General features: G+C 67.9%; 50 protein-coding genes (2 of these 50 running past the window's edge). 29 read left to right on the forward strand and 21 right to left on the reverse strand.

The window, feature by feature from the left end; all coding sequences use genetic code 11:
• Window positions 1-108: the start of an MFS transporter gene (locus FBZ88_RS03410; RefSeq protein ID WP_246138475.1), read on the reverse strand. 1,128 nt of this gene lie to the left of the window's left edge; only the first 108 of its 1,236 coding nucleotides appear in the window; the start codon lies at window positions 106-108; its stop codon lies beyond the left edge, outside the window.
• Window positions 109-340: 232 nt separating this feature from the next.
• On the opposite strand from FBZ88_RS03410, the gene FBZ88_RS03415 reads away from it, so the two are divergent.
• The 3 genes from FBZ88_RS03415 to FBZ88_RS03425 are packed head-to-tail and all read left to right on the forward strand — an operon-like array spanning window position 341 to window position 4,506.
• Window positions 341-1,519 (forward strand): LLM class flavin-dependent oxidoreductase, encoded by a 1,179-nt coding sequence (locus FBZ88_RS03415; RefSeq protein WP_246138476.1) that lies wholly within the window; start codon window positions 341-343, stop codon window positions 1,517-1,519.
• On the forward strand, window positions 1,516-2,076 hold the full coding sequence (locus FBZ88_RS03420) for an NADPH-dependent FMN reductase (protein ID WP_145615441.1): 561 nt from the start codon (window positions 1,516-1,518) through the stop codon (window positions 2,074-2,076). Before FBZ88_RS03415 ends, FBZ88_RS03420 begins: the two co-directional genes overlap by 4 nt.
• 27 nt (window positions 2,077-2,103) lie before the next feature.
• Entirely contained in the window at window positions 2,104-4,506 is a 2,403-nt protein-coding gene (locus tag FBZ88_RS03425) for a beta-glucosidase (RefSeq protein WP_145615442.1), read from the forward strand.
• 46 nt (window positions 4,507-4,552) lie between these two features.
• Here the strand turns inward: FBZ88_RS03425 and FBZ88_RS03430 are convergent, their stop codons facing one another.
• Window positions 4,553-5,359: a TetR/AcrR family transcriptional regulator gene (locus FBZ88_RS03430; protein ID WP_145615443.1), complete on the reverse strand. Its 807-nt coding sequence runs from the start codon at window positions 5,357-5,359 to the stop codon at window positions 4,553-4,555.
• Between the two features lie 99 nt (window positions 5,360-5,458).
• Here FBZ88_RS03430 and FBZ88_RS03435 point away from each other — a divergent pair, with 99 nt between their 5' ends.
• The 4 genes from FBZ88_RS03435 to FBZ88_RS03445 all read left to right on the forward strand — a co-directional run bounded on the left by FBZ88_RS03435 (window position 5,459) and on the right by FBZ88_RS03445 (window position 8,657).
• Window positions 5,459-5,818: a hypothetical protein gene (locus FBZ88_RS03435; protein ID WP_145615444.1), complete on the forward strand. Its 360-nt coding sequence runs from the start codon at window positions 5,459-5,461 to the stop codon at window positions 5,816-5,818.
• Between the two features lie 291 nt (window positions 5,819-6,109).
• Window positions 6,110-6,256, forward strand: a complete 147-nt coding sequence (locus FBZ88_RS30100) for a hypothetical protein (protein ID WP_186464180.1) — start codon at window positions 6,110-6,112, stop codon at window positions 6,254-6,256.
• A gap of 62 nt (window positions 6,257-6,318) precedes the next feature.
• Entirely contained in the window at window positions 6,319-6,978 is a 660-nt protein-coding gene (locus FBZ88_RS03440) for a gluconate 2-dehydrogenase subunit 3 family protein (protein WP_145615445.1), read from the forward strand.
• Entirely contained in the window at window positions 6,975-8,657 is a 1,683-nt protein-coding gene (locus tag FBZ88_RS03445; RefSeq protein ID WP_145615446.1) for an FAD-dependent oxidoreductase, read from the forward strand. Before FBZ88_RS03440 ends, FBZ88_RS03445 begins: the two co-directional genes overlap by 4 nt.
• Here FBZ88_RS03445 and FBZ88_RS03450 read toward each other — a convergent pair.
• Together FBZ88_RS03450 and FBZ88_RS03455 are read right to left on the reverse strand one after the other, a co-directional pair.
• A complete protein-coding gene (locus FBZ88_RS03450) occupies window positions 8,654-9,064 on the reverse strand; it encodes a nuclear transport factor 2 family protein (protein WP_145609692.1) in 411 nt (136 codons plus the stop codon). The two genes, FBZ88_RS03445 and FBZ88_RS03450, sit on opposite strands and share 4 nt — an antisense overlap.
• 245 nt (window positions 9,065-9,309) lie before the next feature.
• Window positions 9,310-9,690, reverse strand: coding sequence for a winged helix-turn-helix transcriptional regulator (locus FBZ88_RS03455; protein WP_145615447.1), 381 nt, complete (start codon window positions 9,688-9,690; stop codon window positions 9,310-9,312).
• Between the two features lie 74 nt (window positions 9,691-9,764).
• On the opposite strand from FBZ88_RS03455, the gene FBZ88_RS03460 reads away from it, so the two are divergent.
• Window positions 9,765-10,745: an SDR family oxidoreductase gene (locus FBZ88_RS03460; protein ID WP_145615448.1), complete on the forward strand. Its 981-nt coding sequence runs from the start codon at window positions 9,765-9,767 to the stop codon at window positions 10,743-10,745.
• A 44-nt stretch (window positions 10,746-10,789) separates the two neighbouring features.
• On the opposite strand, the gene FBZ88_RS03465 is transcribed toward FBZ88_RS03460, so the two are convergent.
• The 3 genes from FBZ88_RS03465 to FBZ88_RS30105 are packed head-to-tail and all read right to left on the reverse strand — an operon-like array spanning window position 10,790 to window position 12,282.
• Complete coding sequence (locus tag FBZ88_RS03465; RefSeq protein WP_145615449.1) at window positions 10,790-11,458, reverse strand: peroxiredoxin-like family protein; 669 nt, start codon at window positions 11,456-11,458, stop codon at window positions 10,790-10,792.
• Window positions 11,459-11,513: 55 nt separating this feature from the next.
• The gene (locus FBZ88_RS03470) at window positions 11,514-12,134 is read right to left on the reverse strand and encodes a glutathione S-transferase family protein (protein ID WP_145615450.1); all 621 of its coding nucleotides are present in this window, start codon (window positions 12,132-12,134) and stop codon (window positions 11,514-11,516) included.
• Window positions 12,127-12,282 carry a hypothetical protein gene (locus FBZ88_RS30105; protein ID WP_186464181.1) on the reverse strand — a complete coding sequence of 52 codons (156 nt, stop codon included), beginning with the start codon at window positions 12,280-12,282 and terminating at the stop codon, window positions 12,127-12,129. The genes FBZ88_RS03470 and FBZ88_RS30105 overlap by 8 nt, the downstream gene beginning before the upstream one ends.
• A 116-nt stretch (window positions 12,283-12,398) precedes the next feature.
• Here FBZ88_RS30105 and FBZ88_RS03475 point away from each other — a divergent pair, with 116 nt between their 5' ends.
• On the forward strand, window positions 12,399-13,295 hold the full coding sequence (locus tag FBZ88_RS03475) for a LysR family transcriptional regulator (protein ID WP_145615451.1): 897 nt from the start codon (window positions 12,399-12,401) through the stop codon (window positions 13,293-13,295).
• Between the two features lie 90 nt (window positions 13,296-13,385).
• Window positions 13,386-14,165, forward strand: a complete 780-nt coding sequence (locus tag FBZ88_RS03480) for an enoyl-CoA hydratase/isomerase family protein (protein ID WP_211102496.1) — start codon at window positions 13,386-13,388, stop codon at window positions 14,163-14,165.
• A 57-nt stretch (window positions 14,166-14,222) separates the two neighbouring features.
• Here the strand turns inward: FBZ88_RS03480 and FBZ88_RS03485 are convergent, their stop codons facing one another.
• Genes FBZ88_RS03485 through FBZ88_RS03495 form a run of 3 tightly spaced genes read right to left on the reverse strand, consistent with a single transcriptional unit; the run spans window position 14,223 to window position 18,998 of the window.
• Entirely contained in the window at window positions 14,223-16,301 is a 2,079-nt protein-coding gene (locus FBZ88_RS03485; protein ID WP_145615452.1) for a beta-galactosidase, read from the reverse strand.
• A 48-nt stretch (window positions 16,302-16,349) separates the two neighbouring features.
• Entirely contained in the window at window positions 16,350-17,963 is a 1,614-nt protein-coding gene (locus FBZ88_RS03490) for an alpha-L-fucosidase (protein WP_186464182.1), read from the reverse strand.
• A gap of 6 nt (window positions 17,964-17,969) precedes the next feature.
• Window positions 17,970-18,998 (reverse strand): LacI family DNA-binding transcriptional regulator, encoded by a 1,029-nt coding sequence (locus FBZ88_RS03495; protein WP_145615453.1) that lies wholly within the window; start codon window positions 18,996-18,998, stop codon window positions 17,970-17,972.
• Between the two features lie 209 nt (window positions 18,999-19,207).
• Between FBZ88_RS03495 and FBZ88_RS03500 the strand changes: the two genes are divergently transcribed.
• Window positions 19,208-19,552, forward strand: a complete 345-nt coding sequence (locus FBZ88_RS03500; RefSeq protein WP_145615454.1) for an L-rhamnose mutarotase — start codon at window positions 19,208-19,210, stop codon at window positions 19,550-19,552.
• Window positions 19,553-19,612: 60 nt separating this feature from the next.
• Here the strand turns inward: FBZ88_RS03500 and FBZ88_RS03505 are convergent, their stop codons facing one another.
• A complete protein-coding gene (locus FBZ88_RS03505) occupies window positions 19,613-20,419 on the reverse strand; it encodes an IclR family transcriptional regulator (protein ID WP_145615455.1) in 807 nt (268 codons plus the stop codon).
• A gap of 227 nt (window positions 20,420-20,646) precedes the next feature.
• On the opposite strand from FBZ88_RS03505, the gene FBZ88_RS03510 reads away from it, so the two are divergent.
• Window positions 20,647-23,421, forward strand: a complete 2,775-nt coding sequence (locus tag FBZ88_RS03510; RefSeq protein WP_145615456.1) for a TonB-dependent receptor — start codon at window positions 20,647-20,649, stop codon at window positions 23,419-23,421.
• Window positions 23,422-23,535: 114 nt separating this feature from the next.
• On the opposite strand, the gene FBZ88_RS03515 is transcribed toward FBZ88_RS03510, so the two are convergent.
• Window positions 23,536-23,838: a putative quinol monooxygenase gene (locus FBZ88_RS03515; protein ID WP_145615457.1), complete on the reverse strand. Its 303-nt coding sequence runs from the start codon at window positions 23,836-23,838 to the stop codon at window positions 23,536-23,538.
• A 32-nt stretch (window positions 23,839-23,870) separates the two neighbouring features.
• Window positions 23,871-24,887: an NADP-dependent oxidoreductase gene (locus tag FBZ88_RS03520; protein WP_186464183.1), complete on the reverse strand. Its 1,017-nt coding sequence runs from the start codon at window positions 24,885-24,887 to the stop codon at window positions 23,871-23,873.
• A gap of 91 nt (window positions 24,888-24,978) precedes the next feature.
• Here FBZ88_RS03520 and FBZ88_RS03525 point away from each other — a divergent pair, with 91 nt between their 5' ends.
• From FBZ88_RS03525 to FBZ88_RS03545, 5 genes are all read left to right on the forward strand, one after another.
• On the forward strand, window positions 24,979-25,890 hold the full coding sequence (locus tag FBZ88_RS03525; RefSeq protein ID WP_145615458.1) for a LysR family transcriptional regulator: 912 nt from the start codon (window positions 24,979-24,981) through the stop codon (window positions 25,888-25,890).
• A 167-nt stretch (window positions 25,891-26,057) separates the two neighbouring features.
• Window positions 26,058-26,708: a glutathione S-transferase family protein gene (locus tag FBZ88_RS03530; protein ID WP_145615459.1), complete on the forward strand. Its 651-nt coding sequence runs from the start codon at window positions 26,058-26,060 to the stop codon at window positions 26,706-26,708.
• A gap of 54 nt (window positions 26,709-26,762) precedes the next feature.
• Window positions 26,763-27,353 (forward strand): TetR/AcrR family transcriptional regulator, encoded by a 591-nt coding sequence (locus FBZ88_RS03535; RefSeq protein WP_145615460.1) that lies wholly within the window; start codon window positions 26,763-26,765, stop codon window positions 27,351-27,353.
• A 101-nt stretch (window positions 27,354-27,454) separates the two neighbouring features.
• Window positions 27,455-27,955, forward strand: coding sequence for a hypothetical protein (locus FBZ88_RS03540; protein ID WP_211102497.1), 501 nt, complete (start codon window positions 27,455-27,457; stop codon window positions 27,953-27,955).
• Window positions 27,956-28,112: 157 nt separating this feature from the next.
• A complete protein-coding gene (locus tag FBZ88_RS03545) occupies window positions 28,113-29,036 on the forward strand; it encodes an alpha/beta fold hydrolase (RefSeq protein WP_145615462.1) in 924 nt (307 codons plus the stop codon).
• Between the two features lie 33 nt (window positions 29,037-29,069).
• On the opposite strand, the gene FBZ88_RS03550 is transcribed toward FBZ88_RS03545, so the two are convergent.
• Window positions 29,070-29,516 (reverse strand): acetyltransferase, encoded by a 447-nt coding sequence (locus FBZ88_RS03550; RefSeq protein ID WP_145615463.1) that lies wholly within the window; start codon window positions 29,514-29,516, stop codon window positions 29,070-29,072.
• 307 nt (window positions 29,517-29,823) lie between these two features.
• On the opposite strand from FBZ88_RS03550, the gene FBZ88_RS03555 reads away from it, so the two are divergent.
• Window positions 29,824-30,687 carry an oxidoreductase gene (locus FBZ88_RS03555; RefSeq protein ID WP_145615464.1) on the forward strand — a complete coding sequence of 288 codons (864 nt, stop codon included), beginning with the start codon at window positions 29,824-29,826 and terminating at the stop codon, window positions 30,685-30,687.
• A 9-nt stretch (window positions 30,688-30,696) separates the two neighbouring features.
• Here the strand turns inward: FBZ88_RS03555 and FBZ88_RS03560 are convergent, their stop codons facing one another.
• Complete coding sequence (locus tag FBZ88_RS03560; protein WP_145615465.1) at window positions 30,697-32,391, reverse strand: carboxylesterase/lipase family protein; 1,695 nt, start codon at window positions 32,389-32,391, stop codon at window positions 30,697-30,699.
• A gap of 189 nt (window positions 32,392-32,580) precedes the next feature.
• On the opposite strand from FBZ88_RS03560, the gene FBZ88_RS03565 reads away from it, so the two are divergent.
• From FBZ88_RS03565 to FBZ88_RS03590, 6 genes are all read left to right on the forward strand, one after another.
• Window positions 32,581-33,840, forward strand: a complete 1,260-nt coding sequence (locus FBZ88_RS03565) for a Gfo/Idh/MocA family protein (protein WP_211102498.1) — start codon at window positions 32,581-32,583, stop codon at window positions 33,838-33,840.
• Window positions 33,841-33,935: 95 nt separating this feature from the next.
• Complete coding sequence (locus FBZ88_RS03570; protein ID WP_145615466.1) at window positions 33,936-36,569, forward strand: glycoside hydrolase family 3 C-terminal domain-containing protein; 2,634 nt, start codon at window positions 33,936-33,938, stop codon at window positions 36,567-36,569.
• 6 nt (window positions 36,570-36,575) lie between these two features.
• Window positions 36,576-38,807 carry an alpha-amylase family protein gene (locus FBZ88_RS03575; RefSeq protein ID WP_145615467.1) on the forward strand — a complete coding sequence of 744 codons (2,232 nt, stop codon included), beginning with the start codon at window positions 36,576-36,578 and terminating at the stop codon, window positions 38,805-38,807.
• A gap of 31 nt (window positions 38,808-38,838) precedes the next feature.
• Window positions 38,839-39,780, forward strand: coding sequence for a VOC family protein (locus tag FBZ88_RS03580; protein WP_211102499.1), 942 nt, complete (start codon window positions 38,839-38,841; stop codon window positions 39,778-39,780).
• A 29-nt stretch (window positions 39,781-39,809) separates the two neighbouring features.
• Window positions 39,810-40,634, forward strand: a complete 825-nt coding sequence (locus FBZ88_RS03585) for a biopolymer transporter Tol (RefSeq protein WP_246138477.1) — start codon at window positions 39,810-39,812, stop codon at window positions 40,632-40,634.
• A 99-nt stretch (window positions 40,635-40,733) separates the two neighbouring features.
• Entirely contained in the window at window positions 40,734-41,318 is a 585-nt protein-coding gene (locus FBZ88_RS03590) for a hypothetical protein (protein WP_145615468.1), read from the forward strand.
• Window positions 41,319-41,327: 9 nt separating this feature from the next.
• Here FBZ88_RS03590 and FBZ88_RS03595 read toward each other — a convergent pair whose 3' ends face one another.
• Complete coding sequence (locus FBZ88_RS03595; RefSeq protein WP_211102500.1) at window positions 41,328-44,348, reverse strand: ligand-binding sensor domain-containing diguanylate cyclase; 3,021 nt, start codon at window positions 44,346-44,348, stop codon at window positions 41,328-41,330.
• A gap of 282 nt (window positions 44,349-44,630) precedes the next feature.
• Between FBZ88_RS03595 and FBZ88_RS03600 the strand changes: the two genes are divergently transcribed.
• Entirely contained in the window at window positions 44,631-47,120 is a 2,490-nt protein-coding gene (locus tag FBZ88_RS03600) for a zinc-dependent metalloprotease (protein ID WP_211102501.1), read from the forward strand.
• Window positions 47,121-47,124: 4 nt separating this feature from the next.
• Here the strand turns inward: FBZ88_RS03600 and FBZ88_RS03605 are convergent, their stop codons facing one another.
• Complete coding sequence (locus tag FBZ88_RS03605; protein ID WP_145615471.1) at window positions 47,125-47,883, reverse strand: SDR family oxidoreductase; 759 nt, start codon at window positions 47,881-47,883, stop codon at window positions 47,125-47,127.
• A 158-nt stretch (window positions 47,884-48,041) separates the two neighbouring features.
• Between FBZ88_RS03605 and FBZ88_RS03610 the strand changes: the two genes are divergently transcribed.
• Window positions 48,042-49,169: an alpha/beta fold hydrolase gene (locus FBZ88_RS03610; RefSeq protein ID WP_145615472.1), complete on the forward strand. Its 1,128-nt coding sequence runs from the start codon at window positions 48,042-48,044 to the stop codon at window positions 49,167-49,169.
• A gap of 46 nt (window positions 49,170-49,215) precedes the next feature.
• Complete coding sequence (locus tag FBZ88_RS03615) at window positions 49,216-49,893, forward strand: cupin domain-containing protein (protein WP_211102502.1); 678 nt, start codon at window positions 49,216-49,218, stop codon at window positions 49,891-49,893.
• On the opposite strand, the gene FBZ88_RS03620 is transcribed toward FBZ88_RS03615, so the two are convergent.
• From FBZ88_RS03620 to FBZ88_RS03635, 4 genes are all read right to left on the reverse strand, one after another.
• Entirely contained in the window at window positions 49,894-50,442 is a 549-nt protein-coding gene (locus FBZ88_RS03620; protein WP_145615473.1) for a DUF4199 domain-containing protein, read from the reverse strand.
• Window positions 50,443-50,547: 105 nt separating this feature from the next.
• Window positions 50,548-51,027, reverse strand: a complete 480-nt coding sequence (locus FBZ88_RS31235) for a helix-turn-helix transcriptional regulator (protein ID WP_145615474.1) — start codon at window positions 51,025-51,027, stop codon at window positions 50,548-50,550.
• Between the two features lie 87 nt (window positions 51,028-51,114).
• Entirely contained in the window at window positions 51,115-52,029 is a 915-nt protein-coding gene (locus tag FBZ88_RS03630) for a pseudouridine-5'-phosphate glycosidase (RefSeq protein WP_145615475.1), read from the reverse strand.
• Window positions 52,030-52,037: 8 nt separating this feature from the next.
• Complete coding sequence (locus FBZ88_RS03635; RefSeq protein ID WP_145615476.1) at window positions 52,038-53,144, reverse strand: carbohydrate kinase; 1,107 nt, start codon at window positions 53,142-53,144, stop codon at window positions 52,038-52,040.
• A gap of 264 nt (window positions 53,145-53,408) precedes the next feature.
• Between FBZ88_RS03635 and FBZ88_RS03640 the strand changes: the two genes are divergently transcribed.
• The gene (locus FBZ88_RS03640) at window positions 53,409-56,042 is read left to right on the forward strand and encodes a tyrosinase family protein (RefSeq protein WP_186464184.1); all 2,634 of its coding nucleotides are present in this window, start codon (window positions 53,409-53,411) and stop codon (window positions 56,040-56,042) included.
• Window positions 56,043-56,122: 80 nt separating this feature from the next.
• Window positions 56,123-56,170, forward strand: the beginning of a protein-coding gene (locus tag FBZ88_RS03645) for a hypothetical protein (RefSeq protein ID WP_145615478.1). It continues 360 nt past the right edge of the window; only the first 48 of its 408 coding nucleotides appear in the window; the start codon lies at window positions 56,123-56,125; its stop codon lies off the right edge, out of view.

Raw genomic sequence — 56,170 nt, forward strand, 5'->3', positions numbered from 1 at the left:
GATCGCCAGGATGGGCAGGAACCCGCTGATCACCAGAATGATGCCCTGTCCCAGACCGGCCTTGCGCTGGGCACCCTCTGTCGGCGCGACGATCGCCCGATCCACCATGAATTTCCTCCCTGCGGCGCCGTGCGCCATAACAGAATTATTATTTTGAAAATAATGACGATGAGGGAACTGTTTTGTCAACGCGGGAGTCGCCGGCAAGCGCATGAACCTTCGTTTTTCGCGCCTGTCAGCGGTTTTGTGGCGCCGCTGATCGGTTTCGATTGACGGCAAGCGATTTTGCCAGTTACAAATTAAGAATTACAATTCTAATTTAGATGCCAGATCCGGTCCCATGGCCACCGGCCGGACCGCGACGGAGAGCGGGTCCGGGCCGGAACAGGGCGATCTAACGGAGGAAACAGTGCGCTTCTCGACCTTTCTGAACGCCCGGTCCATGGGGCCGGAGCAAGACCGCGCCGTGATGCTGGGCATGATCGACCATGCCGAACGGGCCGAGGCGTCCGGTTTCGACGCCGTCTTCCTGCCGGATCACCATTTCACGGGCTACATGCCCATGGCGTCCGATCCCTTCCTGTTCGCCGCCTACCTGGCGGCGCGCCTGAAGCGGGTGCATTTCGGCTTCTCCGTCACCACCGTGCCGCTGCATCACCCGGTGCGGTTCGTGGAGCGCATCAACATCCTGGACCAGCTGACCGAGGGGCGGATTCTGGTCGGTGTGGGCAGCGGCACGACGCCGGAGGAGATGATCGGCTTCGGCGTGAACTATAAGGACGCCTCCCGCCTGGCGGAGGAGAACCTGGCGATCGCCGAAACGCTATGGGCCAAGGCCGCGCACGACGCGCCGGTCGTCTTCGACAACGGCCATTACAAGGGCGAGGTGGTGCAGCGGATCGCGCCGGTGGCCTACACCCCGGGCCATGCCAAGCTGATGCCGGTGGCCATGAAGGAGACCAGCGCCCGGCGCGCGGCGGAGCACGGCTGGCCCGCCTTCATTCCGGCGTTCACCCCGCCCCGGATTGGCGGGACGGAGCCCATGGTCCATGTGCGCAAATACTTCACCGCCTATCGCGACATGCTGATGGCGGCCGGCCATGCGCCCGAGGTCGTGGCCCATGCCCTGTCCTGGTCGACGCACACCTACCAGTGCGTGCACGTGGCGGAGACCGACGCGCAGGCCCGCCGCGAACTGGAGGACATCCTGACGGTTTACCAGGAAGCCGTTGACCGCGAGGCGGCGTTCAACGCCAAGGCCGAGGCGACGGAGGCCAACAAGAAGACGGACCGGACCCCCAACGCCTTGACGGAAGACTGGATCGGCACCTGGTGCCTCTACGGCAGCCCCGAGACGGTGATCGAGCATCTGCGGCCCTACCAGGAACTGGGCATCGGCAACATCCTGTGCGGCATGCTGACCGGCCCCCTGACCGAACGGCGCATGGCCTATGCCAACCAGACGCTGGACCTGATGGCCCGGAAGGTCATTCCGGCCCTGAGAGAGGGCGAGCGATGAGCCGGCCGCTGATCGTCGGCTTCGGCGGCACCACCCGCCCGGGCTCCTCCGGCGAGCGCATGGTGGCGGCTGTGTTGTCGGCCGCCGCGGCCCTGGGGGCCGAAACCCGGCTTTTCGGCGGCGCCGACCTGGCGGCCCTTCCGCACTTCGCGCCGGAGAACCGCCAGCGCACGGCGGAGCAGCGCGATTTCGTCGACGCGGTGCGCGCGGCGGACGGCCTGGTCATCGGGTCCCCCGGCTATCATGGCGGCGTCTCCGGCCTGGTGAAGAACGCCATCGACCTGCTGGAGGACTTGCGTGACGACGACCGCCCCTATTTTGACGGGGTGCCGGTCGGATTGACGGTCACGGCGGCGGGCTGGCAGGCGGGCGGCGTGACGCTGACGGCGTTGCGCGGGATCGTCCACGCGATGCGGGGATGGCCCACCCCGCTGGGCATCGCCGTGAACACGGTGGCGCAGAAGCCCTTCGATGCCGAGGGGCATTTGATCGACGCCGGTATCCTGGAGCAGGTCCAGGTCCAGGCCCAACAAATCATGCTGCTGGCTGACCTCTGAACGCCGGCACCTTGGGGGAATTTTCGAATGTCTGTCGATTTGCCGGATGATCCCGTCGCCATCGCCCCGCTGACGAGTGGCCGTGACATGTGGTCGACGGCCGAACGGCCCGGCATCCGCTCCATCAAGATGGCGGATGGCCCGATGGGCATCGCCTCGGGCCGGGTGGATGAGCGGGACGTGGCGGTCCTGACGCCTTGCGGCACCGCCCTGGGGGCCAGCTTCGACGCCGACCTGGTGGCCCGCGTGGGCGCCATCGTGGGCGATGAAGCGCGGCGCCTGGGCGTGGACGCCGTGCTGGCGCCGAACCTGAACCTGCAGCGCAGCCCCCTCTGTGGCCGCGCGTTCGAGCTGTTCGGCGAGGACCCTTATCTCGCCGGCGCCCTGGGGGCTGCCTGGATCGCCGGCCTGCAGAGCCAGGGGGTGGGGTCCGTCGCCAAGCACCTGGTGTGCAACGACAGCGAGACCGATCGCGACAGTATGAACGCCGTGATCGATGACCGCGCCCTGCGTGAGGTTTACCTGCTGCCGTTCGAGATGGCGGCGACGGCCGGTTGCGTCGGCATCCTGGCGGCGTACAACCGCCTCAACGGCCATTATTGCGTGGAACATCGCCAGCTGCTGACGGATATCGTCAAGGGGGACTGGCGCTATCCCGGCTTCATCGTGTCCGACTGGTTCGGGGGCCGCGACACCGTGCGCTCCGCCCTGGCGGGACTGGATCTGGACATGCCCGGTCCCGACCGGGTGCTGGGGACGAAGTTCGCCGCCGCGGTGGCGGCCGGCACGGTGCCGGCGGATCGCCTGGCCGACGCGGCGGGCCGTGTGGCCGGGGCGGTGCGGGCCATCGACGGGCTGCCGCGTGGCAGGGCCGTGGCCGACCCGGACGGCGTGCTGGTCGAGGCCGCCGCGGCCGGCTTCGTGCTGCTGAAGAACGAGGGCGACGTGCTGCCACTGGCACCGGCCGCGGTGCGGCGGCTGGCGATTATCGGCCCCAACGCGGCCAGCCCCTGCCTGCAGGGCGGCACCTTCGCCAAGATCGCGGTGCGTCCCGACTTCGCCACGCCACTGCGCGCCATCCGCGAACGCTTCGGCGATTCCGTCCAGGTGGTCTATGAGCAGGGCGTGGCGCCGGAATACCGCCTGCCGCCCCTGAGCGTCACCCCCGCCCGTGACCTGGGCGACGGGGCGTCGCGCGGCATGACGGTGGAGTTCTTTGTCAGCGATGGCGACGGCGAACCCGTGTTCGCGGAGACCCGCGACACCAACTCGCTGACATGGTTCGTCGGATTGCCGGGAACAGACCACCTGAAGCAGGCCGGTCGCATCCGGGCCAGCGGCTGGTATGTGCCCGAACGGGACGGCGCGCACCGCATCCACATCGGCGGCACGGGCAGGCTGCGCCTAACCGTGGATGGCCGCGAGGTGTTCAGCGGCGGCGGCCCGGTGGCGCCGTCCGACCTCATGGGCATGCTCAAGGGCGGCGACAGCCAGTCGGTGGTGCTGGACCTGGCCGCCGGCACGCCCGTGCTGCTGTCCTTCGAGGTGGCTTACACCCCGGCGCGGGCCCAAGGCCTGTGGTATGGCATGGCGGGCCCGGACCTGCCGGCCGAGATGCTGGCGCGCGCCCTGGCCGCGGCGGCGCAGGCGGACGTCGTGCTGCTGATGCTGGGTGAGACGGCGGATGCCGGCGTGGAAAGCAAGGACCGCCCCGGCACCTCCCTGCCGGCCGCCCAGATCGAGTTGCTGCACCGCCTGCGGGAGGTCAACCCCAACATCGTGGCCATATGCAACGTGGCCCACGCCTTCGACCTGTCCTGGCAAGAGAAGGTGAGGGGCCTGATGATCACCTGGTACCCCGGTGAGCAATATGGGCCCGCCTTGGCCCAGGTGCTGGCCGGCGACCGGGAGCCTGGCGGCCGGCTGCCCCTGAGCATCGCCCGCCAGGACGGCGATTACCCCGCCTTCGGCCTGAAGCCGGAGGCGTCGGGCGACGTGCCCTACCGGGAGGGACATCTCATCGGCTACAAGGGCATGCAGGCCGCCGGCACGGCGCCGCTGCACGCCTTCGGCGCCGGCTTCGGCTATACCCGGTTCGAGGCATCCGATCCGTCGCTGACGCCAACGGCCGACGGTGGCGCGGTGGTGGCGGCACGGGTGCGCAACGTCGGCCCGCGTGCGGGCAAGGCGGTGCTCCAGGCCTATGTCGCCGGGCCGGACAGTGTCCGGCACTTGCGCGGCTTCGCCAGCGTCGTCGTGCCGGCGGGGGAGGAGGTGCCGGTTCGCCTCACGCTGCCGTCGCGCGCCTTCGCCCACTGGGACACCTCGGCGGGCGGCTGGCGGACGGCCCCGGGCCGGCACGACGTGATGCTGGGGTGGAGCAGCCAGGACCTGCCCCTGCGGCTGGTCATCGAGCGGGCGACCGGCTGACAGGCCCGATGACGGCACCCGCGGCGGCGGGGCACGGGGGGGGCGTTCAGCCCGCCTTGACCTTAGTGCTGGGCCGGCCGCGCGGCTTGCGCTGGGGAATGGGTGCCGCGGCTTCGGTACCGTGTTCCATGGCGGCCTGCGGGCCGGGATCGACCGAAGAGCCCGGCCGGCCGCCGTCATGGGCGATTGCCGTGCCGGCGCGGGGTTCGGTCATGAGATAGGCCGCGAAGGAATGGGTGAGATCGCGCTTCAGCTGTTCCCATTCCCACGCATCCCCCTGTTCCCGGTTCGACCCCAGCCCCAGCACACGGGCCAGGGCCGAATACATGATGTTGAACCCCGCCTGCACGGCGCGTTCCGGGTCGGGGTGCGCGATATCATCGCGGTATCTCAGAATCGCCAGCTTGATGTCGGCGATGGCCGCCTGATGGGACATCTTGCCCAAGCGGGCCACCACCGGGTCGTGGTTGGCGCGCAGCATCATGGCCCTGAGAATGTCCGCATGATGGCGCAGGTGCTCTGCCATGCCCGCGGTCAGCGCCGCGACAAGGTCGTGCAGGTTGCTCGTCTCCAAGGCCACCCGCGCGATCAGTTGCCGCTGTTCGTGCTGGATGTCCGTTTGAACACGCTCCTGCACCACGCGGATCAAATCATCCTTGCTGTCGAAACGGCAGTAGATCGAACCGACGGATACCTTACCGACACGGCTGACGTCGGTGAGGGTGAATTCATCGTTGCCATGGATCTTGAGCAGCTCCTGCGCCGCTGCCAGCATTCGTTCGTACGAGGCCTTGCTGCGACTTTGCACGGGCTCGCGCTGCGGGCCTGGCTTCACCGCTTTCCGTTCACTCATAAGCTCCGCTTTCCCCAAAAGGCTCGTGGTGATTTGGAATCATAGCGCTGATACCATTTTCGGCCGCCTGCTGGAAACCGCAATGACCTATGCTTAACCATGCCTGAAAAATGGCGTGCCGGCAAACCGGCCGGGGCCGACCATCCCTGCTGGGATATGGCGACCGAGCCCGCCGAACCCGTTGCGCCGGGCTTTAATAATATAATGATGATTCTGATATGTGCGACGCAGCATAAGTTTCTTTTGGGAATGGGGGCATCTTTTACCCTCGCGACGGGTGCCGAAGCCGCGCGGTGGGGTGTCAGCGAAGTTGTGGCCCAGATTATTGATTATATTAAGTTATTTCCCTATCCAACGCGGTTGGTGATTTCCTATGCCGACGGACGTCGCGCCGTGCCGGCCCGCCCATGGTCCGAAGTGTGGTCGTTGCGACAGATTGACCCTGGACAAGAACCATAATTAAGGTTCTAATTATTTCCAACAAATGCAGGGAGGAATGGATGGGCCGGTAAACCGTCGGTCACCTTCCCGACACCACAGGGGAGGGTGTCCATGACACCATCGATCAAATTTGCTGCTGCGCGCCTCGACCGGCTACGCCAACGCCGCGACCTGGCGCGTGGGCATACAGCACGATTTCGACCGGGACACGGATGGCCTACGCCACGGTCTCCACTGGCTACAACAACCAGCTGACCACAACCGACCACACCCTGGACCCCACCAAGGCAGTCAGAGGACGACTGGTCGGTGGACCTGTTTGGCCGCAATCTGGGTGAAAAGGTCTATGCGACCCAGCTCTACCCCACGATGGCGTTCGCCAGAGGCGGGCTGTGGCAAGTGATCGATCCCAACGCGCGCCGGGTGGTGGGCATACAGGCGGAAGCCAAGTTTTGAACCCGGGCTCGTGGCGGTATGGGGCTGATCCCCCGCCGCCGAACCCTTCAGGAGGATAGCCCATGGATCATGGTAAACGGGATGCACCGGGCACCGGCCGGCGCCAGTTCCTGATGGCCATGGCGGCCGCTGGCGCCGCGCTGACGCCCGCCACCCTTTGGGCCCAGGTCAAGGCAGGCGCGGACACGTCCGCCGTCAAGGCCTTGGCGCCCTCTCAGCGGGCGCTGCTGGACCGGGTGGCCGATTTGACGATACCCGACAGCGACACGCCCGGCGCCCTGGCGGTGGGGGTGCCGGCCTTCGTCATCCTGGCGCTGGCCCATGGCCTGCACGGGGCCGGTGCGCCCGTTCCCGCCGCCCGTTTCACCGGCGGTGCGGGCCCGGCCGGCGCCACCGTGCTGGACTGGCTGACGTTCGAGCTGGACCTGAAGGCGGGCGGCGCCTTCCTGGCGGCGGCGCCCGCCGTCCAGTTACAGGCGCTGACGGCCCTGGATAGCGCGGCCTATGCGCCCAGTGGGGCTCCCAGTGGCTCACCCGGTGGCGACGCGTCGCCCTGGCGCCTGCTGAAGGGGCTGATCGTCACGGGGTACTACACCTCTGAGGCGGGCGCTTCGCAGGAACTGCAATACGACCTCGTACCGGGACATTGGGACCCGGATGTGCCGGTGGGCCCCCATGCGCGGGCCTGGTCTAACGATTGGACAGCGGTGGACTTCGGATGAGCACTGAGTTTGACGCGATCGTGGTCGGTTCCGGGATCACCGGGGGCTGGGCCGCCAAGGAACTGACGGAGAAGGGCCTGAAGGTCCTGATGGTTGAACGCGGCCGCATGATCGAGCACGGCAGCGGTTATGTGACCGAAACGCTGGCACCCTGGGAAATGCCCTTCCGGGGTGAGGGCGACGCGGCGCTCTATGCCCGCGATTTCGCCGTCCAGTCCAAGAATCGGCATTTCACCGAGTTCACGCAAAACCATTTCGTGAACGACAGGGACAACCCCTATTCGGTGGCTGAGGGCACGGAATTCAACTGGTGGCGCGGCTACCAGTTGGGTGGGCGCTCCCTGACCTGGGGCCGGCAATCCTATCGCATGAGCGATTATGATTTCGGCGCCAACAAGAAGGACGGCCACGGCAGCGATTGGCCCATCCGCTATGCCGACCTGGCGCCATGGTACGACCATGTGGAACGCTTCATCGGCGTGTCCGGCCAGGCGGAGGGCGTGGCCTCCCTCCCCGATGGTGTCTACCAGCCGCCCATGGCCCTGAACGTGCTGGAACGCTACGCCAAGGGAATCATCGAGCAGCGCTGGCCCGACCGGCGGCTGACCATCGGGCGCACCGCCAACCTGACGCAAGAGAAGGAGGGACGGTCCGCTTGCCAGTACCGCTCCATCTGCGCGCGCGGCTGCTCCTACGGCGCCTATTTCAGCACCCAGAGTTCCACCCTGCCGGCGGCCCAGAAGACCGGCAACCTGACCCTGGTCACCGACACGGTGGTGGAGCGGGTGGATTACGATGCCCAGACGCGGCGGGCGACCGGCGTGTCGGTGCTGAACGTGAAGACGGGGGAGCGGCGGCGGCACACCGCCCGCATCGTTTTCCTCAACGCCGGCGCCTTCAACACCAACCACTTGCTGTTGCGCTCACGGTCCGATGCCTTCCCGACAGGGCTGGGCAATTCCAGCGGCCTGCTGGGCACCCACATCATGGACCATGCGACCACGGTGGGGGCTGTCGCCCTGTTCGACCGCTTCCAGGACCGCACGACCTATGGCAACCGCCCCACGGGTATCGTCATTCCGCGCTTCCGCAACCTGGACCGGCAGGAGGGTGATTTCCTGCGGGGCTACAGCTTCCAGGGCGGCGCCTTGCGCAGCACCTGGACGCGGGCCAAGCGCGAGGCGGGCGTGGGCACGGACTTCAAGGCCGCCATGCGCGGCCCCGGCGGTTGGCGCATGGTGCTGGTCTCCTTCGCGGAAAGCCTGCCGCGGCCGACCAACCGCCTGACGCTGGATCCGGTCAAGACGGATGCCGTGGGCGCGCCGCTGCTCAAGATCGACTTCACCCATGGCGAGAACGAGCGGAAGGCCCTGGCGGACGCCGGGCGCGAGGCCAGCGCCATGCTGTCGGCGGCAGGCGGCAAGGTCGTCCTGTCGTTGGACCGCCCCGGCGTGGGCGGCAGCGCCATCCATGAGATGGGCGGCGCCATGATGGGCGACGACCCGCGCGCTTCCGTCACCAACCGCTGGAATCAGCTGCATGACGTGCCCAACGTCTTCGTCAGCGACGGTGCCGCCATGGCCTCATCGGCCTGCCAGAACCCGTCGCTGACCTATATGGCGCTGACGGCCCGCGCCTGCGATGCCGCGGTGCGCCTGTTGCGGGAGGCTAAAATCTAGGGTGTGCCGGCGGATCGCTGAAACTCTTCGGATGTCTCGTCGAGGAAGACGTACAGCGCCGCGATTTGGCCATCGCGGACCGTGATGACATCCCAGCCGGTATAGTCGGGTGTTTCACCGCGCGGCCCTGAGCCCCAGGCCAGCCGCCCGGCATCGTGCAGCACCTGCGCCTTGCCCTGCGGGGTGTAGACATAGTGCGGATGCGTCGCCCGAAGATCACCGGCGAATTTGTTGATCGCCTCGCGCCCGACGATCACGCCGGGTGGCACGTAAAGCACCCCATCCTGTGCCCAGAGCTCGTCGATTGCCGCGCGGCGGCGCGCATCGTCGCCTTCGCCGAAGACCTCCTCGAGGTTCCGGTAGAGCAACGCGCGGATGCGCTCCTCGGATTCATTGGATTGCATCATGACATGCTTCCTTGAGAGGGCGACCGAACCTCGGCCAGGACACCCTTCGCATTCGTATCGAACGTGCGTCGGTGCCGTTAATGGATACCAATGGAACGATACGACCTATAGTAGGGTAATTTAGCACCCACTGTTTCATGGGCGGAACAATGGCGCGTGAAAACCGCGGCCGGCTGTGTCGTGGCCTGACCGGGTAGATACACGCGGCCATCTTTGGACGGGCCGGAACCCAGGCGCTCATCGGTCTAGTCCGCCAATCGGTCCTGGTAGCGCAAGGCCCAATCGTGCAACGCGCTGAAGGTCGGCATGAGGTCGACGCCGGCTTGTGACAACGCATACTCCACCCGTGGAGGCACCTCGGGGTAGGCGGTGCGAATGACGATGCCGTTGCGCGCCAAGTCACGAAGCTGCTCGGTCAGCATATGCTGCGTGATGCCCGGCAGCGCGCGGCGCAGTTCGCCAAAACGCATCGGGCCGGCGACCAGGCTGCATACGATCTCGATTTTCCATTTGCCGGTAATGGCCCTGATCGCCCGCTGGAAGCGCATAACCTCGATCCGTTCCGGCCCCGTGCACCCATCGCATTCGTCACCGTATGTGCGCGGCTCGATAGTCTGCTTTTCCATATTACCTCTCAAAATCCATCCTACTTGTCCTCTTTCATCTGTCTGGCCGAATGTGAGGGCAAGGAGAAGGCGAAATGAGCAAGATTCTTGTCACGGGTGGTTCGGGATTCCTCGCCGGCCACTGCATAGCGGCGGCGCTGGCGGCGGGGCACGAGGTTTGCGCGACGCTGCGCAATCTCGACAAGGTTCCGCAGGTCCGCGCCATGACGGTGGCGGCGGGTGTGGATCCCGATCATGGGCTCACCTTTCATGCCGCCGATCTGGGGCGTGACAATGGTTGGGGCGACGCCGTGGCAGGCTGCGACTATGTCCTGCACACCGCGTCGCCCTTTCCGCCCGTTCAGCCGGAGGACCCCAATGATCTGATCATACCGGCGCGCGACGGAACGTTGCGCGTGCTGCGCGCGGCCGGCCGCGCCGGAGTGAGGCGCGTTGTCCTCACCTCCTCTTTTGCCGCGGTTGGATACGGCCCGGCACAGGCAAGCCATGTCTATACGGAGGAGGATTGGACCCCCGTTGACGCACCAAACCAACCTTACATTCTGTCCAAAACCATTGCGGAGCGCGCGGCATGGGACTTTGTGAGGGAGAGCGGCACCCCGGAACTGAGCGTCGTCAACCCGACCGGAATATTTGGACCGGCGCTTGGGCCTCAGCTCTCCACGTCGATGAATATCATCAGAGGATTGCTGGATGGCGCCTTTCCGCCTGAATTGCCGGATATGTGGTTCGGCGTGGTGGATGTGCGTGACGTCGCCGACCTGCACCTTCGGGCCATGACCCAGCCAGCCGCGGCTGGTGAGCGCTTCATTGCGGTGAGCGGCGAACCGCTGTCCCTGCTGGAGGTCGCCACCATCTTGCGTGAAGGTCTTGGGGACTTAGCCGCCCGGGTACCCAGCCGCGGCGCGCCTCCCTCTCCCAACGCGAACCGTCGGCGTTCCAGCGGCGCCAAGGCCAGGCAAAGGCTCGGCTGGTCGCCGCGGTCGGGCAAGGAAGCGATTATCGCCAGCGCAGAAAGCCTGATCCGGCTCAAATTGCTGCAGACGCTCGACTAGGACAGCGCCGGGGCCAGGTTGCCTTCGACCCGGCCGGCGTATGTTCAGGTGCCTGCGGCGCGGCGCAGGGCCGGCATCATGTCCTCGGGCTCCGGCCGGCGGGTGTAATCGGGATTGACCTCGGCATAGAGGATCGTCCCATCCGGCGCGATGACATAGCGGGCCGGCATCGGCAACGTCCAACTCTGGTCGCCGTTGAAGGCCGGAAGGTCGTTCTTCAGGCTCTTATAAAGATCGACGAGATAGCCGGGCAGTTCAAAGCGAAGGCCGAAGGCGGCGGCCACGTCGTTGCGCGTGTCGGACAGGATGGGGAAACTGAGCGCGTTCTGGCGGACGGACTTGCGGCTGTTCACCGGCAACTGCGGAGAGACGGCGACGAGGCTTGCGCCCAGCGCCTCGAACGCTGGCAGGGCGGCCTGAAGCGCCTGCAGCTCCATATTGCAGTACGGGCACCACACGCCGCGATAGAAGCTCACCACCAGCGGCCCCCTGGCCAGCAACGCCGCCGATGAGACCGGATTGCCATCGGGATCGTTCAGCGTGAAGGGGGGTGCCTGATCACCGGCCTTCAGGGCGCGCGTGGCGGCGCCGCTGGCGATCAGCTCGGCGGTCGCGCGGCGCATGGTCTCGATCACCGACGGCGGCACGTTGTAGGGCGGCTTGCCGGCTTCGAAGTCCGCCTTGAAGGCGTCGAGCTTGGATTGCAGGGACATGGAACATCTCCGTGAGGGGGGGCGGGGCTCATTCCCCGCCGGAATTGAGTGAGCGTCAGGCGGAAGGCAGCAGGGCGTCGACGCGGGAGAGGGCACGCTGGACGGCGGGCCGTGCCGCGATGTCGGCGTACCAGCGGGCGACATGGGGCGTGTCCTCCAGCCCGACGCCGGCGAACTCGCGCCGCCACAGCCAGCCGAAATGGGCGATGTCGGCGATGGTGAACGCGTCGCCGGCGGCGTGGCGATGCCGCGACAGCACCCCGTCCAGTACGGACACGGTGCGTTTGGCCTCGCCCAGAAAGCGCTCGATCGCGATCGGCTGTGGCTCGGTCGCAAAGCGCTGGAAGAAACCTGATTGGCCGAAGGCGGGCCCCAGCCCCGAGGCATGGAAGAACAGCTGCTCGAACACCCGGGCCCGGCCTTCACCGGAAGCCGGTAGCAGGCGGCCGGTTTTTTCGGCGAGATGGACCAGGATGGCGGCGGACTCGGTCAGGACGAGATCGCCATCGACCAGCACCGGCACCTTGGCGTTCGGGTTGAGTGCCACGAAATCGGGCGCCTTCTGGGCGCCCTGGCGGACGTTGACGCCATGCAGCGCATAATCAAGCCCCAGCTCCTCCAGCGCGATCGGCACCTTGATGCTGTTGGGCGTGGCGAAGGCATAAACCTCAAGCATGACGGGATTCCTTGTGATGCAGCCCGGCGCGCAGGATGGGCGCGGCCAGCGCGAGGAGTGCTGGAACCGGGCTGCCGGTGATTTGAAAGGCGAGGATCCCGTCCAGCAGGGACGGCGCGGCGGCGCTTCCCATCAGCCAACGAACCATGATCTCGATCTCCTCACCCCCTTCGGCCCATCCGAAGGCACGCCAATAGGTGCCCGTTCCACACTCGACGGGGCAGTGGGCTCTGGGCGATAAAGCTCATTCCAAGGAGGAATGGCATGGACCGATATCAGGCAATGGCGGCATTTGTCCGCGTGGTGGAGACCGGCTCCTTCTCGGCGGCGGCGCGGCAGTTGAATGTCGGTCAGCCCGCCGTCTCGAAAACGGTCGCCCAACTGGAAGACCGGCTTCAGGTCAACCTGCTGATCCGCTCGACCCACGGGCTGAGCCCGACCGAGGCGGGCCAGCGCTTCTATGAGCGGGCCAAGGTTGCCATCCGGGAGGCCGACGAGGCGGACCTGGCCGCGCGCGGCGCGGGGGCGGGGCTGTCCGGTGTCTTGCGCGTTTCGGCCGCGACCACCTTCGCCCGCCTGCATATCGTGCCGGTGCTGCCGCGCTTCCTTGAACAGCATCCCGAGCTGGAGATCGACGTGATCCTCGACGACCGCGTCATCGACCTGGTGGCCGAGGGCATCGACGTATCGCTCCGGATGGGCGCGCTGCCCGATTCATCCGCGGTCGCGCGCAAGCTGGCGACGGGCCCGCGCTCCGTATTGGCCACGCCGGCCTATCTGGCGCGCCGGGGGGAACCGCAGAGCCCCGCCGACCTGGCCGGGCATGATGCCGTGATCCACAGCCAGTTGCCCAGCGTGTGGTGCTTCACCCGCGACGGCACCGAAGCGTCGGTTTCCATGCGCGGGCGCGTCAAGGTGAGCGCGGCCGAGGGGCAGCGGGCGGCGGTGCTGGCCGACATGGGGCTGACGATCGCCTCGGACTGGATGTTCGCGCCCGAACTGGCCAGCGGCGCGGTGCGCCGGGTGCTGGGGGACTGGGCCCTGCCGGCCCTCGACCTGTGGGCGGTCTTCCCCGGGGGTCGCATGGCCAGCGCCAAGGCGCGCGAATTCGCCCGCTTCGTGGAAGCGTCGATGGCCCACCCGTATTCCGCGCTGGAATAAGCCATATCGCCTCGCGCCTTCGTCCGTCCCGCCGTTGGATGGCTTAGCTAATCCGTCAGGCCGCCACTTCCGGACGGCTTGAGATCAAGGATGAGCACCATGGCCAAGTTCGAGACCTATCGCGACGCTTTCCCCAACGCCCGGCTGACCCGCAAGGACAATGGCGTTCTGGAAGTCGCCCTGCATACCGATGGCGGCAAGCTCGTCTTCAACGGGCATACGCATGAGCAATTCGTCGAGCTGTTCCACCAGATCGGCGAGGATAGGGACAATCGCGCCGTGATCCTGACCGGCACGGGCGACGCCTTCATGGACATGATCAATCCCGAGGGCTTCGATTTCTTCACCCCCCAGGGTTACGACAAGATCCTGCGCGAGGGCCGGAAGGTGCTGTCCAACATCCTCGACATCGAGGTGCCCATGATCACCGCGCTGAACGGACCGGTCCTGCTGCACAGCGAATACGCGCTGCTGACCGACATCATCCTGGCGACGCCGGACACCGTGTTCCAGGACAAGCCGCACTTCGAGTTCGGCATCGTGCCCGGCGACGGCATGCACCTGCTGTGGCCGCACGTGATCGGCTCGGTCCGGGGGCGCTACTTCCTGCTGACCCGCCAGGTGCTGGACGCCCAGACGGCGAAGGACTGGGGTGTCGTCAACGAGATCGTGCCGGCGGACCGCCTGCTCGCCCGCGCCCATGAGATCGCCGACGGCATCGCCGCGCTGCCGCCGCTGACCGGCCGCTACACCCGCATCGCGCTGACCCAGCAGCTCCGCCGCCTGATCGATGAAGGCACCGCCTTTGGCCTGGCGCTCGAGGGCATCAGCGCCGCCGACGTGGCGCGCCGCATGGCCGCCCAGGGCTAGAACCACGGCAGCCGCCCGGCAAGCGCCGGGCGGCTGGTTCCAGCGGCCGCTTCACCTTCAGGGCAGCAGTTCGGCTTCCCAAGGACCCAGAACCAGGGTGCCATCGTAGCGACGATTGCTGACAAGCCCGGTTTTGGCGCCCGTGATGGCGACGTGCTGCGTCTCCCGCGTCGTGTTCACATACAGCGTCCGTCCGTCCACGACGCGGGCGTAAACCCCATCCGGGGTCTGCGGCCCTTGGTGAACGCCCGCCAAGCCATAGGCGTAGGCCAGAACCGGTGCCATGGCGGCGGGGGCGGGCTCCGTCGCCAGGTACAGGGCGGTGCCCTTGCCGAACTTGTTGATGGTGATGGCCGGCGTATGGTCGGGCGTGTTGTCGAAGGTCGCCAGCACCGTCGCCGTCGTCGGCGCCAGCACTTCATAATAATGAGTGGTGGCTGCCGTTGACGACGACCCCAGGCTGTAGCTCAGCGGTGCCTCCGACCGGTAGAACGCGTTGGTTTTCAGCCCGAACACGTCGGACAGGCGGCCAGGCAGGGGCGTGTCGAACCATTGCGCATGCTCGTCCACCTTGGCCGAATAGCCGGTCATCAGCACCGTGCCGCCGTTCTGGACATACTCCCGCACGGCCTTCGCCGACGCCGGGTCCATCACATAGTCGGCGGGAATGACCACCAGCTTGTAGGGCGCCAGCGTGTCGTGCCCGACGTTGATGATGGCGGTATCGATGTTGGCCTTGAACAGGGGCTCGAACGCCGCTTGCACCATGTCGCCGTAGGCGCCCTGGAAATACTGCCGGGTGGTGCTGGACGGCCCGTTGGGGTGAGAGGCGATGGCGGACTCGAAGGAATAGGCGATGGCCACCTCGGGACGGGTGTGGCGCGGAAAGCCGTAGCGGGAGAGGTGCTTGAACTCCCCGGCGATGCGCCCGAACTCATCCACCTTCCAGGACGGCGTGCCGTCGTGATCGACCAGGCCGAACAGGGCCTGCTCCTCCCCGCCCAGGTGACTGTTGAAGGTCCAGGCCAGGATGCCTTGCGCACCCATCAGCAGCCCGAGATAGGCGTACATGCGGCTGCGGCCGGGTGTGCCGTAGTCACCGCCGCCGCCGGCGGTGAACTCATTGAACCAGATGGGGGTGGGCAGGTCGCCCTTGGTCATCAGCGCGTTGAACGCCCCGCTTATGGGGTCGGCGGGGTAGAACCCCTCCGCGCCGTAGGAGACGTAGGATTTGTAGGTCGCCAGGTAATCGAAGCCGCGGCGCGGCGCATAGTCCCAGAGGTTGGAAATGGTGGGCAGGTCCGGCATGGCGCGGCGGCGGATCGCGTCCAACTCCCGGAGGCGGTCCACGGTGACGTCGGACCAATAGCGGTGCAGGTCCAGGAAGCGTTCCGCCGGGCCGGGGCCATCGGCCAGGGGCAAGTCGACATCCGAGAAATCGTTGAGGCGGCGCGACCAACGCTGCGTCGCCCAGGCCTTATTCAGCGCATCGATGGTGCCGTACTTGGCGCGCAGCCAAGTGATGAAGCGCTGGCGGTCGGCCTCGGAATAAGACATGAAGCCGTTGCCGATTTCATTGTCGTATCCCACGGCGATCACCGCCGGGTGGTGGGCATAGCGCTTGGTCATCGCCTCGGCCAGGATGCCGGCCTCGCGCACGTAGTCCGGATCGCTGATGTTGTCCATGTAGCGTTCCGCCGGCGGCAGCCGCGCACCCGCCTGGTTGACGATATCGACGCCGGGGTAGGCGCGGTGCAGCCAGATGGGGGCGGGCGTCCCGGGGATGTCCAGGATCACCCGGATGCCGGCGGCGTGCATCTTGTCCAGAACGGCGTCGAACCAGTCGAAGGTGAACTTGCCCTGCGCCGGCTCGAACGAATCCCATGACAGGTCGCCCATGCGCACCACGGTGAAGCCTGCGTGCTTCATGATGGCGATGTCCTGGTCGATCTGCGCCGGCGTGCGGTCGATCGGCTGGTAGCAGGCGCCGACGAACAGCTGGTCCGGGCCCGGCCAGCTGGCGGGCACCTGGGCCTCCCCCGCACTGGCGGCAGCCATCGATGCGGTGCACAACAGGGTGGCCAGCAGCGCGCGCAGCGCCTGGCGCCGGAAACCGGCTGGAAAACGCGATGTCATCTCTGTCTCACACGATCTGCTCTGGCGCCCGTGCCATCGGGCCGGCGCTTATCGGATCCGGAAGGCGGGGGTGAAGGTCGGCCGCTGGTCCGGCAGGGTCACGGCGACGCCGTCGTCGGTCTGCTTGAACTCCAGGGCGCCGCCGCCCAGCAGGTCGACGCGCTGGACGGGGCGGGCCGCCGGCGTCAGGGTGCGGATGGTCAGGGACTTCCCGGCCGGCCATTCCTGGGCATAGGCGTAGAGGGTGTCGTCCTTCACCGTGAAACGGATGTCTTCCGCCGTGAAGGGGCGCAGCTTGGCCTCGTTGAACTTGCCGGCCGCCACCTCCGTCGGTCCTTCGCCGTAGGTTTTCCAGGGGCGGGAGTCGAAAATCCCCTCGCTGTTGACCGCCATCCAGCCGACCAATTCCTGCAGGATGCCGCGTTCCAGCTCATCGATGGTACCGTCGCTGCGCACCGGGACGTTCAGCAGCAGGCAGCCGTTCTTGCTGACCACATCCACCAGGCGCTGCACCACCTGATGCGCGCTGAGGTAGCCCTTGCGTTCGTACAGGGGGCGGCTGTAGTGCCAGTCGCCCAGGCAGGTGTCGGTCTGCCAGGGCTCTGGCACGATGTGGTCGGCAAATCCCCGCTCGATGTCGGCCACCACGGCGCGGCGCTGCAGGTCCGTCAGTTCCTTGCAGTTTACGACTACGTCCACCGTACCCTTGCGGGCCAGACTCTGGTTGTAATAGTGGGCGGTGGCGCGCAGGCCGTAGTCGCCCAGGGGCAGGCCGGTATCGTCGAAATAGACCAGGTCCGGCTGATAGCGGTCCATCAGGTCCTGGCACCGCTTCAGCCAGGTCTCGGCAAAGGCCCGGTTGGGGGGCACGGACTCGTTCCAGATGCCGTCGTGGGATTCGTGCCAGGCGTTCATGGCGGCCAGGTCGGTGATGCCATCCGGGATCACCATGTTGCGCCCCGTATAAAGCTTCTGGGGGTCCAGTCCCTGCCACCATTTCCCGGCCCCATCAGCCTTGGTCAGGCGGAAAGCGTCATAGCGCTGACCTGCATGGGGGCCGGTGGCGTCGTAGCCGTAGGCCGTCTGATACCAGTGCCAGGCATGGCTCGCGTGGTTGCTGACGCCGAAGCGCAGGCCGTGCTTGCGCGCCGCGGCCGCCCAGCCGCCCACGATGTCCTTGCCCGGGCCCACCCGCGTGGCGTTCCAGGCATGGTGGCGGGAGTCGAAGTTGTCGAAATTGTCGTGGTGGCAGGCCATGGACACCAGGTACTTGGCGCCCGCCGCCTTGTAGAGCTTGGTCAGTTCCTCCGGATCCCACCGCTCCGCCTTCCAGCGGTTGATCAGCTCCATGAAGCCGAACTGCGTGGGGTGGCCGTAGGTTTTGACATGGTGTTCGTAGCTGGGGTCCCCCTGCATGTACATGCGGCGGGCATACCAGTCGCCGAACTCCGGCGCGCACTGCGGCCCCCAGTGGGCCCAGATGCCGAACTTGGCATCGCGGAACCAAGCCGGCGCCTGGTACCCGGCGGCCAGGGAATCCCAGGTGGGCTGGAACGGGCCGGCGTCGGCGCGCGCCTTGGCGGCGGCCGGTGCGGCGGACAAGGTGAGGGCTGAGACCGCGCCAGCATAGCGGACGAGGTCACGACGCGTCGGGCTTACCATAAGCTGCTATTCCTTCGGGAACCGGATGGTGGAGGCGCGCGCCACCAGGCGCGGCGGCATGAGATCGACCTGGGGTGGCGGCGTGGCGTTCTTGCTGCCGGCCAGGCTGGTGGCCAGCTGGGCCACGCGCCGACCGATGGCTTCGGCGCCCTGGTCGATGGAGGAAAGGGGGATGCGCAGGAAGTCGGCGTAGGAAAGATTGCCGCAGCCGACGACGGCGATGTCGTCCGGGATGCGCAGTCCCGCCTCCAGCACGGCGCGCATGGCACCCAGGGCGGAGGGGTCGTTGTAGCAGAACAGCCCGTCCGGGCGGGGGGACAGCGCCAGCAGGCGCCGTGTCGCGGCATAGCCGGCTTCCTCGCCCCGGTGGTCGCCCGATGGCCCCAGGTCCATCACCAGATCCGGCGCCGCCGCCAGCCCGTGCTGGGCCAGGGCCTGTCGATAACCGGACAGGCGCCCCGCCGCCGTGCTCACTTCCGGCCCGCGAAGATGGGCGATGCGCCGGCAGCCTTGCGCGATCAGATGCGCGGTGGCCAACGCGCCCACCGCCTCGTCGTCATTGCCGACGAAATGGGCCTCGGCACCTGCGAAGCGCCTATCCAGCAGAATGTGGGGCGTACCCCGCCGCTCGATCTCCCGCAGGCCATCCATCGTCGTCTGGGTGGAGGCCAGCACGATGACATCCACCTGCCGGGCCAGCAGATTCCGGATCTGCTGCCGCTCCGCATCCGGCTCCTCATCGGAGGAGGAGATCAGCAGCCCGTATCCGTGGGCCCGGATGTCGTTGGAGATGGCTTTGGCGATGCCCGCGAAGAAGGGGTGGAGGAGGTCGGGGACGATCAGGCCGACGGTCCAGGTCTGGCCCGTGACCAGCGACCGGGCCATCAGGTTCGGCTGGTATCCCAGCTCCGCCACCCGCTCCAGCACGCGGCGGCGTGTCGCCTCGCCGATGTCCGGGTGGGCGCGCAGCGCCTTGGACACCGTGACGACAGACAGCCCCAGTTCCAGCGCGATGTCTTTCATGCGGGCGGTCAAGATGCGCGCCTCTCCCCAAGGTGCGCCGGCGCAGCCCTTCGGGCCTGTTTCGCGCGGCAGTTAACGCTAACTTTAGCGATTAAGCATATTTATAACAAGCTCGTTTTCTGAAAAACTGCGACCTGCGGCGATGGGGAAGGCTGGTGCTCACCCGCGCCGGCATCCTGCGCACCGGTTTTCCGATGTGGGACTAGGAGGAAAAGACGCCCATGAACCGTCATGTCCTGATGCTGGATTTGAAATCCGACCCCGTCTTGATCGAGCGCTATCGCCAGTGGCATGCGCCCGGCCAGGTGCCGCCGGCGGTGGTCAGCGCCATCCGCCAGGCCGGCATCTTGGAGATGGAAATTCATCTCTGCGGCGATCGGCTGGCGATGATCGTGGAGGTGACGGACGATTACGACCCGGCGGCCAAGGCCGCGGCGGACGCCGCCGACCCGGATGTCCAGGCTTGGGAGGCGCTGATGGACACGTTCCAGCGCCCCTTGCCTTGGGCCAAGGCGGGTCAAAAGTGGGTGCCGGCGGATCGTATTTTCAGCTTGGCCGAGCAGTGACCCGGGCCGGCGACAGCCGCTCCCCGATAGGGGTCTCGGTCGCCGGTATTGTTCCCCCTGTCAACGCGAGGGTGCCGGGTCCGGCTTGGCGGGCATGTAGCCAAGCGTCGCCGAGATGTTTCCGGCGGCGACACGCAGCAACCCCTGGGCCGTCTCGAAGTCGACCTTCTGCGACCCGTCGATTAGTGCCAGGAAGGGAATGGTCAGCGCGCCGACGATATCCCGGTCGAATCCGAACACGGGATAGCTGATGTCGGTCACACCGTGGGTGATGGGGCTCTTGCGGTGGTCGAAGCCATCCCGCCTGATGGTGTCCAACCGCTGGCCCAATTCCTCGCGGTCGGCCGACACGCCCTGTATCGCTTCCGCCTCGGCGATGATGCGGTCAGCCCGTTCCGGCTTGGAAAAGGCCAGGATCACCTGACCCGAGCAGCTCTTGAGCATGTCGATCGCAGCACCCAGCCGTAGCGAAAACCCTCGCGTGCCCGGATTCTCCTCCCGCGCGATGACAAGCCCTTCGCCGCCGTTGGGGACGACGAAATGGCAGGATTGCCCCGTCTCGATCGCCAGCCGCCGCATCTCGGGCAGGGCGGCGTTCAAAAGGTTCTGCGTCGGGGTCGCGCGGTAGGCGAGGTCGAGCAGCTTGTAGGCCGCCGTATAGCGGTCCGATTTCGCGGACTTCTGAAGATAGCCCAGCTGTTCCATCACGATGACGACGCGGAACAGCTCACCGACCGAGCGATTGAGGTGTGCCGCCATCTCGCTGACCAATGCCCCGTCGCGATGCTCCGCCAGCATCTCCAGGATTTCAAACGCCTTTTCTATGGCCGGCGCTGCATAGGTGCCTTTAGGGCCCGCTCGGGTCATGTGGTTCCCCCTGATCATCAACGCGGTCGCGTTCCATCGATAGCCCACATTCTGGCGGCTCGAAAGCCTCGGGTTTCCTGGATCCCGGCGCCGCGGCGCGCGTCGGCGGCCCAAATCTGAGGGGCGTCCCCGGCAAAATCGCTCTCAAAATTTGTATTGCATATATGATAATTGAATTGTACTGGTGAAAATCATTCCGAGCATAAAAATCATCAGGGAGAACGCACATGTTGCGTGGGCGCCATTCATCCAAACTCATGCCGCTGCTGGCCGGCTTGCCGTTGCCGCTGGCGTTGATCTGGTCCGCACCCGCCATCGCGCAGACGGCCGCCAGCGGGGCTCCGGCGCAGACGCCGGCCGCCACCGCCGGCACGGCCTCGGCGAACGATCAGGGGGACCTGAACGAGATCGTCGTCACAGGGGTCCGTGCCAGCTTGAAATCGGCGGAGGCGATCAAGCGCGACGCGCCGGAGATCGTCGATTCCATCGTCGCCGAAGACATCGGCAAGCTTCCCGACCGCAATGTCGCCGAAGCGTTGCAGCGGGTCGCCGGCATCCAGATCCAGCGCAATTACGGTGAGGGCAGCTCAGTCGCCATCCGGGGGTTGACCCAGGTGCGCACCGAACTGAACGGGCGGGATATTTTCACCGCCGGCGGTGTCGATATCCTCAACCTCGAAGACGTGCCGGCGGAATTGCTGGCGGGCATCGACGTCTACAAGAATCCGTCCGCCGAACAGATTGAAGGGCAGCTCAGCGGCGTCATCAACTTCCGCACGCGCAAGCCCTTCGACTTCGACGGCTTCAAGTTCGCCGGCGGAATCACCGGCAATTATTACGACTTGGCCGACAAGACAGGGCCATCGGGCTCGGTGCTGATGAGTGATCGCTGGAACACCGGGATTGGCGAGATCGGCGTGCTGGCCGACATCGCCTATCAGAAGGATTATTTCCGCGACGACCAAATCACGACGGAACCCTTCTACACCCTGAACCAGAGCCGCAATCCCGACGGCAGTTTCGTCAACCCCTCGGATGCCGCGACGGCGGCCGCCATGGGCCGGTCAGGCCAGCTCACCACCATTCCGCACGGCGGCGGCTTGAACAAGAATTACGGCAACCGGCAGCGCTTCGGCACGGACGTGGCCTTGCAGTGGAAACCCACGGACACTTTGGATTTCACGGGCGAGGTGCTGCGCAACAACTACAAATTCAACATCCGGGGCAACGCTTTCTTCGCCACGACCGGGGATGGACCCATCACACCGCTACCCGGCGCCGACTTCAAATTCGCCAGCAACGGCGATTTCATCAGCGGCACCTGGGAAGACGTTCCCCTGGGGTCCTACGCCAGCCTGACGACGCGCGATTCGACCACGACCGACTATTCCTTGAAGGCGCATTGGACCCCGACATCGAACCTGGAGATCACGACGGATGGCCAATACATCCGATCGGACACCAGCCAGAGCAATTTCATCGTCATCACCAATGGCCCCAACACCGTCTTTCACCAGAACATATCGGGGGATGTGGCATCGTTCTCCACCATTCCGGCCAGCCAGACGACCAATGCCGCGCTTTATTCCAACAACGGATTCCTCGACGACTTCTCCAATTCCGTGGGCGAGGAGAAGAGCGGCCGGCTTGATGTCAAGTACAGCTTCGACACCGGGATTTTGAAATCACTGCGCGCTGGTTTCCGGTACACGGACAGGACGAATTCGACCCGGGACACCGGCTATCGCTATTCCAGCGTCAACGGTCGGGGCGGGCTTGAGAATTACGACCTGAGCGACATCTTCCGCGGCGATGCGAATGTGTTCGGCAGTGTGGTCACCTTCCCGCTGGAGACCATCGGCAATTACGCCAACACGCTGACCGCCTTCGGGCTCAACGGCGCGCCGCCCTTCCTGCCCAGCGGCTCTAACGCGCAGAGCCAGCAGACGTATGCGGAATATGGCGCGGCCTATTTCGACGCCAGCCCCCTGTCCATCCCGCTGGACGGCAACATCGGGGTGCGGATCGTCCAAACCAATCTGGGTGTCTCAGGGTACTATCAGCAGGTGCCCCAGATCGCGCAGCCGGATGGATCGACGGCGACGGGCAATCCCCAGTACGCCGCCATCGCGTTCCAGGATTCCTATACCAAGGCCCTGCCCAGCCTGAACTTGCGCTATCACCTGACGGATGCCCTGCAGCTCCGCCTGGCGGCGTCGACCAATCTGGCCGCCCCCACCTTCTCGCAGCTGAACCCCAGCCTGACGCTGACCGAGCCGGGCCCTTCGCAACATGCCGAGATCCATACCGCGACCGGTGGCAACCCTTTGCTCAAGCCGATGACGTCACGCAACCTTGACGCCTCGCTGGAGTGGTACTTCTCGGACCAGGAGTACGTGTCGGTCGCGGGTTTCTATAAAAAGATCAACGGGTACATCCAGACGGCGATCACGCCGCGCGACATCACCTTCCCGGACGGCAAGACCTATACCTACCAGGTCACGTCCTACACCAACGCCGCCGATGCGGAGGTGAAGGGGGCCGAGTTCTCGTTCCAGCAGTTCTTTGATTTTCTGCCCGACCCGCTGGACGGTCTCGGACTCCAGGCGAACTTCACCTATGTCGATTCCCAGGCGCCCAGCCCTGCGACGTCCGGCCCCGTCACCAGCGTGCCGCTCGAACTGTTGTCGAGGTACAGCTATAACCTGATCGGCATTTATGAGAAGGGCCCGCTGTCGCTTCGGCTCGCCTACAACTGGCGCAGCAAGTTCGTCGAGACGACGGCGGGTGTGGGCACCGGCAACCTTCCCATCTTCGACCAGCCCTATGGTCAGCTCGACGGCTCCCTGACCTATCAGGTGACCCAGAATTTCTCGCTGGGCGTTGACGCGCGCAATATCAACAACGCGCTCAAGCTGTCGTATTTCGGAATTGCGACGCGTCCCCGCACCGCGACGATCTCCGACCGGCGCCTGAGCGTCACCGCGCGCGTCACCTACTGATAAGTTGTGCATGGGGAACGGCCCAGCTCGATCCGCCAGGACTGAGCTGGGCCGTTTCCTTGCGATACAGTCCCCTTTGGCCGGCCCCCTATGGCCGGGCCCCATGGCCGGACATTACCCGTCCAGCAGGGACCGCTCGTTCGCGGCGTCGTATTTCCGGACATCGCCTGTCATCCGGCCCTGCCACTTCCCCATGAAGGCCCTCGTGTCGGGAGCGTCTAGGTGGGCGGAAAGGGAGGCTTGGTCGCGCCAGCGCTCGGCAACCAGCAGCCGGCCGGCGCTTCGGTCATCCACCGCGACGGCATAGGACAGGTTGCCCTCACGCCGCCGGACGGACCGCGCGAGCGCCTGGATATCGGCGGCGAACTCCTCCATCGCGGAGGGGGCGACATGAACATGTCCCATCACGATAAGCATGATCGCATACTCCTGGGGATCCGCTTTTCCGGTCAGGCGACGGTGAGGGCGATCTTGCCCTGGATGTTGCCGCGGGCGGCACGCTGGTGCGCCTGGGAGGCCTGGGCGAGCGGGAAGGTGCTGTCGATCACGACGCGCACGGTGCCGTTATCGAGCAAGCGCGCGGCCTCAGCCAGCTGGGCGCCGCTGGAACGGACCTGCGTCGTCGATACTGTGATCCCCAGCGTTTCCGCTTCGCCATGGCCGGTGAAGCCCAGGGGATAGACGGGAAAAAGCGCGCCACCCCGTTTCAGGGTGCGCAGGAAGCGGCCGGTATCGGGACCGCCGACGGTGTCGAGCACCAGGTCCGCGTCGCGCACCACCTCATCGGCGGCTGTCCGGGTGTAGTCTATGAACTGGTCGACGCCCAGGTCGCGCATCAGGCCTTCATGCTTTCCGGAGGCCACGGCGATGACGCGCGCGCCCTGCCACTTCGCCAGTTGCACGGCCAAATGGCCGACACCGCCGCCGGCCCCGTTGACCAGCACCGTCCGGCCGCGCAGCGGCACCGGCTCATGCTTGTAAGGCTGAAACGGGTTCGGCTCGTCATGGCCCAGCTCGATCAGGAACTGCCAGGCGGTGAGCAGGGACATGGGCGCGCCGGCCGCGTGGATGTGATCGATGCCGGCCGGCTTGCGGGCCAAATCCGATACCGGGACGCTGACATAATCGGCATAGGCCTTGCTGCCCTCCATGACATTGTGGGGGAAGCGCACCATGGCATAGACCTCATCGCCCACGCCGAAATCCCCGACATCGCCGGCCACGGCCGCGATGACACCCGATATGTCCGTCCCCAGAATCAAGGGGAAGGTGGGGCGCGGCTGCCATTCGGGGGGAAGCGAACGATAGCCGTCCCGCAGGTACCAATCCGGGGGGTTGAGGCCGACGGCATGGACCTTGACCAGCGCCTCGCCGGGCGCGGGCGTAGGGTGGGGCGCGTCCTCATAGCGCAGTACCTCGGGGCCGCCGAATTCGTGCAGCCGAACCGCTTTCATCGTGTCGCTCATGATGCATTCCTTTCGTGCTTTCGAAGCTGGGCCATAGTTTGGCTCCTGAGCGCGAATTGACAATCAGGCCGAAAACCGATTTAGTATTTCCATGAAGGAACAAATTGGACTTGAAAGGCTCACCGGGCTGATCGCCTTCGCCCGCGTCGGCTCGCTGGGCAGCTTCACCGCGGCTGCCCGCTCGCTGTCGATTTCGCCATCGGCGGTGAGCAAGAGCGTCCAGCGGCTGGAGCAAAACCTGGGCGTCGCCCTGATCACCCGGACGACACGCTCGCTGACCCTGACGCCGGAGGGCCGTGACCTGCACGAGCGCGCCCTGCGGCTGCTGCGGGATGCGGAGGAGATCGAGCAGGCGGCGAAGTCCGCGCGGTCGGCGCCGTCGGGAACCCTGCGCATCGCCGCGTCCCTGCCCATCGGCATCCATGTGATCGCGCCGGCCTTGCCGGCATTCCGGGCGCGCCATCCCCAGGTGGTGGTGGATCTGCGCCTGAGCGACCAGTTCGTCGACCTGATCGAGCAAGGGATCGACCTGGCCGTGCGGATCGGTGACCTGCCGGATACGCGGCTGCTGTCGCGGCGGCTCGCGCCGCACCGGTTCTGCTGCTACGCATCGCCGGCGTACCTGGCCGCCCGGGGAACACCGACGCATCCGGACGATTTGGCGCGGCACGACACCGCCGCGCTCCGCTATCAAAGCTCGGGGCAGATGTTGCGCTGGCCCTTCCTTGTCGGGGATCGCGAAATCGAGATCGTGCCCGCGTCCGGCATCGTCATGGATGCCAGCGAGGCGCTGATCGCGGCCCTGGTCGCCGGTGGCGGCATCGGCATCAGCGCCGACTTTGTCGCCGCCCCCTATGTGGCGCACGGCGAGCTTGTGCCGGTGCTGTCCGACTATGCGGTCGAGCGGCACAACATCACCGCCGTCTGGCCGGAAAGCCGCCGGGCCAACCCGGCGGTGCGCGCTTTCCTGGCCCATCTGCAGGATGCCCTGCCGGCGGCATGACGCGTGGGGGTGACGCGTGGAAGGAAAATGAGGAAGGAGGTGTCGGTTCGCGGCGGCGCCGTTCGTCGTTCCGGTGACGGCGCTCAATGGCGTGGGGAACCCAATGGCGTGGGGAACTTCGCGTCGCCCGACGGAAGATATCGTACAGTCACAGGGGAGGTTGTCCCATGAATCCCACCATCACCGCCTTTGAACTGTCGCCTGATCGCGGCAGGGGCCTGGCGCGGGACATGCGCGTGCGCTGGGCGCTGGAGGAGGCGGGGCAGCGGTACGACGTCCGGCTGCTGTCGTTCAGCGCCATGAAGGAACCCGCGCACCGCGCGCGGCATCCCTTCGGGCAAATCCCCACCTATGAGGATGGCGATCTCGCCCTGTTCGAGTCCGGGGCGATCGTGCTTCATATCGCGGAAAGCCACGCCGGCCTGCTGCCACCGGATCCCGTCGCCCGGGCGCGGGCGATCAGCTGGATGTTCGCCGCCCTCAACACGGTGGAGCCGCCCATCCTGGACCTCCAGACCGTCCTGTTCCTGGAACGGGACAAGAGCTGGTTCGAGGAACGCCGGGCCATGGTCAAGGATGCCATCCGCCGGCGGCTGGCGGAACTCTCCGGCCACCTGCGCGATGCCGATTGGCTGGACGGCGGGTTCAGCGCCGGCGACCTGCTGATGGTGTCCGTGCTGCTGCGGGTGAGGGCGGCCGGCATCCTGGATGAGTATCCCAACCTCGCCGCCTATGTCGCTCGGGGAGAGGCCCGCCCAGCTTACCAGCGTGCCTTCGCCGCCCAGTTGGCGGTCTTCACTGCCGCGTCGGGTGGCTGATAGCGGACACCGCGAGGCTTGACAGAGAAACCTACTAGAAGGTAGGTTCGGCGCATGAGCACTCCATCCACCGCCCTATCCTCCACCGCTGATGAGATTCTAGCCTGCGCGCGGTCGTTGGTCATGGCGGGCGGCTATAACGGCTTCAGCTACGCCGATATCGCCGCGGTCGTCGGCATCCGCAAGGCCAGCATCCACCACCATTTCCCCAACAAGGTGGATCTGGTCCGGACGCTGGTCGCCCGCTATCGCGAGGAGGCGCGCACTGGAATCGCGGAGCTTGAGCGCCATGTCTCCGACCCGCTCGCGCAACTCCGCAGCTACGCGGGGTATTGGGAGGGATGTATCACCGACGCCAGCGCGTCCTTTTGCATTTGCGCCATGCTGGCCAGTGAGTTGCCCATCCTGCCGGAAGAGGTGGCGCTGGAGGTCAGGGCCCATTTCCGCTTCCTGGCGGCTTGGCTGGCCTCGGTGTTCGAACGGGGGGCGCAGCAGGGTCGGCTTCGTCTCAGCGGTACGCCAAGGGCGGAGGCGGAGGCCTTCTTGGCCGCCGTCCATGGGGCCATGCTCTCCGCCCGTGCCTACGGTGACCCCAAGATGTTCGGGGTGGTCATGACACCCCTGCTGGACCGGCTTTCTGCCTGATAGGGACGCCGCCTGACGCTGGGCGGCGTCTTCGCGCGCCCAAGCTACCTACCTACTAGTCGGATGTTATTACGACATCTGTATTTCCCCTTTGCGAACTTATGGAGATCGACATGTTTGGAATTTCGCCCCTGGGCTGGGTGCACACGCTCGGCAGCCTGCCCGCCATTCCTCTGGCCCTGTACATGTTCATCCGCCACGGGCGGATCGTACCGCGGTCCGGACCTGGTGCTATCTATTTCGTGTCGATGCTGATCGGGGGGCTCACGGTGTTCCTCGTCGCCCACCAGTCCGTCAGTTACGGCATCGCGGTGGTGACCATCCTGCTGCTGCTTGCCGGATATGGGGTCGGGCGCGTTCCCGGCCTGGGTCGCGCGGCCAGGTATCTGGAGACGATTTTCCTCAGCCTGACGGCCTTCCTGCTGATGGTGCCGACGGTCAGCGAAACCCTGCGCCGCGTCCCCGATGGCCACCCCCTGGTCACCGACCTGAAGTCGCCGCTTCTGCTCGGCGCCCAGGCGGCCCTTTTCGTCCTGCTGGTCATCGGCGTGGCCGCCCAGATCCTCTTCCTGCGCCGGCAGGGCAAGGCCGCCGTCTCATGACGGCCGCGCCCCTGGCCGCCTACGCTGCCAACAAAAACCACCGGCATTGTCCAAACGGGACATGTATCTACAATCACAGGTGCCGCAAGACGGTATAGGCATGGCGAAACAACCAGGCGAGGGGTTTGGGCCCCTCCGTTTCGCGAGGACCGTCCCCATGCTGAAACTGCTGGCCGCGAGTGTGGCCGCCTTATGGTGCCTTGGCGTCGGTGCCGCCAGCGCCAAGGTCATGCCGTTCCCGTCCACTTGCCACGCGCGGCAGGTCCCGGCCAACGGCACCACCCTGCACGTCCGCGTCTGCGGCAGCGGCCCCGCCGTCGTCCTGGTGCATGGCTATGGGGAGACTGGCGACATGTGGGCGCCGCTGGCCGCCGACCTGATGCGCGATCACACCGTGATCGTGCCCGACCTGCGCGGCATGGGCCTGTCCGCGCGCGCCACCAGCGGTTTCGACAAGAAGACGCAAGGCCAGGATATCGCGGGCATGCTGGACGCGCTGGGTATCGGCAAGGTCGATCTGGTCACCCACGACATCGGCAACATGGTGGGCTACGCCTTCGCGGCGGAGAATCGTGACCGCGTCACGCGGTTCGTGCTGATGGACGCGCCCATTCCCGGCGTCGGCCCTTGGGATGAGATCCTGAAAAGCCCGTTGCTCTGGCATTTCCGCTTCGGCGGGCCGGATATGGAACGGCTGGTGGCGGGGCGGGAGCGCATCTATCTCGACCGTTTCTGGAACGAGTTCTCCGCCGACCCGCGCCGGTTCGACGAGGCGTCGCGCCAGCACTACGCCGCCCTCTACGCCCGCCCCGGCGCCATGCATGCCGGGTTCGAGCAGTTCAAGGCCTTCGACCAGGATGTGAAGGACGACCAGGCCTTCCTGGCCCAGGGGCCGCTTACCATGCCGGTCCTGGCCATTGGCGGCGACCATTCCTTCGGGCCCACCATGGCGGTGGTGGCGCGCGCCGCTGCCAGCAATGTGCAGGAACTGGTCATTCCCCAATCCGGCCATTGGCTGATGGAAGAACAGCCGGCGGCGACGGTCGCCGCCATCCGCGCCTTCCTGGACGCCAAGGTGTGACGCCCAGATGTGATCCGGGCGTCAGTGGTCTGATCACGGGCGGCCCGATCGCAGGTGAATCAGCGGATAGCTTCGGCCCTGGCCATCCAGGGCGGAGCGTCCGGTGGGATGGAAGCCCAACCGCTCATAGAAGCCAACGGCCTGGCCGTTCTGCTCGTTCACGTCGGTGGTGAGGATGGGATGCAGGGCCAGGGCGTGGGCCACCAGTCGCCGCCCGACACCGGTACCCCTACGGTCGGGATCGACGAACAGCGCCTCCATATGCGCGCCATCCAGCAGCATGAAGCCGACGGGGCGATCGGTGGCGTCGACGGCCAGCCACAGCGGGGCGGTGGGTAGGAAGCCCGCCACCTCCGCATCGATGGCCGCCCTATCCGTGGGCGTCAGGAAGTGGTGGGTGGCGTCGACCGCCCGGCGCCAGATGTCGAGGACGGTGGCCCCATCGCGGGGTTCGGATGGTCGGATGGCCACGCCGTTCATTTGATCTTCCTCCCAGCGCAATGGGTTGCGGCGGCCTTCTCGACAGGATCGCGGCCATGCCTGGTCTCGACAGTCGTCATTGAAGCCTGTCAGTGTCTGTGACCTACAGGCTTGACGCCGAGAGGGGTAGGGGTCGGAAGGATGGAGCCGCCGAGTGATATCATCGCGCGGCTGTCATTTCTTTCAGCGGCGCCGTCGGTAGCAACGAAGTTCCACAGGCCTATGTCGCCTTGCCGGTTGGACGGGAACCGGCGCGCTGCTTTAGGGTGGTGGCCCCTGGTACCGATCCCATTCCGGAGCGTCCCACATGGCTGACACCCGCACGCCCGCCTTGGAAACCCCCGTCTGGCTCATCACCGGCTGTTCCACCGGCTTCGGCCGCATCCTGGCCCAAAGGGTGCTGGCGCGCGGCTGGCGGGTGGTGGTCACGGCGCGCGACGCGTCGCAGGTGATCGACATCGTGGCGGAGGCGGATGACCGGGCCATGCCGGCGGCGCTGGACGTCACCCGGTATGACCAGATCGACGCCGTGGTGGCGGCGGCGCAAGAGCGGTTCGGCCGCATCGACGTGTTGGTGAACAACGCCGGCTACGGCTACCAGAGCGCGATCGAGGAGGGGGTGGAGGCTGAGATCCGTGCCCAGTTCGACACCAACGTTTTCGGCCTGTTCGCCATGACGCGGGCGGTTCTGCCCCTGATGCGGGCGCAGGGCGGCGGGCGCATCCTCAACATCACCTCGGTCGCCGGCCTGGTGGGCTACCCCGGTTCCGGCTACTACGCCGCGTCCAAGCACGCGGTGGAGGGCTGGTCCGACAGCCTGCGGGCGGAGGTGGAGCCGCTGGGCATCGGCGTCACCTGTGTCGAGCCGGGCCCCTTCCGCACCGACTGGGCCGGCCGCTCCCTGCGCCAGACGGCCAGCCGCATCCCGGATTACGCCGACACGGCGGCCAAGCGCCTGGCCGCCACCAAGGACATCAGCGGCACCCAGGCCGGCGACCCCGTGCGGGCCAGCGACATTATGATAGAGATCGCGCAGCAGGCGACCCCGCCGCGCCATGTGGTGCTGGGCGCCTGGGGCCAGGACGCGGTGGTGACGCGGCTGCGCCAGCGGCTGGAGGAAATCGAGGGCCAGCGCGAGCGGGCGCTGTCCGCCGATTTCCCCAATCCTTGAGGCAGGCGCTCACACCCCCATCGCCTGCCACATCTCCCGCTCCCGCCCATCGGGATCCAGGGCCACCTGGCATTGGCTGTTCAGCAGCATGACGGCGCGGTCCTTGGTCTCGTACCGGGGCCAGTCCGGCTGGCCGGCGGCGGTGGGCACGCCGGTGCGGGCGAAGCTGGTGAAATAGCCGCTGACGGCCTTGGCGGTTTCCGCCAGGCCGGGGCCGTCGCCCTGCAGGTCCGGCATCTCCGTGTTCAGGAAGGTGATGGAGATGTCGATGGCGTGGCCGGCCCGCAGGGTCCAGTCCGTGCCCTTGATGGGGATGTTGGACTGGAAGTCGTTGCGGTAGCGGTAGACGGGTGCGCTCTGCGCCGCCTTGCGGTCGGCGATGGTGGCGGTGCCGGCGCCCATGGACAGGGCGGTTTCGATGGCGATGCCCTGTTCCACCGGGGTGGCGTTGGGCCGGGTCTGGCGGTAGGTGGCCAGGATGCGCTCCGCGTCCTGGCCGAAGGCCTGCTGGGCCCGCGCGGTCAGGCCGGCCGCATCCATGTGGAAGAACTCCGGATGGTCGCGCTCGAAGAAGGCTGCCTCATCCCGCATGTTGCCGATCAGCAGGGGGATGCCGGCCACCATCGCGGGCGCCGCCGGGTCGAAGGGGTGGAGGGGCAGGATGGTGCCGTCCACCACCGGGCCCCAGCCGCCGGGCTTGGGCGCGCGGTTGGCCGCCAGGCTGGGCTTGGGCGTGGGGTGGCCGGCCTGCCACTCCTTGGTCGCCACCGTCAGGGGGCCCTTGCCCTTCTCCGCCGCCAGCTGCAGGTCGATGAACTTCTGCGCCGGAACATCGTGCAGCTTGGCGAAATCCTTCGGATGAATGTCGAGGGCCGCCAGCACGCGGCGCGTTGTCTCGGTCGCCACCTCCTTGGGCAGTCCGCGCAGCATGGGGCCGCTCTGCATCCCCGCCTTGTGGTACAGGCCCTGGGCGGCGGGCATGCCCATGACGGCGCAGGTCTTGGCGCTGCCGCCGGACTCGCCGAACACCATGACGTTGCCGGGGTCGCCGCCGAAGGTGGCGATGTTCTCCTTGATCCAGCCGAGTGCCGCGATGATGTCCAGGATGCCCTGGTTGCCGGAGGTGGCGTAGTCCGCCCCGCCCAGTTCGCCCAGGTAGAGATAGCCCAGCAGGCCCAGGCGGTGGTTGGTCGCCACCACCACCACGTCGTAGGTGGCGGCCAGGCGGGCGCCGTCCTGGATGCGCTGGCCGCCGCTGCCGGTGGTGAAGCCGCCGCCGTGGCAATAGACCATGACCGGCCGCTTGGCGCCGTCGTTGACCGCGGGGGTCCAGACGTTCAGCACCAGGCAGTCTTCGCTGTAGGCCGGCTCATGCTCGCCGTAGGTGGTGCCGGGGCCCTGCATGGCAGGCGGACCCAGGCGGGTGGCATCGCGCACGCCCGTCCAGGGCGTCACCTTGGGCGGGGCCTTGAAACGGTTCCTGCCCGAGACCGGGCCGGCGTAGGGGATGCCCTTGAAAGCCAGGGCGCCACGGTCGTGCCCGCCCCGGAGTCGGCCGGCCGATGTCTCGACTTCCACGAAGGGTCCCACCGTCTGGGTGAACCAGACGCCATCGTCGGCGCGGGCGGGAACCCAGAAATAGGGTGCGGCGACGGCGGCGGCACCGGCCTGCAACAGGGTGCGGCGGTTGAGGGATAGGGCCATGATTTTCCTCCCGGTTTTATTCTTGCGCGACTTGGGCGCGAGGGCCGCGTCGAGGGGACATGGCCGGCCGGGGCAGGGGATGCCGCCAGCCGGTCCCTTTTCAACGCGGGGCAATCGGCGTATGAGTCTCTGATAACGGTAACATAAAAACCGGGAGGAACAATGAGCGTCCGGAGGACAGGGCCGGGGATGCCTGCGCGCATTCCGGTGGCCGGGACCGATCCCATTTCCCTCGACAGCGCCCCGACCGATGGCAGTTCGGGTAGTGGCGAAAATGGTATTTCCCGCCGTCTTCTCATGGGCTTGGGGGCTGCCGGTGCCGGCACGCTGCTGATGCGCCCGGCCTTCGCGTCACCCGCCGCCGGTCCGGCGGAAGGGGAGGGGGTGGGCTTCGCCGTCGTCGGCCTGGGCCTCTTGTCGCAGGGGCAGATCCTGCCCGGTTTCCACAGCGCCAAGCGGGCGAAACTGACCGCCCTGGTCAGCGGCCATCCTGACAAGGCCACGCGACTCGCCGCCAAATACGGCGTGGCCAGGGACGCGATCTACACCTACGAGAATTACGATCGCATCGTGGACGACCCGCGCATCCAGGTCGTCTACATCGTCCTGCCCAATGCCATGCATGCGGAGTTCACCATCCGCGCGCTGAAGGCTGGCAAGCATGTGCTGTGCGAGAAGCCCATGGCGACCAGCGTGGCGGACGCGGAGGCGATGATCGCCGCCGCCAAGGCCGCCGACCGAAAGCTGATGATCGCCTACCGCTGCCATTACGAGCCGCTGAACTTGGCGGCCATGCGCCTGATCCGCTCGGGCAAGCTGGGCAAGCCCCGCATGGTGGTCACCCAGATGGGGCGCCAGGCCTCGCTCAGCGATCCGGCGGACGTGTGGCGGCTGGACATGAAGATGTCCGGCGGCGGCGCCCTGGCCGACATGGGCATCTACGGCATCAACGGCGCACGCTACCTGCTGAACGAGGAACCGGTGGAGGTGCGCGCCTGGGCGCAGACCGACCGCAAGGACCCGCGTTTCCGCGAGGTGGAGGACCTGATCGCCTGGCAGTTCCGCTTCCCCAGCGGCGCCATCGCCAACGGGTCCACCAGTTTCGACTACGCCCCCACCATGTCCTACCAGGTGGAATGCGCGCAGGGGCGGCTGGTGGCGGACCCCGGCGCCTTTTACAACGGCAACCGCCTGACGGTGCAGACCGGGTACCAGTCGCAGGTGCAGGCGATCCACGAGATCGACCAGTTCGCGCGCGAGATGGACTGGATGGCCGATGTGGTGCGGGGCAAGGCGCCGCTGGTCTCCACCGGCGAGGAAGGACTGCAGGACATGCGGCTGATGAAGGCTATCCTGGACTCGGTCGCCCAGGGGGGCGCCACCGTATCCACCGCCTTCGGCTACACCCGCGCGATCGACCCGGCCAAGGTCGTCGACGTGCCGGCCTGACCGGCGATTGTAAAGCACAGCTGTCTTGATGGGGCGGTCACATTCCCAGGACCGTTCCGGACTTAAAATGATAACGCTAACAATGGGAGGGGCGGATGGGTCGTTCTATGTTCGGGGCCGCCGTGTTGGTGGCCCAGCTTGTGGTGGCGGGCGCGGGGAGCGCTCATGCGCAGGAGGCGGCCAAGCCGCCCTACCTTGACCCCAGCCTGCCGGTGGAGCGCCGGGTGGATGACCTGGTCGGCCGCCTGACGCCGGAGGAAAAGGCGGCGCAGCTGACCAACCAGGCCCGGGCCATCCCGCGCCTGAACATCCCCGCCTACAATTGGTGGAGCGAGGCGCTGCATGGCGTCGCCCGCAACGGCGAGGCCACGGTGTTCCCCGAGCCCATCGGTCTGGCCGCCACCTTCGACCCCGCCGCCATCCGCCAGATGGGCATCGCCATCGGCACCGAGGCGAGGGTGAAGTTCAACCGCGTGGAAAAGGCGGGGGCGGAGCACCGCATCTACCAGGGCCTGGATTTCTGGTCGCCCAACATCAACATCTTCCGCGACCCGCGCTGGGGCCGGGGGCAGGAGACCTATGGCGAAGACCCGTACCTGACCGGCAAGCTGGGGACCGCCTTCGTCCAAGGCATGCAGGGCGACGATCCCAAATATTACCGGGTGATTGCCACCGCCAAGCACTACGCCGTGCACAGCGGGCCGGAGCCGACGCGCCATGAGGTGGACGTGGCCGCCAGCCGGCATGACATGGAGGATACCTACCTGCCGGCCTTCCGCGAGCTGGTGACGGCGGGCAAGGTGGCCTCGGTCATGTGCGCCTACAACCGCGTCAACGGCCAGCCGGCCTGCGCCAGCGACTTCCTGCTGAACGACCAGTTGCGCCAGCGCTGGGGCTTCAAGGGGTATGTCGTGTCCGACTGCGATGCCATCGCCGACATCCAGCGCGGCCACCATTATACCAAGACCCTGGCGGAGGCAGCGGCCGTGTCGCTGAAGCTGGGCGTGGACAATGATTGCACCGAGTACAACCGCCCCCCGGACGAGCCGGACGATTTCGACCTCTACCGCGACGCCATCACCCAGGGGCTGGTGTCGCAGGACGTGGTGGACGCCAGCCTGCGCCGTCTGTTCACCGCCCGCATGCGCCTGGGCCTGTTCGACCCGCCGGCCAGCGTGCCCTATGCCCAGGTCGCCGACACGGAGCTGAACTCGCCGGCGCATGTGGCACTGGCCCTGCGCCTGGCCAACGAATCCATGGTGCTGCTGAAGAACAACGGCGTGCTGCCGGTGAAGCCCACGGTGAAGAGGATCGCCGTGGTGGGCCCGCTGGCCGACCAGGTGGACGTGCTGCTGGGCAACTACAACGGCCAGCCCATCCACCCGGTGACGGCGCTGGACGGCATCCGCGCCGCCTTCCCCAACGCTCAGATCGTCTATGAGCCGGGCAGCAACTTCCTGCGCTCGGCCTCCACCATCCCGGCCAGCGCGCTCAGCGGGCCGGATGGCAAGCCAGGCCTGAAGGGGGAGTATTGGAGCAATCCCGACTTCAGCGGTGCTCCGGCCGTGACCCGTACCGACGGCACCCTGAACCTGGACCGAGACATGACCCCGGTGGTGGAGGGCCCCGCCATCTCCGCCCGCTGGACCGGCTTCGTCACCGTGCCGGCGACGGGCGAGTACAACATCGGCCTCAGCGGCGCCAACGCCACCCTGTGGGTGGAGGGGGCCGAGGCGGTGAAGAACGGCGACCGCCAGCGCACGCCGCGGATGAAGGCTCTGCATTTCGAGGCCGGGCGCCGCTACGCCATCCGCATCGACCAGACGCCGGCCAAGGGCCCCGTCATCCGCCTGGTGTGGAACCCGGTGGTGACCGACCCGCTGAACCGCGCCGTGGCGGCGGCCAAGTCGGCCGACCTGGTGGTGGCCGTGGCCGGCATCAGCTCCGCCCTGGAGGGGGAGGAGATGACGGTGACCGTTCCCGGCTTCAAGGGCGGCGACCGCACCAGCCTGGACATGCCGGCGGAGGAGGAGAGCCTGCTGAAGGCGGTGAAGGCCACGGGCAAGCCCATGGCCCTGGTGCTGATGAACGGCTCCGCCCTGTCGGTGAACTGGGCCGCCACCCATGTCGACGCCATCATCGACGCCTGGTACCCGGGCGAACAGGGCGGCATGGCCATCGGTCAGACGCTGTCGGGCGTCAACAACCCCTCCGGCCGCCTGCCGGTGACCTTCTACACGGGCGTGGACGGCCTGCCGCCCTTTGAGGATTACAGCATGAAGGGGCGGACCTACCGCTACTTCACCGGCAAGCCGCTATACGCCTTCGGCCACGGCCTAAGCTACACCACCTTCGCCTACACCCCTCCGGCCCTGTCCGCCGCCACGCTGAAGGCGGGCGAGACGCTGGGCGTGGATGCCCAGGTGCGCAACGCCGGCGCGGTGGCGGGGGATGAGGTGGTGCAGCTGTACCTGGGCTTCCCCCAGGTTCCGGGCGCGCCCATCCGGGCCCTACGCGCCTTCTCCCGCGTCCACCTGGCGCCGGGTGAAAGCAAGAAGGTCCATTTCGACCTCGATCCCCGCGACCTGTCCAGCGTGACGGAGGCGGGCGACCGCGTGGTGGCCGGCGGCGCCTACACCCTGACCGTGGGCGGCGGCCAGCCCGGCACCGGCGTCCCCGGCGCCACGGCGGGCTTCACCGTGGTCGGTACGGCCCCGCTGGCGGAGTGAGGGAGGATGGAGACCAACCGCCGAGAGTTCGCCCTGATGGCCGGGGCGGCGCTGGCCGCCTTGAATGCGGGCACCGCCCTGGCGGCGCCTGGGCCGGGGGCGGGTGCCTACCCGCCCGACGCCTGGCACCAGCGCATGAAGCGCATCGTCCACGTCAATTTCAACGAGCGTGATCCCGAGACCTTCGACGTCGAGAAGTGGGCCGACTACCTGGCGTCATGCCAAGCGCAGATGACCTACCTCAGCGGCACCAACGTGGTGGCCTTCTATCCCACGGGCCTGCCGGACCTGCCGGTCAGCGCCTGGCTGAAGGGCCGGGATGTGTTCGGGGAATGTGTGGCGGCGGCCAAGGCGCGGGGCATCCGCGTCATGGGCCGCTTCAGCATCGATATCGCCAAGAGCCAGCTGGCGGACAAGCATCCCGACTGGTTTTGCCGCACCCAGGATGGCGCCTTGGTCCGCCGCTCCCTGGTGGGGGCGCCGGACGACCCGTCGGCGTCGTCGGAGTTCGCGCCCACCTGCCAGTTCAGCGACTATTACACCCAGTTCGTGCCGGCCCTGTTCAATGAGGTGCTGAGCCGCTACTCCATCGACGGCATCTACAGCAACGGCTGGCCCAGCCCGGACGCCGTTGTCTGCTATTGCCCCATCTGCCGCACCATCGGCGATCCGCACAGCCGGGCGTATGAGGATGCTTTCCTCAAACGGGCGGTGGAGCTGTGGGGTCGCTACGATGCCCTGGTGAAGAAGCATGACGCGCGGCTGATCTTCACCGGCAACCTGGGCGGCGGCTTCCGGGGCGGCACCCTGGACCTGTCGGCCCTGGCCGCCACCGCGCCCTGGTTCATGGCCGACAACCAGGGTCGGGGCGGCATCGGCGCCCCCGCCTGGGACGCCAGCCAGCAGACCCGCATCGGCAAGGCGATCGTTGGCAACTCCCCTGGTGGAAAAGGGGGTGACCGCCCGGTCACCAACATCACGGCGGGGTATGAGATCGCCGGCGACATCCGCTGGCGCAACGTCACCGGCAACGCGGTGGAGGTGCGCTCGCGCATCCACCAGACGCTGGCGGCGGGCGGGGTGGTCCACTACCACTGGCTGGGCTATCAGCAGGGCTTCGTCGAGGACCGGCGCTGGCAGAAGGTGGGGCGGGAGGTGCTGGCCTGGCAGGCCGCCAACGACCGTCATTTCCACAACCGCCGCTCGATCGCCGGCGTGGCCCTGGTGGTGTCCCAGCGGGGCAACCGCCTATACGACCCGCCGGCGGGCACGGAAACGCTGGATGCCGTGCAGGGCATGTACCAACTGCTGACCGAGGCGCGCATCCCCTTCGACGTGGTGCTGGACCGTGACCTGAACGCGGCCGCGCTCAGCCGCTATCAGACCCTGGTGCTGCCCAACATCGCGCTGATGGGCGACGCCCAGGCGGCGGCGGTGACGGCCTTCGCCAAGGCCGGCGGCAGCGTGCTGGCGACCTTCGAGACGGGGCTGTACGACGAGGCCGGCCGCCCCCGTGACGACTTCGCCCTGGGCGCCCTGTTTGGCATGCGGCGTGCCGGCAAGCGCGAGAGCTTCGGCCAGGCGGCCACGCCCAATCAGCCGCGCTTCCCCGGGTCCAGCGCCATCCAGCGCATCGAGCGGCGCCATCCCATCCTGGCGGGGTTCGAGGAGACGGACTGGATCCAGGGCTCCAGCTGCCGCGTGCCCATCACCATCGACGGCCCGCCCCTGCTGACCCATGTGGCGCAGTACCCTTGGTACCCGACGGAGGGCGTCTACAGCCGCCAGCCGCACACCGACCAGCCCACCATCGCGGTGCGCGAGGCGGGTGGGGCGCGTCTGGTGTACCTGGCGGCGGATGTGGAGGCCGGCTACTGGCGCTCCGGCGCCGCCGACCTGGGCGATCTTGTCACCAACGCCCTGCGCTGGCTGGCGCCGGCCCCGCCCGTCACCGTGCAGGGCCCGGGCTTGGTGGAGGTGTTCGGGTGGGAGACGGAGCCGGGCTACGCCCTGCACCTGGTCAACCACACCAGCCCCGGTTTCCGCGCCACCGCCGCCCGTGGGTTGAACCCGCTGGGGCCGCAATTGGTGCGCATGACCCTGCCGTCACCAAAGCCCATCCGGCAGGCGAGCCTGCTGCGCGCCGGCCAGCCGCTGCCCCTACGGCAGGAGGGGGCGGTGGTGGAATTCACCGTGCCCAGCCTGGACGAATACGAGGTGGTGGCGCTGGAAACCTGATCTTCAACGTAAAACAAAACAGGGAGGAACCATGAAAGGACCGATCATCGGCGCGCTGGTGCTTGCGGGTTTGTGCGGCATGGCGCAGGCGGCCAGCCCTGGGGGTGCAGGAGGGGCGCGGCCGCCCATCGTCGCCGTCTCGCATCTGGCGATCTACGCGGCGGACATGGCGAAGTCGGAGGCGTTCTACGTCCACGACCTGGGCGCCACCAAGCTGCCGGATCCGGAGAACCCCGCCGGCGCGCGCTATTACTTCAGCCCCACGCAATTCGTGGAGGTGCTGCCCCTGCCGGTGGGGTACACGGGCATCAACCGCCTGGCCCACGGCGCCTTCAACACCCCCGACGTCGCCGCCATGCGCGACTATCTGATCGCCAAGAAGATCGCGGTGCCGGGCAAGGTGCAGCAGGGGTCGGACGGCAGCCGCTGGTTCGACGTGACCGATCCCGAGGGCACGGTGATGCAGTTCGTGCAGGCGCCGGCCACGCCGCCCAGCATCCCGGTCAACGCGCTGTCCAGCCACATGATGCATTTCGGCTTCATCGTCCATAACCGGGCGCTGGAAGACGGCTTCTACCAGCAGATCCTGGGGCTGCATCCCTATTGGGCCGGCGGGATGGAGGATGACAAGCCCACCTGGATTTCCCTGCAGCTGCCCGATGGCCGCGACTGGATCGAATACATGGTGGTGGGCACGCCGGACACGAAGGGCATCCCGCCGGACCTGTCGCAGGCCACCTTGGGCGTCTTCAACCATTTCGCCCTGGCCATTCCCAACGCAGAGGCCGCCTACACCCTGCTGTGGAACGGCGACCGGCTGAAGGGCCAGGACAATCTGCCCAAGATCGGGCGCGACGCGAAGTGGCAGATGAACCTGATCGACCCCGACGGCACCCGGGCGGAACTGATGGAACTGCACGCCATCGGCACGCCGTGCTGCACCCCGTTCGGCGCGCCGGATCCGGAGAAGTGAGCGGCGTCCTCAAGATTGGAAAGAACGAGATGAAGCATCGCATGACCGCGCTGGCCGTTCTGATGGCTCTGGCCACCACGCCGGCCTGGGCGCAAGAGGTGCCCGGCACTTCGCCCGCCAACAGCGCGCCCGGCACGCCCACGGCGCCGGACTGGGCCTATCCCGACTATCCCGGCCACCGCCAAGTGGCCCCGCCGGCGGGCTTCCACCGCCCATCGCGGGTGGAGGACACGCCCATCGGCCTGTTCGACGGTCAGGCGGACGTGGGCGGCGCCCTGGTGCCGGGGCAGGGAACGGTCCAGGACGGCCGCTACACCATCACTTCGGCCGGCTACAACATGTGGTACGGCCGGGATGAGTTCCGTTTCCTGTGGAAGAAGATGTCCGGCGACGTGTCGCTGGCCGCCGACGTCGCCTTCCCCAACCCGGTGGGCTACGGCGACCGCAAGGCCCTGCTGGTCATCCGCCAGAGCCTGGACGACGACGCGCCGGAGATGGTGGTGGGCCTGCATGGCACCGGCATGTTCCACATTGCCTGGCGCCCGGCCAAGGGGGCGGACATGGTCGACATGGAATACAAGGTCGGCAGCCGCGGCGCCCTGAAGGGGGAGGCCGTCGCCGGCCTGGTCACCCTGCATCCCCAGCGCATCGGCATGGAGAAGAAGGGCGACGCCTTCACCCTGTGGGTCAGCGAGCAGGGGGAGCCCATGCACCCCTACGGCGCCCCCATTTCCCTGAAACTAACCGAGCCCTTCTACGCCGGCATCGGCTTCGTCTCCCACCTGCCGACCACAACGGACACAGCGGTGCTGTCCCGGGTGATGCTGGAGAATGCGAGCGGGAAGGTACGTTAGGCGGGCATGCTGGCCCGGATTATCTCGTCAAGGGAGATTCCGGGCCGGCGTGGCCTGTGCCAGGCTGGAGCCAGATCGACCATCCTGCAAGGACCGCCCATGACCGCCCTGCTTCCCGCCGAGCTTGCCTGGTACGCCACCGGCCGCTTCTACGGCACCACGGACGGGGAACTGGCCGACTATGGCTATTTCCTGCACCTTCCGTTCGACGGGGTGCCGCTGTTCGACGGCACGCCGTCGGAGAAGACGGCGCATTTCACCTTCGCTGCCCGGCCGTTCAAGGCGGCGCAGGTCGACAATGGCGCGCTGACGCTGGGGCTGGATCCGGTGGGCGAATTCTCGCTGTACCTGCAGCGCCGCCCGGTGGCCACCTTCGACAAGCCGGCCTCTTTCATGGAGGGCGAGCGTATCGCCACGTTTCGCCGCGCCAGCCTGGCGGTTGGCACCACCGTGGCGGTCGCCGTCGGCGCCACGCCGGCGCCGGTGTTCGCCACCAACGTGTTTTCCGCGCGCCTGGTGGCCAGCGTCCCGTTCGACTTCGCCGGGGACCGCCATGACCTGGCGCATCACATTGGCCAGGGCATCACCCAGTTCGGCACCGCCGCCGCCACGCCGGTCACCCCGCCGCCGCCCGGCTATGACGTGGTCCTGCCCTTCACCGGTTCGGCCATCGCCCTGGGCTGAGCTCGGCTCTCACTGCGCCGAGCGTGTCATCTCCACCCGGTTGCGGCCGGATTGCTTGGCGACGTAGAGGGCAGCGTCGGCGCGGACGTAGAGGGCGTCCAGATCCTCGCCGTCGCGCAGTTCGGCCAGGCCCAGGCTGGCGGTGACGCGGATCGTTGCGCCGCCGTCGATCGCCACGCACTCGTCGCTGATGGCCTGGCGCAGGCGCTCGGCCAGCAGGCGGGCGCCATGGGCGGCGGTGTGGGGCATCAGCAGCGCGAACTCCTCCCCACCAATGCGGCCCACCAGGTCGGTGGAGCGCACATGGCTGGCGATGACGCGTCCCGTGAGGGCCAGCACGGCGTCGCCGCCGGGATGGCCGTGGGTGTCGTTCACGCGCTTGAACTCGTCGAGGTCCAGGATGGCCAGTGTCAGGGGCGTGCCATGGCGGCTGGCCAGCGCGATCATGTCGCGCGCCCGCTCCATGAAATGGCGGCGGTTGGCGCAGCCCGTCAACGGGTCGGTGGTGGCCAGGTGGGTCAGGCGGTCGTTGGCGGCGCGCAGGTCCGCGGTGCGGTCGGCGATCTGGTTTTCCAATTCCGCCTGCCGCCGGCGCAGATAGCTGGTGCGCCAGCGCACCACCAGCGCCACCGCCACCACCGCCAGCGCCACCGCCAGCAGACGCAGCCACAGGCGCTGATACCAGGCCGGCATCACGCGCAGGGGCAGGGTCAGGTCCCGCTCCGTCCACACGCCGTCGCGGTTGCTGCCCCGCAGGCGCAGGGTGTAGTCGCCCGGCGGCAGGTTGGTGTAGACGGCCAGGCGGCGGTTCACGTCCGCCTCGATCCAATCGGCGTCATACCCTTCCAGCCGATAGGCGTAGCGGTTGCGGGCGGGGGCGGTGTAGTCCAGGGCGGCGAATTCCACCGCCAGGCTGTTGGTCTCGGGCGTCAGCACCAGGGGACCGGTCGCGCCCACCCTGGCCACGGGCATGGGGTGGCCGCCCACCCGCAGGTCGGTGATGACCACCGGGGCGGGAAAGCGCCAGGCGGGCAGGGTGCCCGGGCGCACCACGGTCATGCCGCCCTTGGATCCGAACAGCGCCTCCCCCGCTGGGGTGGCGGCGCTGGCGCCCACGAAATAGTCGACCAGGGCGGAACCGTCGGCGCGGCGCACCGCGCGCACCTCCAGCGTCCCGGGGTCGATGCGGGCCAGCCCGTCGTCGGTGCCGGCCCAGATGACGCCGTCGCCGTCCATCGCCAGGCTGCAGACATTGGCGTGGGGCATGCCCTGGGCCAGGCCGAAGTGGCGGAAGCGCGGCCTGCCATTGGCGTCCCGGCCGGTCATCAGCGCCAGGCCGCCGCCGAAGGTGCCGACCCAGAGGCGGCCCTGGCGGTCCACCAACAGGCTGCTGACATAGGGGTCCGGCAGGCCCTGGGGGTCGCCGGGGGCAGGCGGGATGCGTTCCACGGTGCTGGTGGCGATGTCGATGTGGTTCAGGCCGTTGCGCGTGCCGACCCACAGGTCCCGCCCGGCACCGGCCAGCAGGGCGCGGATGGTGCGGTCGGACAGTTGGGCCTGGTCGGCGGCCGTGGCGCCGAACACCAGGCGGCCGGGCGTGCCGCCGGGACCATCCAGCGTGTAGCCGCGCAGCCCGTCCTCCTCCCCGCCCACCCACAGCATGCCGTCGCGGACGATGAGCGACATGGTGGCGGCTGCCGGGTCGCGGCCGCCGGGCAGGGTGACGCGACGAACGGCACTGGCCGCGGGGTCGGCGCGGTACAAGCCCCGCCGCGTGGCGATATAGACGCGACCGGCCTCATCCTGCGCCAGGGAGAAGACGATGTCGGGCGGTAGGGCGTCTTCCGGCCGGTTGGGATCGGGGCGCAGGGCCGCCACCCGGCCCCCCACCGGATCGACGACATCGATGCCGCCGTCGAAGTAGCCCAGCCAGGCCCGGCCATCCTGCGCCGACAGCAGGGCGAACACGTCACTGGCGCTCAAGCCTTCCCGCCGGCTGCCGCCGAAGACGGTGGCGACCAGGCCGGCGTCGTGGGGGTGATAGCTGAGGCCGCCGGTGCCACCCACCCAGATCGAGCCGGCGCTGTCGCGCAGCAGGGCCCAGATGTCGTCATGGGCCAGGCTGTTGGGCTGGGCGCGGTCGTGGCGTATGGGGCGCATGGCGCCGGACCGGGTGTCGATGGCGATGATGCTGCGGTTGCGCAGGCCCACCCAGATTTCATGCGGGCCCGAGGCGCAGATGGCGGAAATCCAGCCCGTCAGGTCGGTGGCGGCGGGGTTGACCGCCCGGGGGGCGGCACCTGGCCGGTCTATGGCGTATAGGCCGTACCGGATGGTGCCGACCCAGATGCGGCCCTCGCCGTCCTGGAACAGGACCGAGACGTTCGTTTGCGGCGTCTCGCCCAGCGCCACGGCCGTGAAGCCGTCGCCGCCGGGCTTGCGGTAGGCCAGGCCCTGCGCCGTGCCCACCCACAGGCCGCCGGCGCCGTCGCGCAGCACCGCCTGCACCCGGCCGGCGGGCAGGCCGCCCGCCTCCGGCGTCCCGGCGCGCAGCACGGTCACCGTGCGGCTATCGACGTCCAGGTGGCGCAGCCCGTCGTCGGTGCCGACCCACAATCCGCCTGCACCGTCGTCGGTGATGGCTCCGATGTCCGGCCGCCCCTTGATGGCGCCCAGGGGGATGGTCTCGAACCGGTCGCCGGCCGCGTCGTACAACGACAGGCTGTTGGCACCCACCCACAACCGTCCCTTGGGGTCGATGAACAGGCTTTTGATGAAGTCGCTGGGCAGGCTGCCCGGCACGTCCTGGCTCGCGGTGTAGCTTTTGAAGCGGTAGCCGTCCCAGCGGGCGAGGCCGCCCTGGGTTCCCACCCAGATGAAGCCGTCACGGTCCTGCGCCAGGGCGGTGGGCACGGGATGGGGCAGGCCCTGGTCACGGCCATAATTCTGAAACACCGTTTCGGCCAGGCCGGACCAGCGATCCGCCGGCGCCGCATGGGCCAGCGACGGCAAGGCGACGAGTCCAAGCAAGAAGATGATACGGCACAGCCGCAATCTACCAAGGACCAACCCACTTACCCGCTTCACGCTCAAGATGCTGCCGCCCATCGCCCGTTCGACATTGGAACCATAACAGGTATGACGTGTCTTAGCACCGGCGCGTCGCTACCAACACGCTATCTTCTGGTCAGGGATAATGGATATCCGTCGGATACGGAAAGGTTTTTCAAGGGACTAATTCAGCCAACCCTTGTGTGGTGGCCGCATTTCGGCACATCGTGCGTCCTAACAGGGGACCATGGGGGACATCCGTTGCGCACGTCATCGCTGGCCGTGTGGGCCGCCGCGTTGGTCTTTTCCACAGCATCCGTCGCCTTGGCGGCGGCACCCGCCGAGGCGCCATCCGGGAAAGTTGAGCCTCTGCGGGATCTGCCGGCGCAGGACGGCCTGATGCCGGTGCGGGTCGACAAGGCCGCCGGCAAGATCTTTCTGACCCTGCCGGCGCCTGCCGCCGATGGCGTGATGGCACGATACCTCTACACGCTCGCCCTGCGCACCGGCCTGGGGTCCGCCCCCACCTTCCTGGACCGGGGGCGCATCGGGCAGACGCAGGTGCTGGCCTTCCGCCTGCTGGGCGCCAAAGTCGCCGTCCAGTTCGAAAACCCGCGTTTCCGCAACCCCACGGCATCCGGTCCCAGCGCCGACTTCGCCACCTCCATCGTGTGGATGGGGGACGCCGTGCCCTTGCCCGACGGGCGGGTGGCGGTGGACATCGCCAAGTTCCTGACCGCCGACATGCTGGGCATCGCCAAGTCGCTGGGGCAGGAGGGCGACGCCATCGGCACCGGCGGCGCGCCGCAGGGGGCGGGCAAGGGCTTCAGGCTGGACGGGGGCCTCAGCGCCGCCGACCCCACCTCGCTCAAGCTGTTCCCCGACAACCTGGAGGTCGATGCCATCCAGACCTACACCTCCGACCATCCGGGGGCGGAGGTGGAGAACATCGCCCCGGACGCCCGCCAGGTCAGCTTCACCGTCCATCACAGTTTCGTGCGGCTGCCGGCCCCCGGCTTCACCCCGCGCGCCTTCGATCCGCGCATGGGCGGCTTCTCCACCCAGGCGGTGGATTATGGCCGGCCCCTGGGCCAGGACGTGGTGCACGATGTGGCCAACCGCTTCCGCCTGGAAAAGGTGGACCCGTCCGCCGCCCGCTCCCGCGTCAAGAAACCCATCGTCTTCTACCTGGACCGCACGGTGCCGGAGCCGATGCGCACCGCCCTGCTGGAGGGCATCAACTGGTGGGCCCAGGCCTTCGAGGCCGCCGGCTACCTCGACGCCTTCCGGGCGGAGCCGCTGCCCGACGGCGTGGACCCCATGGACGTGCGCTATAACATCGTCAACTGGGTGGACCGCGCCACCCGCGGCTGGTCCTACGGGCAGGAGATCGTGGACCCGCGCACGGGTGAGATCGTGAAGGGCATGGTGGTCCTGGGCTCCGAACGGGTGCGGCAGGATATCCTGATCTTCGAAGGCCTGGTGGGGGCGGACAAGGTGGGGGCCGGCGGGCCCAACGACCCCGTCCAGGTGGCGCTGGCCCGCCTGCGCCAGCTGGGCGCGCATGAAGTGGGCCATGCCCTGGGCTTCGCCCACAATTTCGCCGCCAGCACGCAGGGCCGCGCCTCGGTCATGGACTATCCCGCCCCGCGCATCGGCCTGGTCGATGGTCATCCCGATCTGTCGGACGCCTACGGTACCGGCGTGGGCGCCTGGGATAGGGCGACGGTGGACTGGCTGTACGGGACTGCGCCCGCCGGCCAGGACGACCAGGCGGCGGCCGACGCCAAGGCCGCGGCGGCGGTGGCCGCCGGCCTGCGCTATGTCCAGGACGACAATGCCCGCCGCCCGGACACGGCCCAGCCCTGGGGCGGCCTGTGGGACGACGGCGCCGATCCGGTGGCGGAGCTGACCCGCCTGATGGGCGTGCGCCGCGCCGCCATCGACCAGTTCGGCCTGAAAGCGCTGGCGCCGGGGGAGGCGGTGGCCGAACTGCGCCGGCGCTTCGTGCCCATATGGCTGCTGCACCGCTATCAGGTCAACGCCGCCGCCAAGTCGGTGGGCGGCGTCACCTTCGCCTATTCGGTGAAGGGCGACGGGCGGGAGGTGTCTGCGCCCGTGCCGGCGGAAACCCAGCGCGCCGCCCTGTCGTCCCTGCTCTCCACCCTCTCGGCCGACCAGCTGCGCGTGCCGGCCGGCCTGTTGCCCCTGCTGTCCGCCGCCCGCAACGGCAGCGACAACCGCCAGTTCGATATCGAGCTGTTCGCCACGGCCGGCGGGCCGGTGTTCGACCCGCTGGTGGCGGCGGACGTCGCGGCCTCCATCACGCTCAACACCCTGCTGGCGCCCACGCGTCTCGCCCGGCTGGCGGCACAGCACGCCGCCGACCCCCAGGCCCTGGGGGTGGCTGAGGTGCTGGAGCGGCTGACGGCCGCTGTGCTGCCGGACAGGAGCGATGCCGTCAGCCGCCGCGTCGCCTATCGCGCCATCGTCACCATGGCCCAGGTGGCCCGCCGTCCCGGCACCACGCCGGAGGTGGCGGCCCTGCTGGACCAGCGGGTGCATGAGGTGGCGGAGACCCTGGCGAAAGGCCGGGGCGATGCCGACGAACGCGCCTGGGCCCTCAGCCTGTCGCGCCAGCTGCTGGACCCGCAGCAGGCGGACAAGCTGCTGGCCGACCACCCCCGGTCGGTGGAGGTGCCGCCGGGCGACCCCATCGGCGGGGAAAGCGACTGGATGGACCTGCCCTGACCCGTCAGGCGCGGCCCGGCTGGGCGTGGAACCAGGCGTCGAAGCCAATGGTGCCCAGCCGGGGCGCGGGGCCAACCGGAACCAGGGAGCGTTCCTCCAGCCGGGTGCCGAAATAGCGGGCCTCGGCATCGCTGACCACGCGGCGCGGGTCATGCGTGGCGTCCAGGTAGCGGGCCACCAGTTCGTTCAGGCGCAGGCGTTCCGGCCCGGCGATCTCCACCGTGCCGTTGGCGGGCGGGGCCAGGGCGGTCTCCGCCATCAGGGCGGCCACGTCATCGGAGGCGATGGGCTGCAGGTAGGCCGGCGGCAGGTGGATGGCGCCGTCGATGGTACCGGCGTTGGCGATGCTGGGCAGGAACTCGAAGAACTGGGTGGACTGCACGATGGTGTAGGGGATGCCGGCGGCCTTGATCAGGCGTTCCTGCGCCAGTTTGCCCCGGAAATAGCCGCTTTCCTGCAGGCCTTCCGTGCCCACCACCGACAGCGCCACATGGTGGCGCACACCGGCCGCCGCCTCCGCCGCCAGCAGGTTGCGGCCGGAGGTCTGGAAGAACGCCAGCACCGCCGCGTCCTCGAAGGAGGGGGAGTTGGCGAGATCCAGCACCACGTCGGCGCCCACCAGCACCTGCGCTAGGCCGGCGCCGGTCAAGGTATCGACACCGGTGCTGGGTGCGGCGGCCACGGCTTCATGGCCGGCGTCGCGCAGGATTTTGACGGTCTTGCCGCCGATCAGGCCGGTCCCGCCGATAACCACGATCTTCATGATGCTACCCCTCGCTGTCGAATGCGCCGCCATCGCGGCCGCGTCGACCCTATGACGAGGGGGGATGGGGCCAGTGTGACATGGGGCCAAAAAAAGTTTGTGCCGTCGCGGCGCCGGGTCGCTAGGGTCGTCGCAAAATTGTTTGAACGGGGAAACGCATGTTGAAGGTTGCCATCACCCTGGGCATTGTCCCGGCCCTCGCCACCATCCTGGCCGTTGCGCCGGCCCTGGCGGCCCCGCCGCCCGACACCCGCGCCATCCTGGGCACGGTGGGCAAGGTGGTGTCCGCCAACGGCATCGACGAGGCCAAGGCGGTGGAGATCGGCGGTATCCAGCAATGGATCACCGTGCGCGGCAAAGACAGGCGCAACCCCATCCTGCTGGTGATCCACGGTGGCCCGGCGGCGCCCGAGCTGCCCACCCGCTATTTGTTCGAGGCGCCGTGGACCGACTATTTCACCGTGGTGGAGTGGGACCAGCGCGGGTCGGGCAAGACCTATCTGCTGAACGACCCGGCCAAGATCGCGCCCACCTTGAGCGCCGACCGCATCGTGCGCGACGCGGAGGAGCTGGTGGGCTATCTGCGCGCCACCTATGGCAAGCAGAAGGTCTTCGCCATCGGCCACTCCTGGGGCACCATCATCGGCCTGAACCTGGCCGCCCGGCGGCCCGACTGGCTGTACGCCTATATCGGCGCCGGCCAGATCATCGACACGGTGGCGGCGGAGAAGGTCAACTACGCCTGGGTGCTGGATGAGGCGCGGCGGCGGGGCGAGGTCCAGGCGCTGAAGGAGCTGGAAGGCATCGCCCCCTACCCGGAAAAGGACGGCAGCCTGCCCATCGACAAGCTGGGGACGGAGCGCAAGTGGTCCGTGAGGTTCGGTGGCCTGACCTATGGCCGCGACAATTACGACTATTGGGAAAACGCCGAAAGGATTTCACCGGACTATTCCGATGCCGACTTCAAGGCCATCGACCAGGGCAGCGGCTTTTCCCTGCCCAAGCTGCTGCCCGACCTGGCTGGGGCCAACTTCACCGGACTGACGAAGCTGGACTGCCCCGTCATCATCTTCGCTGGCCGGCATGACTACACCACGCCGTCGGAACCGGTGCAGGCCTGGTTCCGCAAGCTGTCGGCCCCGTCCAAGCGCTTCGTCTGGTTCGAGAACTCCGCCCATATGATGTATGGCGAGGAACCGGGCCGGGTGCTAGTCCATCTGGTGCAGGACGCCCGGCCGCTGGCGGCGGCCGTGGGCGACGTGGCGCCGGAGGTGGACGGCCCGTGATTGGGCCCGTGGGTTGAGGCGCCCCTGAGCTGAAGGAGGAGGGGCGATGATGCGGCTGAACGACGATCTGACCGTGCGTACGGCGGTGCATGCCGGTGGCATGGATTGGGTGCCCAGCCCGTCGCCGGGCGTGGAGCGCCGCATGCTGTCGCGCATCGGGGATGAGAAGGCGCGCGCCACCTCCATCGTCCGCTATGCCGCCGGCAGCCGCTTCCCCACCCACGGCCACCCGGGCGGGGAGGAGTTCCTGGTGCTGGACGGCGTGTTCCAGGATGAAACGGGCGATTTCCCCGCCGGCACCTATGTCCGCAATCCGCCCGGCACGGCCCATGCCCCCGGTTCTGTCCCCGGCTGTGTCATCTTCGTGAAGCTGTGGCAGTTCCGCGCCGATGACCAGACCCGCGTTGTCCTCCAGCCCGGCGAGGGCGAGGCGCTGCCCGTCCGCCCCGGCGTCGAGCGCGCCCTGAGCCTGTTCGCCGATGGGCATGAGGAGGTCCGGCTGGAGGACTGGCGGCCGGACTCCGAGGTGCGTGTGACCAATCCGCAGGGCCTGGAACTGCTGATCGTGGCCGGCGGCTTTATCGAAAAGGGCGAGGCGTTCCACTCCCAGTCCTGGCTGCGCCTGCCCGCCGGCCAAGACCTGGTCGTCCGTACCGGCGGGCAGGGCGCCCGTGTCTGGCTGAAGGCCGGGCCGCTGCTGCACCCCGATGTCTGCGCCTTCTGATCAGGCCAGGACCGGCGCGCGCCGGGCGGGCCAGAAGCGGCTGTTGCGCAGCAGGCCGGCGGAGACCAGCGACACTAGCACGCCGACGGGGAAGATCTCATTGAAGGTCAAGGAGAGGCGATAGAAGGGGTTGGCGTACTTCGCCCTCATCTTGTCCATCTCCGCCGTCAGGGCGGCCAGAGCCTCGTCCGAGGCGCCCTTGGCCTTCTCCTGGCTGATCATGGCCTGGGCGTAGTCGTTGACATAGTCCATGTGGTTCACGGCCTGTGTCACCTCCCACGCCAGGGCATAGATCACCCCGCCGACGACACTGATGCCCAGGCCCAGGAACAGGGCGGGCCAGAAACGGATGACGCCGCCCAGGGCGGTGTCGCGGTGTCGCTTCACCGCCAGGAAGATGGTGCTGAGCGCCACCAGCATGGTGGCGTAGCCCAGGGCCATCTCCACGGCCATGGGCAGGTGCCCGTGTGGGACAGTGGTCAGGACCCCCATGGCCAGGCCGGAGATGAGGCCGGCGGCCAGGCCGTAGGTGAGGATTTTGCGCAGCATGCGAACGCCCCTTTGGCTCCGTGTGATCCGTGCCCCTCACTGGCCCGCAAACCCGGCTGCGGGCAATCGCCCGAACGGGTGATTTGGCCGGAATCACCCCTTCATTCAGGGCACTAGACCCAACTCGCGGGCGCGGTTGACGGCGTCGGTGCGGCGTTGGGCGCCCAGCTTCTCGAACAGGCGGGCCAGGTGCGTCTTCACCGTGTTGGGTGAGATGTCCAGCACCAGCGCGATCTCCTTGTTGGAGCGCCCGGCCGCCAGCTCACGCAATACGGCCATCTCGCGCGCGCTGATGCCCAGCCCGGTCTGGGCCTGGACGTTGCCCTCGGCTGGCAGCGGCGGGGCGGGGCGCATGAGCCGCATCCCCACCATCACGCCCAGGGCCAGGAAGGCCGCCGCGATCAGGAGGATATAGATGTCGTCGGAATGGGCGCGGGCCAGGCGCTGGTAATCCAGCCACTGCAGGACCGCCGTGCCAACGGCCAGCGCCAGGCCATAGAGCGCCACGCGCCGCGCGGCCGGCAGCCAGTCCGCCCGGCGCTGGAGCGCCGCCCGCACTCGCTGCGGCAACAGGCGACGGCGCATGGCTTTCCTTCAGGCTGATCGGACTAGTCGCCATGAAGGTCCGCCGGGGGCCGCCCCGCTGTCAAGGTGGCCCCTGTCAAGATGGCCTCAGCCTGCAGCGTAGGCCACGGCGATGCGGGCGGCCAGGGCGGCGTTGTTCTTCACCAGGGCGATGTTGGCCGTCAGGCTGCGGCCGCCCGACAACTCGTTGATGCGGGCCAGCAGGAAGGGCGTCAGGTCCTTGCGGCTGATGCCCCGGGAGTCGGCCTCCGCCACCGCGTCCGTGATGGTGCCGTCGATGAAGGCCGGGTCTAGGGCGTCGGCCTCGGGGATGGGGTTGGCGATCAGGATGCCGGTGCCGCAGCCCAAATCCCGATGCAGGCGCATGGTGGCGGCGATCTCCTCCGCGCTGTCCAGGCGATGGTCGGCCCTGTGGCCGCTGCTGCGGGTGAAGAAAGCGGGGAAGTCGTCGCTGCCATAGGCGATGACGGGCACGCGCTGGGTTTCCAGGAACTCCAGCGTCTTGGGGATGTCCAGAATGGACTTCACGCCGGCGCAGACCACGGTGGTGGGCGTGCGGCCCAGCTCCGTCAGGTCGGCGGAGATGTCGAAGGTGGCCTCCGCCCCCCGGTGCACGCCGCCCACGCCGCCGGTGGCGAACAGGGGGATGCCGGCCAGGTCGGCGAGGCGCATGGTGGCGGACACGGTGGTGCCGGCGCTGCCCCGGCGCACCATGACCGCGGCGAGATCCCGGCTGGACGCCTTCACGACACCCTTGGCCTGGGCCAAATCCTCAAGCTCCGCCGCTGTCAGGCCGGCGCGGGCCACGCCCCGCACCACGGCGATGGTGGCGGGCACGGCGCCGTTGGCCCGCACCACATCCTCCACCGCCAGCGCCGTTTCAAGGTTGGCGGGGTAGGGCATGCCGTGGGTGATGATGGTGGATTCCAGCGCCACCACCGGGCGGCCGGCGGCCAGCGCGTCGGCGACCTCGGGGCTGAGGACGGGCTTCAGGAGGGGCATCGGGGACCTCAAATCGTCAGGCGGTGCAGGTTGGCGGCCAGCAATTGCGGCGAAAGGCCGGGATGGACGCTGGCTTTGCTTTCGGTGGTCAGGGCCCCCACCAGGGCGCCCGTCCTGGCGGCGGCCAGCAGGCCATCGCCGGCCACCAGGCGGTGCAGGGTGCCGGCGATCATGGCGTCGCCGGCGCCGGTGGTGTCGACGGGCTGGGCGGGTACGGCCGCGAAGGTGGCGGTTGTGTCGCCGTCGGCGATGGCCGTGCCCTGGGCGCCCAGGGTGACGACGGCGCCGGCCGCCCCGTGGGCGCGCAGGTCCTGGGCCGCCGCCCACGCGCCATCCAGCCCGGCATGGTGGCTGCCTAGCAGGGCGTTGGCCTCATCCAGATTCATGAACAGCAGGTCGATGCCGGTCAGGTCTCGCGGCAGGCGCGCCAGCTTGGGGATGGAGACGGCGTCGATGGCCAGGTGAAAGCCGGCGCCCCGCCGCCGCGTGACCAGGGTCGCCACTGTCTCCGCCGGCAGGTTGCAGTCGGCGAAGACCCAGCTGGCCGCCGCCAGGTGTGGCCAGGCGCGATCCAGCAAGGCGGGGGTGAACAGATCGAAGATGCGCATGTCGGCGGCGGCCACGGCCAGGTCGCCGTCCGGGCCCAGGATGGCGGCGTATTCGGCGGTGGGGGCCTCCGCCGTGGTTGCCGCCTGGCTGACGTCCACGCCGATGGTGCGCAGGTGGTTCAGGATTTCGCGCCCCGCCTCATCCTCCCCCACCAGGGAGACCAGGGCGGTGGGCACCGCCAGGCGGGCCAGGTTCTCCGCCACGTTGCGGGCGACACCGCCGGGGCTGCGCACGCCGGTCACGGGGTTGGAGGTGGCCGGCACCAGGGGGGCCAGCGCCTGGTACTTGCGGTCCAGCACCGCCCCGCCCAGGCAGACCACGCGGCGCCCTGCCGGCAGGATATAGCCCCGGCCCAGCAGCCGGCCCTTCTGCGTCAGACTGACCACGTGGGCGGCGACGGTGGAGCGGGCCAGCCCCAGGGCGTCGGCCATGTCCTGCTGGCTGACGAAGGGGTTGGCCTCGATGGCGGCCAATACCGCGCGTTCCTGGTCGCTGAGGTCGGTCATGGAGTGTCCGGCGCGGGAGATCACAAGGGGTTATAAACATATGTTCTCAAGAAAACATATGTTTTATGGCGACCTCGATCATTCCCAGGACCGTCGTGCCAGTTCCCACAGGTTGAGTAACCGTCTTGTAAGAACTCGTGACACAATACCCTCTTGGCCGAACGCGCGGCGGCATCCATACTCCAGGTTGTTAATTTAATTATTAATGCGTTCATGGCGGGTAAATTGCCGAACGCTCTGGAGGGGGACGGGATGCGGCGATCGATGAAGGCGATAGCCCGGCGGGCTAGCATGTGCGCGGCCGTGGCGCTGGGGGTGGGGCTGTCGGCGGCGGCCGGCGCGCAGACCGTGGCCGATGGCGCGAGCGCGCAGGTGGAAATCCTGGTCCATGGCGATGCCCGGACGGGCACGCACTTCGACTATGTCACCTGGGCACCCAGCCCGACTTTGGTGCGCGTCCGCCCCGGCACCCTGCCGCCGGGGGCGACCGTCACCGTGGTGCTGACCAATGGCGCCGCCCCGGCCGAGGGCAAGGGGCATGTCAATTTCGCCTTGACGGCGGACGAGTACAAAAAGGCGGTGGAGGGCGGCGGCGCCAAGGACCAGATCACCCTGACGCTGAAGGGCGACGGCACACCCCAGCCCATCGTGGTGGCCGGCGACTTCCCGCACTTCAGCCGCGACGACAAGGACACGGCCATCGTCGCCCACCAGGGCAGCGCCACCGGGCCGGTGGTGGGCGGCGCCCAGGTCATGGTGCGCGTGCGCCGCAATGAAGAGACGCTGAGCGCCGAGGAGCGCAGCCGCTTCCTGTGGGCCCTGGCGGCCCTGCGCTTCCAGAAATCGCCCGACCCGCGCTGGCGCGACACCTACACCTTCCTGGTCGACATGCATGACATCGGCGCCCGTGGCTTCGCGGAGCCGGCGGACATCGGCTATCCGGACCAGGAACACAAGGCCGCGGCCTTCGTCGCCTGGCACCGCGCCTTCCTGCTGGAGCTGGAGCGGGCGCTGCAGAAGGTGGACCCTTCGGTCACGTTGCCCTACTGGCCCATGTACTACTCGCCGGGCAAGGATGGGGCGACCGTGTTCCATGCCGACTTCACCGGCGCCAACACGGTGGCCGGCGATCCGGACTTCATGGCCACGGACCTGATCCGCTTCGACGCCGGCAACCCGCTGTACGGCTGGAACATGCCGGGCCGCGGGCCGCTGATGCGCTGGCGGCAGGATCGCAACAACGTCAAGCTGTTCAACACGCCGGGCATGCTGCTGGACAAATCCAAGGCGGGGCTGAAGTCCAACTATTCCTTCATGGCCGGTTCGGTCGAGGCCAACCCCCACAACATCGGGCACGGCTGGTCCGGCGTGTGGATGTCCAACTGCATGATCTCACCCAGCGATCCCATGTTCTGGCCCTTCCACACCTATTTCGACTGGCTGTGGGCGGCCTGGCAGCAGCATTACGACCGCTTCCGCTCCGACGGCGCCGACCCGGCGCAGTACTGGCCCAACGACGCCTATGCCGATGGCAACCCCAGCAGCAAGACCAACCCGCTGGGCCACCACTTGCGCGACACCATGTGGCCGTGGAATGAGGAGATCCAGCCCAAGCCGGTGGCGACCTTCAGCGCCCGCCGGCCGCCGCAGACCGTGGGCGGACCCTTCGCGCCCTCCGGCGTGCCGGGCCTGTGGCCGCAGGCGCCGGCCAGGCCCACGCCGGGTGAGCTGATCGACTATGCCGGCTACGTCACGCCCGATACCGACGCCGGCGTGGGCTATGACAACCTCCCCTGGTCGCCCAAACAGCAGAGCCTGCCCTTCCAGGGCGACGTGGCGCCCACCGCCACGGCCTTGACCACCTTCCTGGCCAAGGACCGCCCGGTGGCGGAACGGGTGGAGCAGGCGGCGCAGGTGGATCTGGCGGCGGCGTCCGACACCGGTGCCAAGAGCGCCCTCCAGGGCGTGGCCCTGGCGACCGCCGAGGATCCGGAGGTGCGCGCGGCCGCCCTGGACATTCTGGCCCGCGTCGATACAGCCTATGCGGTGGAGACGGCCTACAAGGTCGAGGGCGACGCCAAGCACCCCACGCTGGCCCATGCGGTGGAACGGGTGCGCGCCATGGAGATGTTTGCCAACCGCCCGGTGGACATGCCGGCGGAAACGGCGCCGCCGCCCGCGCCCAAGACGGTGTCGGTGCTGGACAAGGGCCTGTACGCCACCGCCCGCAACGGCGTGCCCGACAACAACCCGTGCGTCGTGGGCGGCCTGACGGTGGAGTTGCAGCACTTCCTGGCCAAGCCCACCGACGCCGTGCGCATCTTCCCGCAGGACGCGACAGCCTTCGTCGCCTCCACCAACCTCTTCGAGGCGGTACCGGCCGCGAACAGCCACCATGTCCATGGCAAGGCCAACGCCAGCTGCGCCACGCCCTTTGACAAGGCCGTGACCTTGGACACCATGCGCGGACTTCTGAAGGCGAGTGCCACGACGCCCACCAGCGTGGGCATTGATTGGTGGAAGACCAAGGCGCTGGCCGCCACCGTGCTGTCCCACAGCGGCGACGCGGCCACCATCAGCCTGGTGAAGGGCTTGGCGGCGGATGCCAAGGCCACAGTCGACGCCCGCGCCGCGGCCGTGAACAGCCTGCGCCACCTGAACGAAGCGGCCTTCGAGACTGTAGTGGGCAGCCTGGACCGGGACCGGACGGCGCCGGCGGAGCTGAAGGCCCAGGCCATCGCCGCCGTTGGCGCCTATGTCCTGGACCACGGCCGCGACCTGCCGGCAGACCGGCGCGCTCGCCTGGCCCACCTGCTGGACATCCTGTCGGCGACGTCACCGGCGGAGCAGGCGGCGCTGAAGACCGCGCGGCAGATGCTGGCGCTGGCCGCTGGCTGACTTCGTTCATTCCATCTCCACCTTTGGGCGGCGCGTGACCCGCATACCTCGCCGCCCGGCCCGCATGAAGGAACATCCCCATGGCCAACCCGCCGACCTTCACCGACGTGCAGACCATCCTTTTCACC

This window comes from Nitrospirillum bahiense (genome assembly GCF_007828025.1).
In the GTDB taxonomy this organism is placed as follows: domain Bacteria; phylum Pseudomonadota; class Alphaproteobacteria; order Azospirillales; family Azospirillaceae; genus Nitrospirillum; species Nitrospirillum amazonense.

What these genes read in the sequence shown, in the direction of transcription:
- FBZ88_RS03430 (WP_145615443.1), bottom strand. Translation starts at nt 5,359, where the DNA reads ATGAGTGAACGGAAAGCGGTGAAGCCAGGCCCGCAGCGCGAGCCCGTG.
- FBZ88_RS03475 (WP_145615451.1), top strand. Translation starts at nt 12,399, where the DNA reads ATGGACCGATATCAGGCAATGGCGGCATTTGTCCGCGTGGTGGAGACC.
- FBZ88_RS03505 (WP_145615455.1), bottom strand. Translation starts at nt 20,419, where the DNA reads ATGACCCGAGCGGGCCCTAAAGGCACCTATGCAGCGCCGGCCATAGAA.
- FBZ88_RS03585 (WP_246138477.1), top strand. Translation starts at nt 39,810, where the DNA reads ATGAAGCATCGCATGACCGCGCTGGCCGTTCTGATGGCTCTGGCCACC.
- FBZ88_RS03470 (WP_145615450.1), bottom strand. Translation starts at nt 12,134, where the DNA reads ATGCTTGAGGTTTATGCCTTCGCCACGCCCAACAGCATCAAGGTGCCG.
- FBZ88_RS03615 (WP_211102502.1), top strand. Translation starts at nt 49,216, where the DNA reads ATGATGCGGCTGAACGACGATCTGACCGTGCGTACGGCGGTGCATGCC.
- FBZ88_RS03450 (WP_145609692.1), bottom strand. Translation starts at nt 9,064, where the DNA reads ATGATGCAATCCAATGAATCCGAGGAGCGCATCCGCGCGTTGCTCTAC.
- FBZ88_RS03610 (WP_145615472.1), top strand. Translation starts at nt 48,042, where the DNA reads ATGTTGAAGGTTGCCATCACCCTGGGCATTGTCCCGGCCCTCGCCACC.
- FBZ88_RS03590 (WP_145615468.1), top strand. Translation starts at nt 40,734, where the DNA reads ATGACCGCCCTGCTTCCCGCCGAGCTTGCCTGGTACGCCACCGGCCGC.
- FBZ88_RS03445 (WP_145615446.1), top strand. Translation starts at nt 6,975, where the DNA reads ATGAGCACTGAGTTTGACGCGATCGTGGTCGGTTCCGGGATCACCGGG.
- FBZ88_RS03580 (WP_211102499.1), top strand. Translation starts at nt 38,839, where the DNA reads ATGAAAGGACCGATCATCGGCGCGCTGGTGCTTGCGGGTTTGTGCGGC.
- FBZ88_RS03485 (WP_145615452.1), bottom strand. Translation starts at nt 16,301, where the DNA reads ATGACATCGCGTTTTCCAGCCGGTTTCCGGCGCCAGGCGCTGCGCGCG.
- FBZ88_RS03545 (WP_145615462.1), top strand. Translation starts at nt 28,113, where the DNA reads ATGCTGAAACTGCTGGCCGCGAGTGTGGCCGCCTTATGGTGCCTTGGC.
- FBZ88_RS03420 (WP_145615441.1), top strand. Translation starts at nt 1,516, where the DNA reads ATGAGCCGGCCGCTGATCGTCGGCTTCGGCGGCACCACCCGCCCGGGC.
- FBZ88_RS03425 (WP_145615442.1), top strand. Translation starts at nt 2,104, where the DNA reads ATGTCTGTCGATTTGCCGGATGATCCCGTCGCCATCGCCCCGCTGACG.
- FBZ88_RS03435 (WP_145615444.1), top strand. Translation starts at nt 5,459, where the DNA reads ATGCCTGAAAAATGGCGTGCCGGCAAACCGGCCGGGGCCGACCATCCC.
- FBZ88_RS03550 (WP_145615463.1), bottom strand. Translation starts at nt 29,516, where the DNA reads ATGAACGGCGTGGCCATCCGACCATCCGAACCCCGCGATGGGGCCACC.
- FBZ88_RS03415 (WP_246138476.1), top strand. Translation starts at nt 341, where the DNA reads ATGGCCACCGGCCGGACCGCGACGGAGAGCGGGTCCGGGCCGGAACAG.
- FBZ88_RS03515 (WP_145615457.1), bottom strand. Translation starts at nt 23,838, where the DNA reads ATGCTTATCGTGATGGGACATGTTCATGTCGCCCCCTCCGCGATGGAG.
- FBZ88_RS03635 (WP_145615476.1), bottom strand. Translation starts at nt 53,144, where the DNA reads ATGACCGACCTCAGCGACCAGGAACGCGCGGTATTGGCCGCCATCGAG.
- FBZ88_RS03510 (WP_145615456.1), top strand. Translation starts at nt 20,647, where the DNA reads ATGTTGCGTGGGCGCCATTCATCCAAACTCATGCCGCTGCTGGCCGGC.
- FBZ88_RS03575 (WP_145615467.1), top strand. Translation starts at nt 36,576, where the DNA reads ATGGAGACCAACCGCCGAGAGTTCGCCCTGATGGCCGGGGCGGCGCTG.
- FBZ88_RS31235 (WP_145615474.1), bottom strand. Translation starts at nt 51,027, where the DNA reads ATGCGCCGTCGCCTGTTGCCGCAGCGAGTGCGGGCGGCGCTCCAGCGC.
- FBZ88_RS30105 (WP_186464181.1), bottom strand. Translation starts at nt 12,282, where the DNA reads ATGGTTCGTTGGCTGATGGGAAGCGCCGCCGCGCCGTCCCTGCTGGAC.
- FBZ88_RS03620 (WP_145615473.1), bottom strand. Translation starts at nt 50,442, where the DNA reads ATGCTGCGCAAAATCCTCACCTACGGCCTGGCCGCCGGCCTCATCTCC.
- FBZ88_RS03440 (WP_145615445.1), top strand. Translation starts at nt 6,319, where the DNA reads ATGGATCATGGTAAACGGGATGCACCGGGCACCGGCCGGCGCCAGTTC.
- FBZ88_RS03525 (WP_145615458.1), top strand. Translation starts at nt 24,979, where the DNA reads ATGAAGGAACAAATTGGACTTGAAAGGCTCACCGGGCTGATCGCCTTC.
- FBZ88_RS03480 (WP_211102496.1), top strand. Translation starts at nt 13,386, where the DNA reads ATGAGCACCATGGCCAAGTTCGAGACCTATCGCGACGCTTTCCCCAAC.
- FBZ88_RS03490 (WP_186464182.1), bottom strand. Translation starts at nt 17,963, where the DNA reads ATGGTAAGCCCGACGCGTCGTGACCTCGTCCGCTATGCTGGCGCGGTC.
- FBZ88_RS03570 (WP_145615466.1), top strand. Translation starts at nt 33,936, where the DNA reads ATGGGTCGTTCTATGTTCGGGGCCGCCGTGTTGGTGGCCCAGCTTGTG.
- FBZ88_RS03455 (WP_145615447.1), bottom strand. Translation starts at nt 9,690, where the DNA reads ATGGAAAAGCAGACTATCGAGCCGCGCACATACGGTGACGAATGCGAT.
- FBZ88_RS03640 (WP_186464184.1), top strand. Translation starts at nt 53,409, where the DNA reads ATGAAGGCGATAGCCCGGCGGGCTAGCATGTGCGCGGCCGTGGCGCTG.
- FBZ88_RS03530 (WP_145615459.1), top strand. Translation starts at nt 26,058, where the DNA reads ATGAATCCCACCATCACCGCCTTTGAACTGTCGCCTGATCGCGGCAGG.
- FBZ88_RS03465 (WP_145615449.1), bottom strand. Translation starts at nt 11,458, where the DNA reads ATGTCCCTGCAATCCAAGCTCGACGCCTTCAAGGCGGACTTCGAAGCC.
- FBZ88_RS03540 (WP_211102497.1), top strand. Translation starts at nt 27,455, where the DNA reads ATGGAGATCGACATGTTTGGAATTTCGCCCCTGGGCTGGGTGCACACG.
- FBZ88_RS03630 (WP_145615475.1), bottom strand. Translation starts at nt 52,029, where the DNA reads ATGCCCCTCCTGAAGCCCGTCCTCAGCCCCGAGGTCGCCGACGCGCTG.
- FBZ88_RS03520 (WP_186464183.1), bottom strand. Translation starts at nt 24,887, where the DNA reads ATGAGCGACACGATGAAAGCGGTTCGGCTGCACGAATTCGGCGGCCCC.
- FBZ88_RS03555 (WP_145615464.1), top strand. Translation starts at nt 29,824, where the DNA reads ATGGCTGACACCCGCACGCCCGCCTTGGAAACCCCCGTCTGGCTCATC.
- FBZ88_RS03535 (WP_145615460.1), top strand. Translation starts at nt 26,763, where the DNA reads ATGAGCACTCCATCCACCGCCCTATCCTCCACCGCTGATGAGATTCTA.
- FBZ88_RS03560 (WP_145615465.1), bottom strand. Translation starts at nt 32,391, where the DNA reads ATGGCCCTATCCCTCAACCGCCGCACCCTGTTGCAGGCCGGTGCCGCC.
- FBZ88_RS03605 (WP_145615471.1), bottom strand. Translation starts at nt 47,883, where the DNA reads ATGAAGATCGTGGTTATCGGCGGGACCGGCCTGATCGGCGGCAAGACC.
- FBZ88_RS03500 (WP_145615454.1), top strand. Translation starts at nt 19,208, where the DNA reads ATGAACCGTCATGTCCTGATGCTGGATTTGAAATCCGACCCCGTCTTG.
- FBZ88_RS03460 (WP_145615448.1), top strand. Translation starts at nt 9,765, where the DNA reads ATGAGCAAGATTCTTGTCACGGGTGGTTCGGGATTCCTCGCCGGCCAC.
- FBZ88_RS03565 (WP_211102498.1), top strand. Translation starts at nt 32,581, where the DNA reads ATGCCTGCGCGCATTCCGGTGGCCGGGACCGATCCCATTTCCCTCGAC.